The organism is Arthrobacter sp. zg-Y1219 (assembly GCF_030125545.1).
Classification (GTDB): Bacteria; Actinomycetota; Actinomycetes; order Actinomycetales; family Micrococcaceae; genus Arthrobacter_B.
Window position 1 is genome coordinate 343572 of the sequence record NZ_JASKLY010000012.1, and the last position, 57099, is coordinate 400670.

Sequence of the window (57099 nt, forward strand, 5' to 3'; positions counted from 1 at the left end):
CGCTGACCGGGCGCACCTGCGTGGACCTGATCGTGACGGACCTTGCCGTCATCGAGGTGGGGCCGGACGGGCTGATCCTGCGCGAAACCGCGCCCGGCGTCACTGTCGACGAAGTGGTCGCGGCCACCGGCGCACCGCTGGAGGTGGACCTTGACGTATGAGGAGCCCGACGCCGGCACCGAGGAAGTGGCGATGGCACCCCGGGTGATTGAACAGCGCGGTCTCTGGTTTGAGGAGTTCCAGCCCGGGGTGGTGTACCGGCACCGGCCCGGCCGCACCCTCACCGAGGCGGACAACGTCCTGTTCACCACGCTGACCATGAACACCCAGGGGCTGCACCTGGACGCCGCTTACAGCGAGGGGCAGCCGTTCGGGCAGCGGCTGGTGAATTCCATGCTGACCCTGGCCACCATGGTGGGCCAGTCGGTGGCGCAGCTGACCCAGGGCACCCTGGTGGCGCAGCTGGGTCTGGGGGAGATCAGCTTTCCGCATCCGCTCTTCCACGGAGACACCCTCTACACCGAGACCGAGGTGGTGGAAAAGCGGCTGTCCTCCTCCCGGCCCGGCCAGGGCATCGTCACGCTGGCCCACACCGGGCGGAACCAGTCCGGCGAGGTCGTGGCGCGGTGCACCCGCAGCGCCCTGATGTGGACGCAGGCAGGCGGCGGGGAGGGATAGGTTAGGACAAAGACCGGAACCCGAAGGAGACCCCCACAGTGACGACATTCCCCATGGGCCCCGCCCTGCTTTTCTGCCCGGCGGACCGCCCCGAGCGGTTCGCGAAGGCGGCCGACCGGGCCGACGCGGTCATCCTGGACCTGGAGGACGCCGTCGCCCCGGCCGACAAGGACGCCGCCCGCCGGAACCTGGTGGCCTCGGATCTGGATCCGGCAACCACCATCGTGCGGGTGAACCCGGTGGGAACCGCCGATTTTGAGCAGGACCTGGCCGCCATCCGGCAGACCCCGTACCGGACGCTGATGGTCGCCAAGGCCGAAGACCCCTCAGCCATCGGTGCAGCGCTCGCGGACTTCGCCGTCGTCGCCCTCCTGGAAACCGCCCTGGGCGTGGTCCGCGCGCCGGAGATAGCCCAGGTGCCCTGCGTAACCGCCCTGATGTGGGGTGCTGAGGACCTGATGGCTTCCCTCGGCGGGGAATCCAGCCGTTTTGCCGACGGCAGCTACCGCGGCGTGGCACAGCATGCCCGGGCCGCCGTGCTGCTCGCCGCCGGCGCCTTCGGCAAGGGGGCTATTGACTCGATTTACGGGAACATCCCGGACACCCGGGGGCTTGAGGATGAGGCGCGCGACGGCGCAGCCTCCGGTTTCGCGGCCAAGGCCTGCATTCACCCCGGACAGGTGGCGGCGGTCCGCGCGGCCTATGCGCCCTCCGCCGACGAGGTAGCCTACGCAACGGACGTCATCGCCGAGGCCGCCAACCACGGCGGGGTGTTCAGCTTCCGCGGCGAGATGATCGACGGCCCGCTGCTGAAGCAGGCACGCCAGACGCTGAGCCGCGCCGGTCGCTGAGGCTGAGCCGCGCGGGTCGCTGAGGCTGCGGGCGGGACAAGCGGGGAAAGGCCCCAATCCGGGAACTTCCCGGGCATCTGCGCGCGGGCTGCGCTACCTTCATAAGATGCGCATAGTCATAGCAGGAGCCCATGGACAGATTGCCCGCGAACTGGGCCGGCTGCTGGCCGCCCACGGTCACGATGTCGCCGGCCTGATCCGGAACCCGGACCAGATCTCCGATCTGGAGGCCGACGGTGTCGCCCCGGTTGTCATCGACCTGGAAAACAGCATTAGCGACGACGTCATTCAGGTCCTCACCGGTGCGGACGTGGCCATTTTTGCTGCTGGTTCCGGACCGGGCAGCGGCGCGGCCCGCAAGGACAGTGTCGACCGCGGCGCTGCCGTGCTGCTGGCCGAGGGCGCCGAGCAGGCCGGCGTGACCCGGTTTGTGCAGATCTCCTCCGCCGGGCTGGATGCCGTCCGAGGGGGCAGCCGGCCGGACGGCCTCGACGACGTCATGTACGCCTATCTCACGGCCAAGCTCGCTGCCGAGGAGGACCTCATGACGCGCGACCTGGACTGGACCATTCTCCGGCCGGGCCGGCTCACCGATGACCAAGCCGTGGGGCTGGTGAACCTTGGCCCGTCGGAGGTGCCGGGCAGCATTCCCCGGCACGACGTCGCCGCCGTGCTCGCGGAGCTGGTCAACACCGGCCGCGGCAGCCGGCAGGCCCTGTCCGTGGTCTCGGGCGACGACAGCATCCCGGACGCCGTGTCGGCGCTGCCCATCACGCTCTAACTCCGGCCCGGGCCTTTCTCTGGCTTCCCAAATACCGGTCGAACCAGTGCTCGGCCGGCGTGCTTCCGCCTTCCCGCCAGCACAGGATCCCACCGTGTGTTCACTTCCGGGGCTGGTGGGATCTCACGGGCCACACCTGCCCCAAAGGATGGGAACCAGTGCTCGGCCGGCGTGCCGCGTCTGGCCGTAAGCGACCAGATCTGCACACTCGCCGCGACCGGGGCGCCGAGTGTGCAGCTATGGCGGGTTTGAGCGCTGCCGGGGCGCCGAATGTACAGCTATGGCGGGTTTGCTCGGGGCCAAGTCACCAGACGTGCACTCTCGACGGCCGGCTTCGCCCGTAAAACGACCAGACCTGCACTCTCGCCGCGACCGGGGCGCCGAGTGTGCAGCTATGGCGGGTGCGAGTGCTGCCGGGGCGCCGAGTGTGCAGCTATGGCGGGTGCGAGTGCGGCCAGGACGCCGAGAGTGCAGCGACGGCGCCCGCCACTCCATTCACCCCCGCGATGCGCCATACGTGCGCGATACTGGAAGCATGCAGCTTCCAGGTTCTTCCGGCATCCCATCCGCAGCAGCAACCGACCGGCCCTTTGGCAGCACCGAGGGCGTTCCGCGCCGGGTGGTGCTCCTGGGTTCCACCGGGTCAATCGGCACGCAGGCCATAGACGTGGCCGACGCCGCCCCGGACCGCTTCACGATCGTCGCGCTGGCCGCGGGCGGATCCAACCTGGAACTGCTCGCCCGGCAGGCCGTCCACACCCGGGCCAACGCCGTCGGCTGCGCCTCGGTGGATACCGCCACCCTGCACGCCGCCGTGCAGGACGCCGCCCGCGAGGCCGGCGTCACCGATTATGATCCGGAACTCTTCACCGGTCCGTCCGCCGCCACCGCCGTCGCCGCCTGGCCCGAAGCCGAAGTGGTCCTCAACGGCATCACCGGCTCCATCGGCCTCGAACCCACGCTCGCCGCACTGGCCGCCGGCCACCTGCTGGCCCTGGCCAACAAGGAATCCCTGATCGTCGGCGGCGAGCTGGTCAAGCGTGCCGCGGCCCCCGGGCAGCTGGTTCCGGTGGACTCCGAACACTCCGCCCTGGCCCAGGCCCTGCGCTCCGGAACGCAGCAGGAAGTGGACCGGCTGATCGTCACGGCCTCCGGCGGCCCGTTCCGCGGCATGAAACGCAGCGAACTGGAGAACGTCACGCCCGACCAGGCGCTGGCGCATCCCACCTGGAAGATGGGCCGGATGGTCACCACCAACTCCGCCTCCATGGTCAACAAGGCACTGGAAGTGATCGAGGCCCACCTGCTCTTCGACGTGCCGCTGGATCGGATCGACGTCGTCGTGCATCCGCAGTCCATGGTGCATTCCATGGTCCAGTTCGTGGACGGCTCCACCATCGCCCAGGCCTCACCGCCGGACATGCGCCTGCCGATTGCCCTGGGCATGGGCTGGCCGCACCGCGTTCCCGGAGCCTCGAAGCCCTTCGACTGGACCACCGCCTCCGAGTGGACCTTCGAACCGCTGGACGAGGAAGCGTTCCCCGCCGTCGCGCTGGCCAAGCGCACCGCCGCGGCCGGCGGCACGGGCATGGCCGTGTACAACGCAGCCAATGAAGAAGCCGTTGACGCGTTCCACGACGGTCTCATCGGATTCACAGACATCGTTGATACGATCGCCGCCGTACTGGCTGAGCACACCGACACCGCGCCGCTGACGCTGGAGTCGGTGCTGGCCGCGGAAGACTGGGCCCGCGCCGCCGCCCGGAAACGCTGCGGACGCTGACCATGCAACCGCGCAGCCCTCTTGACCCGAAGGAAATCCGTTGACCGTTCTCCTCTTCATCCTGGGCGTCCTGTTCGTGGCGGTGGGAATCGCCGCGTCCATCGCCCTGCACGAGGTGGGCCACCTGGTGCCGGCCAAGGCCTTCAAGGTGCGGGTGACGCAGTACATGATCGGGTTCGGCCCGACAGTGTTCTCGCGCCGCCGCGGGGAGACCGAATACGGTGTCAAGGCCCTGCCGCTGGGCGGTTACGTGTCCATGGTCGGGATGTACCCGCCGAACAAGGCCGACGACGCCGAGGGCACCGTCCGCAGCTCCAGCACCGGCATGTTCTCGCAGCTGGCCACGGATGCCCGCGCCGCCGCTGCCGAACAGCTGCAGCCCGGCGACGAAAAGCGGGTGTTCTACAACCTGCCGATCTGGAAGCGCATCATCATCATGCTCGGCGGCCCGTTCATGAACCTGCTGATCGGCGTGGTGCTGTTCGCCGTCCTGCTCATGGGCTTCGGCACCGCGCAGAGCACCACCACGCTGGCCGAAGTCAACCAGTGCGTCATCACCTCCGATCAGGCCTCCGAGGGACAGACGGAATGCGCCGCGGACGATCCGGCCGCCCCCGCCTACGAAGCGGGGCTGCTGCCCGGTGACACCATCACCGCGTTCAACGGCAGCCCGGTCGACTCCTGGGAGGATCTGTCCTCCCGGATCCGGGACGCGGCCGGCCAGTCGGTGCCCATCACCTACGTGCGCGACGGCGTCGAGCAGGACACCGTCATCACCCCGCTGCTGACCGAACGTCCCGTGGCCGACGACGACGGCGCCCCCGCCGTGGACGACGCCGGCAACGCCGTGACCCGGGAAGTCGGCTTCATCGGCGTCGCCGCCTCCACCGAGCTGGTCCGCCAGCCCGGCTCCGAGGTGCTGCCAACGGTCGGGGAGAACCTGCAGAGCATCGCCGGCGTGGTGATCAATCTGCCGCAGCGCGTGGTCGACGTCGCCCAGGCGGCGTTCTCCTCCGAAGAGCGGGATCCCAACGGTCCGATCAGCGTGGTTGGTGTGGGCCGCATCGCCGGGGAGATCTCCTCGATGGAAGAGGTGCCGATGGAAAGCCGGGTCGCCACGCTGCTGGGCCTGGTGGCCAGCGTCAACCTGGCACTCTTCGTCTTCAACCTCATTCCGCTGCTCCCGCTCGACGGCGGCCATGTGGCCGGGGCCCTCTGGGAGGGGCTGCGCCGGCGCGTTGCGAAGCTCTTCAAGCGCCCGGACCCCGGGCACTTCGACCTGGCCAAAATGCTGCCGGTGACCTACGTCGTGGCGATCCTGCTCATGGGCATGAGTGCCCTGCTCATCTATGCGGACATTGTGAAACCGGTGAGCCTCTTCAACTAGTGCACGCCGCGGTGCCGGGGAACTGCTCCATTTGAAGCCGAATCTGGTTGTGATTCCAATTACAACCGGATACGGTTTCAACATGAAGAAGCTCTGCTGCCGATCCGGCGTGAAATGTTCGTCCTGACCATCGACCAAAAGGGGAGCCGCAGCAGCCGGGACCGGGTCCCGGACCTGCTGGCGCTCCTCGGTGACCTGCGCATGGAGCTGCCCTTCGAACGCTCGGTGGGCGACGAAGTCCAGGGCGTCACCGCGCAGGCGGACGTGGCGGTGGAAGCCGCGCTGCGCGCCCTGCGGGACGGGCACTGGTCGGTGGGCATCGGCGTCGGCCCGGTGGACACGCCGCTGCCCGCCGGCACCCGCGAGGCTTCCGGCCCCGCCTTCTTCGCGGCCCGGGACGCCGTGGACCGCGCCAAAAAAACCGGTGACCGCCCGCCCGTCGCCGTGACCGGGCCTGCCGGGGCCGCGGAGGCGGAAGCCGTGCTCGTGCTGATTGGGCGGCTGATCCGCGACCGGACCGCCGAGCAGTGGCGGATACTGGAGCAGGTTGAGCCAGGCATCTGGGGGGCCCAGAGCGCTGCCGCCCGTAAGCTCGGGATCAGCCCGCAATCCGTGGGCAAGACCATAGCCCGCGCCGGCTGGCAGGAGGAGTGGGCGGCCCGTCCCGCCGCATCCGTCCTGCTCGCCCGCGCCGATGAAACATCCGCCGCCGGGGAAACGGAGCACCTCTGATGGAGTTCGTCTGGATTGTCCTGACGCTGCTGGTGGCCGCCGTCCTCGGCTGGCCGGTCACGGCCGGGGTGCTGCGGCTGGCGCGCGCCGTGGAAGACTCCGGTCCGCCCTTTGCCGACGCCGATCCCGCGGCTGATCAGGACCTGGACGCCGAATTCGGCCGCGGTGCGCGGATCCCCGCGGGCCGGGCCCTGCCGGCCCTGCCCGACCCGCCTGCCCGCCCGCCGGCAGCCGCGGGTTCGCGGCCGGGCAGCAGTCCGGCCCCGGGATCGGTGCTCCGCGGCGGGCTGGTGATCGGCGTCCTCGAGCGGCTGGCCGTGGCGGCTTCAGTGCTGGCCTCCGAACCCGTGGCCATTGCGTACGTCGTGGCCATCAAGGGCCTGGGCCGCTATGCCGAGCTTAAAGACACACCGGCGGCTGCTGAGCGCTTCATTATCGGGACCCTGGCCTCCATGCTGTGGGCGGCGGGCGTGGCTGCCGCGGCACGGGCCTTCCTGCTCTGAGTCGGCGATCCCGTACGCTGGAGCCATGAGTATTTTTGCAGTTGAGTACGTGTACGACGCCGATTCCGCCTCCATCCGTGATGAGCACCGCCCCACCCACCGCCAGTGGCTGTCCGGCCTGGTGGACCAGGGACGCCTGCTGGCCTCGGGTCCGTTTACTGACGGCGCCGGCGCGCTGCTGATTTTCACTGCCGAGGACGAAGTTGATCTTTCCAACCTCCTCATGCAGGATCCCTTCGCCGCCGTGGGCGCCATTTCGGGCATGAAGACCACCGAATGGGAGCCGGCCGTGGGCGCCTTCGCCCATCTCGTCTAAGCCCTGAACGATATCCGTACACCCCGCACCGGTGCGGGGTGGATAATGGATTAGCGCATCCGCAGTGCGCTTTAGCCGAATAACTGCCGATAAGGCACATGGAGGACGTTTTGACCTCGGTCAACCTTGGAATGCCAGCAGCACCGCCGCCCACCCTTGCACCGCGGCGCAAAACCCGCCAGATCAAAGTGGGGTCAGTGGGGGTTGGATCCGATTTCCCCATCAGCGTCCAGTCCATGACGACCACGCCCACCACGGACATCAACGCCACCCTGCAGCAGATTGCCGAGCTGACGGCCTCCGGCTGCGACATTGTCCGGGTGGCCTGCCCCAGCGCCGACGACGCAGCAGCGCTGCCGATCATCGCCAAGAAGTCGCAGATCCCCGTGATCGCTGACATCCACTTCCAGCCAAAGTACGTCTTCGCCGCTATTGAGGCCGGCTGCGCCGCGGTCCGGGTGAACCCGGGCAACATCCGGAAGTTCGACGACCAGATCAAGGAAATCGCGCAGGCCGCCAAGGACCACGGCACCTCCATCCGGATCGGCGTCAACGCCGGGTCGCTGGATCCGCGCCTGCTCGCCAAATACGGCAAGGCCACCCCCGAGGCCCTGGTGGAATCCGCTGTCTGGGAAGCGTCCCTGTTCGAGGAACACGACTTCCATGACTTCAAGATCTCCGTGAAGCACAACGACCCCGTGGTCATGGTCCGCGCCTACGAGCTCCTCGCCGAACGCGGGGACTGGCCGCTGCACCTGGGCGTCACCGAAGCCGGTCCGGCGTTCCAGGGGACCATCAAGTCCGCCACCGCCTTCGGCGCGCTGCTGGCGAAGGGCATCGGCGATACCATCCGCGTCTCGCTGTCCGCTCCTCCCGTGGAGGAAATCAAGGTGGGCAACCAGATCCTGCAGTCGCTGAACCTGCGGCCGCGCAAGCTGGAAATTGTGTCCTGCCCCTCCTGCGGCCGCGCCCAGGTTGACGTGTACACTCTCGCAGAGCAGGTAACCGCCGGGCTCGAAGGCATGGACGTTCCGCTTCGCGTCGCCGTCATGGGCTGCGTCGTCAATGGACCCGGTGAAGCCCGTGAAGCTGACCTCGGCGTGGCCTCCGGCAACGGCAAAGGCCAGATTTTTGTGAAGGGAGAGGTCATTAAGACTGTTCCCGAAGACCAGATCGTTGAGACCCTCATTGAAGAGGCTATGAAGATCGCAGAAAGTATGGGGGAGTCCGATGGCGAAAATGCTGGCACGGGTGGCCCCATGGTTACTGTCGGCTAGGACCGGCGCCACTTCACGCAGCGGGCAGGATGTCCGCGGCGGCCATTCCGGGACGCTCCGCGTCCTGGACGCGGAAGACACGGCTGCCCTCTGGGCCCTGGCCGAGGCTGACCCGGTTGCCAATATCTTCCTGCTCTCCCAGCTCGAGACGACCCGCAGCGCTGCGCCCACGCCGGCCGGCGGGCGGGTCGTCGGCGTTTTCGACGGCGGGGAACTCACCGCCGCCTGCTGGGCCGGGGTCAATGTGGTGCCCGTGGGCGTCACCGCGGACACCGGCCCGGAAATCGGCGCTTACCTGGCACGGTCCGGACGCCGCTACTCGTCCATTTTCGGACCCGCCGAGGCAGTGCTGGCCATCTGGTCCCAGCTGCAGTACTCCAGCCCCCAGCCCTTTGACGTGCGCAGCGACCAGCCGCTGCTGCAGATGACCGGGGTTTCTCAGGTGCAGCCGGCTCCCGGACTGCGTTACGCCCAGCCCTCGGAACTCGACGTCCTGCTGCCCGCCTGCGCCGCCATGTTCGAGGAGGAGGTGGGGTACTCGCCCGTCTCGGGCGGCAGCCACCACTACCGGCAGCGGGTCAAATCCCTGATCGCCCGGCAGCAGTCCCTGGTGGACTTCGACGCCTCCGGCCAGGTGGTGTTCAAGGCCGAGCTCGGCACCGTTTCCAGCAGTGCCGTCCAGATCCAGGGCGTCTGGATGAACCCGGCGTACCGCGGCCGCGGCCTCAGCGCCCCGTACATGTCAGCCGTAGTGGAGGCTGCCCGGCAGGTTGCCCCGGTGGTCAGCCTGTACGTCAATTCCTACAACGCCCCGGCGCGGGCCACCTACGAAACCGTGGGCTTCGAGCAGGTGGGCACCTTCGCCACCATCCTGTTCTGACTTCCTGTGAAGGCAACCGCCTCAGCAGCAGGCACCCTCAACCTGTCCGGCGGCAGCGGCAGCACGCGCTAGATTAGAGGGGAGCGTTATTTCCCTTTTGTCCCAGCTTGAATGCAGCCCCGGCTGCAGAAACGGATACCCAGCGTGGTCCTTCGACTCTCCACTCTTTTCCTGCGCACTTTGCGCGAAGACCCCTCCGACGCCGACGTCGCCAGCCACCGCCTGCTGGTGCGTGCCGGGTACATCCGCCGTGCCGCCCCCGGGATCTATTCCTGGCTGCCCCTGGGGCTGCGCGTCCTGGGCAAGGTCGAGACCATTATCCGCGAGGAAATGGCAGCCATCGGCGCCCAGGAAGTGCACTTCCCGGCCCTGCTGCCGCGCGAACCCTACGAGGCCACCAACCGCTGGACCGAGTACGGCGACAACCTGTTCCGCCTGCAGGACCGCAAGGGCAACGACTACCTGCTGGCCCCCACGCACGAGGAAATGTTCGCGCTGCTGGTCAAGGACCTGTACAACTCGTACAAGGACCTGCCGGTCTCGCTGTTCCAGATCCAGAACAAGTACCGCGACGAGGCCCGGCCGCGCGCCGGCCTGCTGCGCGGCCGCGAATTCATCATGAAGGACTCGTACTCCTTCGACATCGACGACGACGGCCTGGAGGCCAGCTACCAGGCGCACCGCGGCGCCTACCTGCGCATCTTCGAGCGCCTCGGCCTGGAGATCGTTGTGGTATCGGCAGTCTCCGGCGCCATGGGCGGCTCCAAGAGCGAAGAGTTCCTGCATCCGACGCCGGTCGGCGAGGACACCTACGTGCGTTCCGCCGGCGGTTATGCGGCCAATGTGGAAGCCGTCAGCACCGTTCCGCCCGCCGAGATCGACTTCGCCGGCGCTCCCGAAGCGAAGGTCGTGGACACCCCGGACACCCCGACGATCGACACCCTGGTCGCCGACGTTAATGCCCGCTTCGCCCGCGAATCCGGGGAATGGACCGCCGCTGACACGCTGAAGAACGTCGTCCTGGCCGTCACGCTGCCCACCGGCGAACGCCGGATCGTCGTCGTCGGCGTTCCCGGCGACCGCGCCGTGGACCTCAAGCGCATCGAAGCGAACATCGCCGCTCACGTGGAGATCGGCGGCGAACTGGAAGTCGACGCCGCCACCGACGAAGACATCAAGAAGCACCCCGGCCTGGTCAAGGGCTACATCGGCCCGGGCCTGTCCGTCGACGAGCCGGTGCTGGGCACCGAATCCGCCACCGGCCTGCTGTACCTGGTAGATCCCCGCGTGGTCTCCGGCACCAGCTGGATCACCGGCGCGAACGTCCCGGGCAAACACGTGATCGGCCTCGTTGCCGGCCGCGACTTCACCTGGGACGGCGTCATTGAAGCCGTCGAGGTGCGCGAGGGCGACGAAGCTCCGGACGGATCCGGTCCGCTCGAAGCCGCCCGTGGCATCGAAATGGGCCACATCTTCCAGCTTGGCCGCAAGTACGCCGAGGCCCTGGGCGTGAAGGTCCTGGACAAGAACGGCAAGCTCGTCACGGTGACCATGGGCTCCTACGGCGTGGGCGTCACCCGCGCGGTCGCGGCGCTGGCCGAGTCCAACCACGACGAGAAGGGCATTGTCTGGCCGCGCGCCGTCGCCCCGGCCGATGTCCACGTCGTGGCCACCGGCCGCGGCGAGGAGATCTTCGCAGCGGCAGCCAAGCTGTCCGAGGACCTCGAAGCCGCCGGACTGGAAGTCATCTATGACGACCGTCCCAAGGTCTCACCCGGCGTGAAGTTCGGCGACGCCGAGCTCATCGGCGTGCCGACGATCCTCGTGGTGGGCCGCGGCCTGGCCGACGGCGTCGTCGAGGTCAAGGACCGCGCCACCGGCGTTGCCGAAAACGTGCCGGTGGCGGAAGCGGTGGAGTACGTGCGCCGCGCAGCAGCGCTGTAGCACCCAGTGATCTCCGGTCTCGAGGAGATTCAGCTCGCCACCATCCTCCTTGTGGTGGTGGCGGGCCTGGCCGCCGGCTGGGTGGACGCGGTGGTGGGCGGCGGCGGACTGCTGCAGCTGCCGGCCCTGCTGCTGATTCCGGGGATCACGCCGGTGCAGGCGCTGGCGACGAACAAGATGGGTTCCATCTTCGGCACCACCACCAGCGCCATCACCTACTACCGCCGCGCCCATCCTGACCTGCGCACCGCCCTGCCCATGGCCGGCGTCGCACTGGCGGGCAGCTTCGGGGGAGCGGTGCTCGCGACGTCGCTGCCGTCCTCGGTGTTCAAACCGATCATCGTGGTGGCGCTGATTGTCGTGGCGGTGTTCACCGCGACCCAGCCGACGGTCGGTGAGCTGACCAAGCTGCGCCATCAGGGCCGCCGGCACTACGGGACGGCTGCGGGCATCGGCCTGGTGATCGGGTTCTATGACGGGCTGATCGGTCCGGGAACCGGATCCTTCCTGATTATTTCCATGGTCACCTTCCTCGGCTACAACTTCCTCGCGGCCAGCGCCAAGGCCAAGATCGTGAACATGGCCACCAACCTCGGCGCGCTGGCGTTCTTCCTGCCGAACGGCGCGCTGCTGTGGGGGATCGGGCTGATCCTGGGTTTTGCCAACATGATCGGCGGCTACATCGGCGCGCGGATGGCCGTGAAGCAGGGCAGCAAGTTCATCCGCGTGGTGTTCCTGGTGGTGGTAGGAGCCCTGATCTGCAAGCTTGGCTACGACGTGTGGGTGGAGAACATCCGGGGCTGAGCCTGTCTCTTTCTCCCGCAATGGCAGGGGAACCGGTCAGCCCGCGATCGCTGTCGCCACCCAGACCGAGCGTGCCGCGTTCTTCCGCTGTCCCGCCCGGGTGTACTCCAGGGCATTGGCGACTTCCCGCAGCACGCTCCACTGACGGGCGGCCTCGGGGTTCAGGCCGCCCGCGGCGCAGAGCCGGGCCAGCCGCCCGCGCAGCGCCGCCTCCGGCCGGACGCTGCCCAGCTCCTCGGTCCGGTTCCAGAGCATCGGGGCTGCGGCGAACTCGGCTTCCCCAACCATCGCCTGCGGGTCGATGGCCACAAACCCGCAGGCCTCGGAAGAACCGCTGTCGCCGTCCCTGCCGCGGTAGAGAATGTTGCCGAAGTGCAGGTCGGTATGGACCAGGACGTCGTTGTTGCTGCGCCGACCCACCGCTCCGCGCGTCTGGCAGACCTCCAGGGCCGCCTCGAGCAGACGCCGTTCGCAGGGCCTCCCCAGCTCTTCCCAGTCGGCCGGCAGCTCGTCGGACAGCTGCTCCGTCCGTTCGGCGAGCGAGGGGACACCGGCCCAGGCGGGGGAGTCGGCGGCCGGCAGCGAGAGCCTGCGCACCAGCCCGCCCCACACCTCGACGGCGGTGTCCATCGGGACGTCACAGAGGCTCCGGTCGGCGTTCAGCCGTTCCAGCAGCAGGGTTCCGCTGTCGGTATGGCTGGCGTACAGCTGCACGGCGCCGTGCCCGGCCCACAGGCCCAGGGCGGCAGGTTCGGTCAGGGCTTCGTCGTGCGGATAGGCGACCTTCAGCACAGCCGCACCCGAGGCGGACATGACGGGCAGGACCAGTGCACCGTGTCCGGACCAGAGGCCGGTGTCCGCGGGCAGATCAAGGGCCAGGTCCCAGCGCTCCATGGCCTCTGCCACGAGCAGCGGCAGGGCGGCCAGCCAGGTCCGGCCGGAACGGTCGCGGCTGTACCGCTGGTGGAGTGCCTCGGGAATGGTCAGGGGGAGTTGGGGCATGAGTACAGGCTAAGCGGTGCCGGGGGACCGCGGCAGCCCCTCGGTCTCCTGCCCGAGTCCGGGTGCTGTCGGAACAGCGCGCTGGCCGGAGTACAGCTCGGTGCTCAGCTGAGCCAGCCGCTCCACCGCCCAGGCGCGGACAGCTCCGCTTCCCAGCGCCGCGAGGTCCGCATAAACGGCGGGCAGGGACGCCTCAAGGTCTTCAAGGGCACCGGAGGGATCCTGCTGGAACGACGGCGGCAGGGAGTACGCCGGGGCACGGGTCAGTGCCGGGAGGCAGACCTCGGGCAGCAGCAGCACCCCCTGGGCGCCGGCGGCCAGATGACTGTCCCGGGCTTCGTCCAGTTCAGTGCGGGCGGAAACGCCGGAGGCGCGGGCCATGGCGACCTCGTAGGCGTACGCCGCACCGTATTCCGCGTCGATCGCGCCCTTCAGCGCCGCCGCGGCATCCGGGGCGGATCCGCCGGTGCCGGAGGCCGCACCCGACGGGACGGAGGAGGCCGCACCCGAAGGGACGGAGGAGGCCGCGCCCGACGGGGCGGAAGACGGCGCACCCGTCAGTCCGGAGTCGGTGGCCGAGGTCTCCGGCACGCAGCGGGCGTCGGAGCCGGCCGGCGCGACCGGCTCCCAAGCCTGCGGCGGGTTCAGGCCGGCGGCGACGGCGGCGCGGACCGCGAGGACCTGCTGGGCGGCACCGGTGGCCGCCAGCAGCCGCGCCGTTCCGGCATCGGCGCGCATGGCGGCGTCCAGACTGGCGTGGGCAGCTGCAGCCATCGACTGGACATACCGGGCGGCATACCCAGCGTCGGTGGGGGAAGTGCCGGAAGTGCCGTCAGCGCCGGAGGCGCCCGAGGCGGGACCGGCGTCGGCGGTGGGGACCTCAAACGGCGGGACGCCGCGGCGGAGGCTGCCGGGGCGGATCAGGAGCGCTGACTGTTCAGCCAGGACATCGGCCTGCCGGGTGAGTTCGGCAGCCAGCCTGCCGGTGCCTTCGGCATCAGCCAGCTCGCCGGCCTGCCGGGCAAGTTCAAGGGACGCTGCCCGCGCGTCGGTCTGGGCGATTTCCGAGTAACTGGCCGGCCGGTCCTCGCCGGCACCGTTTCCGGCGACCAGCCCCAGGCTCAATACCACTGCGGCCAGGACCAGCAACAGAGTGGTACGCCTCACGCCGCCCAGGACCGCCATCGCCCGTCCGGCGCGGCCGGCCGCGGGCGTTCTGCGGGACGGGGGCTTTTTCACTACATCCGATGATGCCATGAACGGGCCCTCGTCTGCTGCGATGCCGATGGGACTCAGGAAAGTCGGTACGCTAGTAGGTACAACATCATCTAGTGGGAGGCACCTATGGCGGTTCGGCCCAGCCCCAAAAAAGACACGTCATCGGATTACCGCAAGAAGGCCATGCACGCAGAGATTGCCGCTGAAACCCAGCGGCTCAAAAACTTCCTTGCTCCCACGGTTGAACAGCAGCAGCTTTTCCTCGAGGACATCGAGATCAAAATGGCCGGTGCCAACCGCACCGTACACGTCATCGTGGACCTTCCCGAAGGAGAAGCGGGCGGCGTCAGCCTCGACCGCATCTCCGACGTCGCGCATGCGCTTTCCGAGGCGATGGATTCAGACCCGCACGACGACGGCCGTCCGTACAGCCTGGAGGTTTCCTCTCCGGGTGTGTCGCGCCCGCTGACGGAGCCGCGCCACTGGCGCCGCAACGTCGGCCGCATGGTCAGCGTCAACGTCCTGGCCGGCGACGACGTCAAAGGCCGCCTGGTCTCCGTTGAGGACGACGGCATCACGTTCATCCCGGAACTGCCGGTCAAAAAAGGCATGAAGGCGAAGCAGGGCGAGCAGACCACGCTGCCCTTTAGCAACATCCGCAAGGGGCGCGTCGAAGTCGAATTCGCGCACCTTGACGACGAACCACTGGACGGCGTCGCCGACAGTGATGAAAAAACCACAGCTGAGGAGGCCTAGATGGAAATAGATATGAGTGCGCTGAGGCTGCTGGAACGCGAACGGGAGATCCCCCTGGATCTGCTGATTCCGACCATTGAGCAGGCGCTTCTGGTGGCTTATCACAAGACCGCCGGTGCACAGGACAAGGCCCGCGCAGAGCTGGACCGCAAGAATGGGCACGTCACCATTTGGGCCACTGAACTGGACGACGACGGCGAGGCCGTGGGCGAGTTTGACGACACCCCCACCGGTTTCGGCCGCATTGCCGCGAGCACGGCCCGCCAGATCATCCTGCAGCGGCTGCGCGACGTCGAAGATGACGCCATCGTTGGCGAGTTCAAGGGCCGCGAGGGAGAAATCGTCTCCGGCCAGATCCAGCAGGGCAACAACCCGCACATGATCCAGGTCAACCTCGGCGCCGTGGAGGCATTGCTGCCTCCCACGGAGCAGGTCCCGGGCGAGAAGTACACCCACGGTTCCCGGCTGCGCGCCTTCGTCGTTGACGTGCGCCGCGGCTTCAAGGGCCCGTCCATCACGCTGTCCCGGTCCCACCCGGGCCTGGTCCGGAAGCTCTTCGAACTGGAAGTTCCCGAGATTGCCGACGGCAGTGTCGAGATTGTGGCGCTGGCCCGTGAAGCCGGCCACCGGACCAAGATCGCCGTCAAGGGCAACATCTCCGGCATCAACGCCAAGGGTGCCTGCATCGGCGAGATGGGCTCGCGTGTCCGCGCGGTCATGACCGAGCTGCACGATGAGAAGATTGACATCGTGGACTTCAGCGAGGATCCGGCCACCTTCATCGCCAACGCCCTGTCGCCGTCGCGCGTGAATTCCGTTACCATCACCGACGAAGACACCCGGTCGGCCCAGGTTGTCGTTCCCGATTACCAGCTGTCGCTGGCAATCGGCAAGGAGGGGCAGAATGCCCGTCTGGCAGCCAAGCTGACAGGGTGGCGGATCGATATCGTTTCCGACGCCAAGACTGCCTAAGCAGCCGGGTCTTTGGGTGGATGCGGCACAGGGAGAGAAACGCGTTAGAATGAATGAGGCCGGGTCGCCGTCCGCTTTCCTTTCGTCCCCTGCAGCCTCAGGCGCTGCAGCGCATGTCCCGCTGAGGACATGCATTGGGTGCAGGAAAACGGATGACCAGGCTGTTCTGATGCGGCTGGTAGCTGTGGTCACTGAAGGCAGTATTGCCGTTCAGGTCGACGAACACCGCCGTATGTCTGGCCGCGGTGCCTGGGTGCACCGCGGGACAGCATGCTTTGCAGCAGCGCTTCGGCGACGTGCGTTTCACCGGGCCTTTCGGGGCCAAGTGGACACCACAGACGCGGAGGCTTGGTTCAAGGCTCTTGAGGATGCTCCGACCGGGAGCAGACTCGAAACCGTCCAACCTGGAAGCGGGTCAGAAATCTGATGGAAACCCGATGAGTACCCAGCGATGAGTACTTTGTGCTCTGTGAAGGGCTCTGCTGTGACTGCAGTGGAAGCCCGCAGGAAATAGACGGTTCGTACCTGGCTCGGTGCGGACCGAGACAGGAGAAATGTGGCCAAGGTCCGCGTACACGAGCTCGCCAAAGAGCTCGGCATCACCTCGAAGGATGCAGTTGCAAAACTGCAGGAACTGGGCGAATTCGTCCGTTCCGCCTCATCAACGATTGAGGCACCCGTAGTCAAGAAACTTCGCGGCGCCTTCCCGGCGTCCGAATCCAAGCCCGAATCCACGACGGATTCCAAGCCGGCGTCCAAGCCGGCCGGAACCCCCGGACCGCGCCCGTCCGCTGCCCCCGCAGCACCGACGGCGCCGGCACCGACCCCGACCCCGGCAGCACCCGCCGCAGCAGCTCCGGCCGCTCCGGCGCCCGCTGCAGAGAAGCCGGCTGCTCCGGCTGCTCCGGCACCCGCCGCAGAAACGTCTCCGGCCCCGGCCGCTGACAAGCCGGCTGCACCGTCGGGCGCCAAGCCCGGCGCGCGTCCGGCACCCAAGGCTGCCGAAGCCGAAAAGCCCGCTGCTTCCGCCGAAAGCGGCAGCCGCGGCAACGCGCCCCGTCCGGGCGCTCCGCGTCCCGGCGCCGGAAGCCCCCGTCCGGGCAACAACCCCTTCGCGCCTTCCCAGGGCATGCCGCGCCCCCGTGGCCGCGGCGAAGGCGAGCGGGGCCAGGGCGCACCGCGTCCCGGCAACAACCCGTTTGCACCGTCCCAGGGCATGCCCCGCCCGGGACGCCGTGACGAGAACACCGAACGTCCCGCAGCAGCAGGCGCCGGCGGTCCCCGTCCGGCAGCCGGCTCCGGCGGTCCGCGTCCGGGCGCCCCGCGCCCCGGTGCACCCCGTCCGGGCGCCCCGCGTCCGGCATCGGCACGACCCGCCGGTCCCGGCGGTCCCCGTCCCACACCGGGCATGATGCCCAACCGCACCGAGCGGCCGGCAGCCCCGGCCCGCGGCGGTGCCGGCGGCGGACCCCGCAGGGGCCCCGGCGGCGCACCCGGTGGAGCACCCGGTGCAGGCGGCGGCGCACCCGTTGGCGGCGGCTTCGGCAAGGGCGGCCGCGGACGCGGCGGCACTGCCGGTGCTTTCGGCAAGGGCGGCGCAGGACGCGGCAAGCAGCGCAAGTCGAAGCGTGCAAAGCGTCAGGAACTGGAGCAGATGTCAGCTCCGTCGCTGGGTGGCGTTTCGGTACCCCGCGGCGACGGCAACACTGTTGTCCGTCTGCGCCGCGGCGCGTCCATCACGGACTTCGCCGACAAGATTGAGGCCAACCCGGCAGCACTGGTGACCGTTCTGTTCCACCTCGGTGAAATGGCAACGGCCACGCAGTCCCTGGATGAAGGCACGTTCGACATCCTGGGCGCCGAACTGGGTTACAAGATCCAGGTTGTCTCGCCGGAAGACGAAGAGCGCGAACTGCTGAGCACGTTCGACATCGACTTCGATGCCGAGCTGGAAGCCGAAGGCGACGACGACCTCGAGGCACGTCCTCCGGTAGTCACCATCATGGGTCACGTTGACCACGGTAAGACGCGCCTGCTGGATGCCATCCGCAACACCAAGGTGGTTGAAGGTGAAGCCGGCGGCATCACCCAGCACATCGGTGCCTACCAGATCCAGTTCGACCACGAGGGCACCACGCGTCCGATCACCTTCATTGACACCCCGGGCCACGAGGCGTTCACCGCCATGCGTGCACGTGGTGCCAAGGTGACCGACATCGCGGTCCTGGTTGTCGCAGCCGACGACGGCGTCATGCCGCAGACGATTGAAGCGCTGAACCACGCCCAGGCAGCCAATGTGCCGATCGTGGTCGCAGTGAACAAGATCGACAAGGAAGGCGCCAACCCGGAGAAGGTCCGCGGCCAGCTGACCGAATACGGTCTGGTTCCCGAGGAATACGGTGGCGACACCATGTTCGTGGAGGTCTCTGCCCGTCAGAACCTCAACATTGACGCCCTGCTCGAGGCCGTGCTGCTTACCGCAGACGCAGCCCTGGACATGCGCGCCAACCCGAACAAGGACGCCCGCGGTATCGCGATCGAAGCCAACCTGGACAAGGGCCGCGGTGCAGTTGCCACCGTCCTGGTCCAGTCCGGAACGCTGAAGGTCGGCGACACGATCGTTGCCGGTACGGCCCACGGCCGCGTCCGCGCAATGTTCAACGAGAACGGCGAAACCGTCTCCGAGGCCGGACCTTCCCGTCCGGTCCAGGTGCTGGGTCTGTCCAACGTTCCCCGCGCCGGTGACACGTTCTTCGTGACCGACGACGAGCGCACCGCCCGCCAGATCGCTGAGAAGCGTGAAGCTGCGGACCGCAACGCCGCCCTGGCGAAGCGCCGCAAGCGCATCAGCCTCGAGGACTTCGACCAGGCCGTTGCTGACGGCAAGGTTGACACCCTTAACCTCATCCTCAAGGGTGACGTTTCCGGTGCCGTTGAAGCCCTGGAAGACTCGCTGCTCAAGATCGACGTTGGCGAAGGCGTGCAGCTGCGCGTCATCCACCGCGGCGTCGGTGCCATCACGCAGAACGACGTCAACCTGGCGACGGTGGACAACGCCGTCATCATCGGCTTCAACGTCAAGCCGGCCGAGCGCGTTGCCGACCTGGCAGAGCGCGAAGGCGTGGACATGCGCTTCTACTCGGTCATCTACGCAGCAATTGATGACATTGAGCTCGCCCTCAAGGGCATGCTCAAGCCCGAGTACGAAGAAGTCCAGCTCGGCACCGCCGAGGTCCGCGAAGTCTTCCGTTCCTCCAAGTTCGGAAACATCGCCGGCTCGATCGTTCGCTCCGGTGTCATCCGACGCAACGCCAAGGCACGGGTCACCCGTGACGGCAAGGTCATCGGTGACAACCTCACCGTTGAGTCGCTCAAGCGGTTCAAGGACGACGCCACCGAGGTCCGCACGGACTTCGAGTGCGGTATCGGCCTGGGCTCGTTCAACGACGTCAACACGGGCGACATCATCGAGACGTTCGAAATGCGCGAGAAGCCGCGCGTCTAGCAGTACCGGTGGGGCCGTCGGTTTCCGGCGGCCCCACTCCAAGCGGGAGGGCCGGCACCTGCATGTTGCCGGCCCCTTCGCTTCGGCCCCTCCGGCGGCCGGTCCTGCAGTGCAGGCTCCGGCCCCGGACCCTGACGTAACACGATGTGCCGGCCTGCGCCGCCGTCGTTGTACGATCCCAAAAATTTAGTTAAGGAGAGGTAATGGCAGATCCAGCACGCGCTGCGAAGCTCGCTGACCGAATCAAGGTTGTAGTTGCCCAGGCGCTGGAACGGCGGATCAAGGATCCCCGGCTGGGGTTTGTGACCCTCACCGACGCACGCGTCACCAACGACCTGCAGCACGCCACGGTTTACTACACGGTCTTCGGCGACGAAGCCCAGCAGGCCGACACCAAGGCCGCCCTGGAGTCCGCACGCGGGGTCCTGCGCGCCGAGGTCGGCAAGAACATCACCGTGCGCCTGACGCCCACGCTGGAATTCGTTCCCGACGAAATTCCCGTGAACGCCAGCCACCTCGAGGAACTCATCCGCGCCGCCAAGAAGCGCGACGCTGAACTTGAAGCCCTCAAGGAAGGCGCCACCTACGCCGGCGACGCCGACCCGTACCGCAAGGACGAGGACTTCGACGACGAGGACGACGACGAAGCCGCTTCCGGCTCCGACGCCAAGTAGTTCTCAGCCCGCAGTCCAACCAGCAGTTGCCAAGAGGGACGGTTCCGAAAAGGAGCCGTCCCTCTTGGCTGTTAATTCCGGGTTAGTCCCGGGAGCCGTTGTCGAACGTTCCGCCGTGGTGATGGCCGCGGCCCTTGTGGCCGCCGTGGCCGCCGTGGCCGTCGCGGCAGCTGTCGTTGAGTCCGATCCGGACAACGCTGCCTGAGGTGGGCGCCGGCTCAGCCGGCGGAGCGGCAGCCGGGGGCTCTGCCCCTTCCTCCGCAGGTGCCCCGGCCAGAACGTCCACAGTCGCGTAGAGGGCGGATCCCCGCAGCGCCAGATCGCCGGGCTGGTTAACTTCGAGGAACAGCTCGGGTGTGTTGGTTCCGGCCGGAATCACGGAGATCCGGTTGCCGAACAGCTCGGCCACGAAAATGTCTCCGTTGTCATTCACCGCCATCCCGGTGGTGCCGCTGAAACCGGTGGCCACCAGTTCCGAGCTGCCGTCGTCGGGATCCACCCTGAACACCGAGCCCTGGGCCAGCCCCGCTCCCGGCACGCCGCCCGGCAGCGACGCGACCAGCAGATCCCCGCCGGGTCCGGCTTCGAGGCCCGTCGGAACCGGTTCCACGTTGTACGTGTTGCCCACGGTGCAGGCCGGAAGACCTACCCGGAGGGCCTCCTCGGCTGTCACCGTCACCGGGATGGGCGGCAGGACCGCCAGCGTGGAAATGCTCCCGTCCGCCAGATCCACTTCAATAACGGCGTTCATCCCGGCATCGGAGACCAGGACGCTTCCGCGCCCGGAGGGGAGGGTCGCGTAGGGGTTTGAGTCCTGCAAACCGGTGTAGCTGTTGGAGAAGAGGCCGGTGGGCGGCAGCTGTGCCGCGCAGGCAGGATCGAGGCCCTGGAACCCATAGGTGTTGATGCCGTCCGGGTTTTCCGTGTACTCGTAGGTGGCGATGTCGGCCACGGTTTCCACGGTTCCGTTCCGGTCGACGGACTTCAGCTGGGTGAAATTCTGCGTCGGGTCATGGGTCATAGCTCCGATGCTGGCGGTGTAGTACGTGGTGCCGCGGGAGCGTGACACACCGCCGTAGCCGTATCCCAGCGGCCCGGCGTCAAGCGTTTCGGTGCTGCCGTCCCGCCCGATCCGGGTAAGCACTCCGGCGAAGGACTGCGCCACGTCGATCGTTGGTCCGCGGCCCACAGCCAGACTCAGGGGTCCGACCAGTCCTTCGGCGACGGTGGTGACCTTTCCTGCGGTCGGGGGTGCGTCGGGCGGGGAGGGGTGCCGGCCGCCGGCGGAAGCAGGCGAGGCGGCCAGGCCCAGGGCCGCGACAGCGGCCAGGGCGGCGAGGGCGGGGGATGTTCTTTTCACGGTGACTCCTCAGCATTGATGGGGTGCAATGCGAGACTTGCCTCCACGCCTCCGCGGTTCCCAGCCACGCCCCCGAGGGAAGCCCTCACAGCCTACGACCGGGGTTTCCACGGGTAAACGTCAGGACGAGGCGCCGCTGGGCGGTCCGAGCGGGGTGCATCCGAGTACTGAGTATCCCGCCCAAACGGGGGCGTGGTGGCCGAGGCCGGCCGCGGGTAGGTCACCGGCAGGCTGCTGCACCGGACGCGCGCTCCGGAAAACGTTCCAGCCCCGTGACCAGGTCTGCGGTGTCCCCGCACAGGGCGATCCGAACCCAGCCTTCGCCGATGGAACCGAACGCGGTGCCCGGCGCCACGGCGACACCCTGCTCCGCGAGGAACTTCTGCGTCCACGCCCTGACGTGGCCCTCTGTGGCGTGGGACAGGTCAGCCCAGAGGTAGAACGCCCCCTGCGCCTTCAGATACGGAATGTTCTTTTGATCCAGCACGGCCGCGGCCGCATCCCGGTTGACCCGATAGTGGGCGGCTGCAGCGCTGACGTAGTCCTGAGGTCCGGTCAGGGCGGCCAGGGCGGCATACTGCGACGGTGACGCCACACAGGAGACGATCGATTCCATCACCGTGCTCATCTGGGTTTCCAGGCCGGCGGGGGTGATCAGGGCGCCGATCCGCAGTCCGGTCAGGCCGTACGTCTTCGACAGGGTGACCGAAACGATCACCCGGTCCCCGCCGTCGGCGCCGTCGTGGGCCAGTGGGCTCACATGGGGGACATCGTAGGTGAAGGCCTCATAGCATTCGTCCGAAACGATCCACAGGTCCCGGCGGCGGGCCAGCTCCACCAGGTCGCGGACCAGGTCCGGGCCAAACACGGCGCCCAGGGGATTGGAAGGCGAGTTCAGGAGCAGGACCCGGGTCCGGTCGGTGATCAGGGCCTCGATGTCCGCGATGCGCGGCTGGAAGTCGTGTTCGGGATAGAGCGGATACTCCACCGGCTCGGCGTGAAGCAGCCGGGCAGTCATCGCAAACGTGGGGTAGCCGGGATTCGGAATCAGGATTTCGTCGCCGGCATCCAGGAGCATGCTCATGGCCAGGTGCAGGCCCTGCTGCGCGCCGGCGGTGACAAACGCCCGGCCCGGAGCCACCTCGACGCCGGTCTGCCGGCTGATGCGGTCGGCAAACGCGGCACGCAGCGGGGCGATGCCGGCATTGGGCGTGTAACCGGTCTCATCCCGGCCCAGCGTGGCCTGCGCTGCCTCGAGGATGTGGGGCGGGGTGGGGAATCCCGGCTCGCCGATGCTGAGCACGATCGAGCCGGGCTGGGCCCACGCTGCCTGGGTGATTTCGCGGATCTGGTTGGCAGCGGCATTCCGGACGTGGGGCGAGAGCTCAGGCATACCCCGCATGCTATCGCCGCCGCGGCACCCGGGGCGACCCGCTGCGACCCGCGATGACCGGCGCGACCCGGGGAGAACCCGACGGCAGGTCCGCCGGCCAACCCGCCGGCAGGTCCGCAGACAAGCCCGCCGGCAGGCCGGGTGTCAGGAACCGCAGGCCAGGGCCGCATATACTGAAAGGCGTGAATTCCGGGCAGGTCCGTTCAGGGCTGATTATTGTGGACAAGCCGCAGGGATGGACCAGCCACGATGTGGTTGGCCGCCTGCGGAAACTAGCGGGAACCCGAAAAGTGGGGCATGCGGGAACACTGGACCCGATGGCCACCGGAGTGCTGGTGGTCGGCATCAACAAGGCCACCCGGCTCCTGACCTACATTGTGGGTACTTCCAAGACGTACGAGGCCACCATCAGGCTGGGCCAGTCCACCGTCACTGACGACGCCGAAGGCGAAATCACCGCCGAGACCATCGCCGCCGCGGTAACCGACGAAGAGATCATGGCCGCCGTCGCGGACCTGACCGGGGACATCCAGCAGGTGCCCAGCAGCGTCAGTGCCATCAAGGTCAACGGCGAGCGCTCCTACGCCCGCGTGCGTGCCGGGGGAGAGGTCAACCTTCCGTCCCGCCCCGTGACGGTCTCCCGCTTTGAGGTTCACGGCATCCGCCGGGAGAGCGGCGGCAAGCTGCGCGACATCGATGTGACCGTTGAGTGTTCCTCGGGCACCTACATCCGCGCCCTGGCCCGGGACCTCGGTGCCGCCCTCGGTGTGGGCGGGCACCTGACGGCGCTCCGGCGCACCTGCGTGGGCCCGTACAGCGTGCAGCAGGCAGCGACCCTGGAACAGTTGGCTGCGGACCTGCGGGTCTTGGACCTCGACGACGCCGCCCGGGCCCTGTTCCCGGTCCGTGAGCTCAGTGCTGCGGAAGCGACGGATCTTTCGCACGGCCGCCGGGTGCCGCCGTCGGACATCGGGGAAGCAGCCGCCGGTGCGCCCGTGGCTGCCTTTGCCCCCGGCGGAACGCTGGTCGCGCTGCTGGAAAACCGCGGCCCGGCCGGGGCGGAGTTCCCGGCCGCCTACGCCAAGGCCCTGCTGGTCTTCGCGCCGGGGAACGAGGCCGCCTAAGTGGTTGTCGATCCGCTGTTCATCGTTGGCACCCTGGTCTGCGCCGTCTCCGTGGTGCTGTGCTTCGGGGCGGCCATCCTGAAGCACGGCCCCAACGACCTCACCATCCTGTCCGTTGCCGCCGTGGAGCTGTTCCTGCTGGTCTACGGCGTGGCAGGTGTCATCCGCCAGGTGGGCGGGGAAGGCGTGGCGGGTGAACTCTGGGAGTTCTGGGGCTACCTCTTCACGGCCCTGATCATTCCCGTCGGTGCCATCTGGTGGTCGCTGATGGACCGCAGCCGCTGGAGCAACCTGGTTCTTGGTGCCGTGGGCATCACTGTATTTGTCATGCTGTTCCGAATGGAACAGATCTGGGACGGAGTAACCCCCGCGTGAACATGAACACCCCCGAGCACGGCAATCCCGCCGGATCAGCGGCCGCCCAGCCGGCGGCCCGCAACGCCGGACCCGGCCGGCTGCTGGTGGCCGTGTATGCTGTTTTCGCCCTGGCCGCCACCGCACGCGCGGGCTTCCAGATTGCCACCAAGTTCGACCACGCGCCGGTGGCCTATCTGCTGTCCGCTTTTGCGGCAGTGGTCTACATTGTCGCCACGGTCGGGCTGGCAAGGTCCGGGCCGAGGGCCTATCTGGTGTCGGTCGCTGCAGTGAGCATCGAGATGCTGGGCGTGCTGGCCGTGGGCATCCTCGGCCTGGTCAACCCCGGCCTCCTGCCCGATGACACGGTCTGGTCCGGCTTCGGGTCCGGCTACGGCTATGTTCCGCTGCTCCTGCCGGCGCTGGGACTGTGGTGGCTCTACCGCCACCGTGGGGATGCCGCACGCTCCTAGGCTTCCACTCCGGGGGAGCCCCGCGGCGGGCGCCAAACCCGCCGGCGGCAGCGTGCGCTCCGACGCTGCGCTGCGTGAGACGATGGCAGGAGAATGCATCACACCAGACAGGTTTTCCATTCCTTCAGGGGGAACAATGAGCAACCCGGCTTCAACACCCAGCGAGCACCAGGGCGGGAATGGCCCGGCGCAGCCCGCCCAGCCGCCCACGCAGTCCTCCTTGGCGCCCGGGGCGCAGCCTGCCGCGGCGAGGAAACCGAACGTCCCCGCCGCCGGACAGACCGTCCGGCCGACGGAGAAGCTGAATATTCCGCCCGCAGCCAAGCAGGCGGGCGCCACGGGCCGAAGCGGCAAGCAGTCCAAGCCCAAGGCCAAGCCCTACAAGAGCAGCGATGACTGGGGCGTCTTCCGCGCCGTCGTCATTGGCGTGGGCATCCTGGTGGCCGGCGTGGGTGTTTACTACCTCGCCACCGGCACGGCCGGTGTGGCGGACACCGGCGGAGGCGAAATCAACGCGTCGCTGGAATCCCAGTTCCGGTTCTTCTCGGCCATGATGGTCGGCGTGGGGGCGGCGTTCATCGCCATCGCGGTGAAGTTCCAGTGGGCCAACATGCTGTGGCTGGTCTGCCTGATGGTCTTCCTCGGCGGCATCGGACGCGTGCTGTCCTGGGCCTTCAGCGGAACGCCCCACTACACCATGATCATCCTGATGATCCTGGAGCTGGCCTTCCCGCCGGCCCTGCTGGTCTGGCACCGGTTCATTGCCAAGACCAGCGAGCTGAAGCGTGAATACAGTGAGGGCACCGCCGGCCGCGCTGACGGTGCCGCTGCAGGCGGCACGCAGGGCTGAGTCTTTCCCGGCGGCATTTTCGGCCATAATAGTTAGGTCCGGTAGCAGCCATGCGCTGTTCCGGCCCACCAGCGGCACCGCCGCGACCCGAACCACCTGTTATAAGGAGCCTGTGTGTACTACTGGAATGGCCTGGCGGAGGTTCCTGCCGGCATCGGTCCGACAGTAGTCACGATCGGCAACTTCGACGGCGTCCACCTGGGGCACCAGCATGTGCTGGACCGCCTCGTGAAGGTGGCACGCGAGAAGGATGCGGCAGCGGTGGCCATTTCCTTCGATCCGCATCCGGCCCAAGTGCACCGCCCCGAGGCGGCTCCCGAGCTCATCATGGGACAGCTGGACCGCCGCGAAGCTCTGGCGGCCACCGGCTTGGACGGGCTGCTCATGATGCACTACGACCTGCAGCTCGCCGCGCTGACCCCCGAGGAATTCGTGCGCCGGGTCTTCGTGGAGGGACTGCGGGTCTGCGCCGTCGTCATCGGCCACGATGTGCGCTTCGGCCGCGGCAACGCCGGGGATCTCCAGACCATGCGGGAACTGGGCCGGCAGCTGGGCTTTGAGGTGCAGGCCGTCGAGGACTTCGGCGCCCTGCCCGACGGCCCCGCCGCTCCCGAGGGGCGCCGCTGCTCCTCGACCTGGATCCGGGAGGCCCTGCGCAGCGGAGACGTGCGCACCGCGGCGCGCCTGCTCGGGCGCACCCACCGCATGCGCGGCGAGGTTGTCCACGGCGCCGCCCGCGGCCGCGAGCTGGGCTTTCCCACCGCCAACCTGGCCCCCGACGCCAGCGGCCTGGTCCCCGCTGACGGAATCTATGCCGGCTGGCTGGTCGATGAAGCCGGCACCCGCTGGCCGGCAGCCATCTCCGTGGGGTCCAATCCCACGTTCGACGGCGTCAGCCGGCAGGTGGAGGCCCACGTGATTGACCGCCCGAACGAGAAGATCACCGACTTCGACCTCTACGGCCAGCAGGTGGTGGTGGAGTTCGTGGAACGGCTCCGCGGCATGGTGGCCTATACCGGGCCCGAAGCCCTGATTACGCAGATGGGCCTTGACGTGGCGCGCACCCGCGACGTCCTTTCGACAGATAGCGGCGCGGACAGGTAAACTGAATTCAAATTCGGCTGCGGTCCGTGGCGGCTGAATTTCTTTGTGCCGGTTCGGATTCGTCCCGCCGGCGCCAAGATTCCCGGCAGCGAACTGCTGACTCGGGCCTCACGGCACAACTGTAGGAGAGTTACATTGGCACTTGACCCCGTAGTCAAGCAGGAAATCATCACGGCGTTCGCTCGGGCCGAAGGCGACACCGGTTCGCCCGAGGTTCAGGTTGCTGTGCTGTCACGCCGCATCCTCGACCTGACCGAACACCTGAAGACGCACAAGCATGACCACCACACCCGCCGCGGCCTGATGGCCCTGGTTGGTCGCCGTCGTCGTATGCTTTCGTACCTCAAAGAGACTGACATCACCCGCTACCGCGAGCTCATCGAGCGCCTCGGCCTGCGCAAGTAGTCTTTGAAGAGGGTGGCCCCTGCGTTCTCGCGGGGAGCCGCCCTTTTTCAGGCGGGCATGGACACCGGCTTGGACCGGAAGCGCACCCGCCTTTGCGGTACATCCGCGGCACAGCAGTAAACAGCAGCACCGCAGCACCGAAGAAACATCAACAGGAGTCAGCCAGCATCGCAGCATTCGCGGTCCTCGGTAGTGGTCTCCGGGAGTTTGTGCCCGTGGACCTCGATCGAAGACCGGGTGTTGAACCGAACCGCTTCACAGCGGTGCTCGCGTTTATTGGAACGATGCTGGATGCCTCCGCCAACGAAGAAACGGAGGTGACTCTCTATGGAGGGTCCCGAAATTCAGTTCGCAGAAGCCGTCATTGACAACGGCAAGTACGGCCAGCGCGTCATCCGCTTCGAAACCGGCCGCTTGGCCCAGCAGGCTGCAGGCGCAGCCACTGTCTACATCGACGATGACACCGTCCTGCTGTCGGCAACGTCCGCCGGCAAGTCCCCGCGCGAAGGCTTTGACTTCTTCCCGCTGACCGTCGACGTCGAAGAGCGCATGTACGCCGCCGGCCGCATCCCGGGCTCGTTCTTCCGCCGCGAAGGCCGCCCGTCCACCGAAGCCATCCTGGCCTGCCGCCTGATGGACCGCCCGCTGCGCCCCGCCTTCGTCAAGGGCCTGCGCAACGAGGTCCAGATCGTGGTCACCGTCCTGGCGATCAACCCCGACGTGCTGTACGACGTCGTCGCGATCAACGCTTCCTCCATGTCCACCCAGCTGAGCGGCCTGCCGTTCTCCGGTCCGATCGGCGGCGTCCGCGTTGCCCTGATCGACGACCAGTGGGTTGCCTTCCCGAAGCACTCCGAGCTGGAGCGCGCAGTCTTCTCCATGGTGGTTGCCGGCCGCATTGCCGGTGACGACGTCGCCATCATGATGGTGGAAGCAGAAGCCACCGACGCCGCCTGGAACCTCATCAAGGACGAGGGCGCCACCGCCCCGACCGAAGAGGTTGTTGCTGAAGGCCTCGAAGCCTCGAAGCCGTTCATCAAGGCCCTGTGCGAGGCACAGGCCGACCTGGCAGCCCGCGCCGCCAAGCCGACCGTCGAGTTCCCGATCTTCCTGGACTACCAGGACGACGTCTACGAAGCCGTGGAAGCCGCAGCCGCTGACAAGCTGGCCAAGGTCTTCTCGATCGCTGACAAGCAGGAGCGCGACATTGCCGCCGACGAACTCAAGGACGAAGTCACCGCTTCGCTCGCCGAGAAGTTCGAAGGCCGCGAGAAGGAACTCTCCGCAGCCTTCCGCTCCGTCACCAAGCAGGTTGTGCGCCAGCGCATCCTGAAGGACCAGGTCCGCATCGACGGCCGCGGCCTGACGGACATCCGCCAGCTGACCGCCGAGGTGGAGGTTCTGCCCCGCGTGCACGGTTCGGCCATCTTCGAGCGCGGCGAAACCCAGATCCTGGGCGTCACCACGCTGAACATGCTGAAGATGGAACAGCAGATTGACTCGCTGTCGCCGGTAACGCGCAAGCGCTACATGCACAACTACAACTTCCCGCCGTACTCCACCGGTGAAACCGGCCGCGTGGGTTCGCCCAAGCGCCGCGAAATCGGCCACGGCGCCCTGGCCGAGCGTGCGCTCATGCCGGTGCTGCCGACGCGCGAAGAATTCCCGTACGCCATCCGCCAGGTCTCCGAAGCCCTGAGCTCCAACGGCTCCACCTCGATGGGTTCGGTCTGCGCCTCGACGCTGTCCATGCTCAACGCCGGTGTTCCGCTGCGCGCTCCGGTTGCCGGCATCGCCATGGGCCTGGTCTCCGACCAGGTTGACGGCGAAACCCGCTACGCCGCCCTGACCGACATCCTCGGCGCCGAAGATGCCTTCGGCGACATGGACTTCAAGGTTGCCGGTACCTCCGAGTTCGTCACGGCCATCCAGCTGGACACGAAGCTCGACGGCATCCCCGCTTCGGTGCTGGCAGCAGCCCTGAAGCAGGCCCGCGAAGCCCGCCTGCACATCCTCGGTGTCATGGACGCTGCGATTGATACCCCGGACGAGCTCTCCGAGTTCGCGCCGCGCATCATCTCGGTGAAGATCCCCGTGGATAAGATCGGCGAGGTCATTGGCCCGAAGGGCAAGATGATCAACCAGATTCAGGAAGACACCGGCGCTGACATCTCCATTGAAGATGACGGCACGGTCCTGATCGGTGCAACCGACGGCGGATCCGCCGAGGCTGCCCGCGCGGCGATCAACGCGATCGCCAACCCGCAGATCCCCGAGATCGGCGAGCGTTACCTCGGTACGGTAGTGAAGACCACCACGTTCGGTGCCTTCGTCTCCCTGACCCCGGGCAAGGACGGCCTGCTGCACATCTCCGAGCTGCGCAAGCTCGCCGGTGGCAAGCGCGTCGACAACGTTGACGAGGTAGTCTCCGTCGGCCAGAAGATCCAGGTGGAAATCACCAAGATCGACGACCGCGGCAAGCTGTCCCTGTCACCGGTTGTTGCTGAAGGCGCCGAAGGCGAAGAAGCAGCAGAAACCGAGTCCGCAGAATAAATGTCACACATTGCTGATGGAACCCGTCCCGATGCCGGCCACGCGCCGGCATCCGGGACGGTTGTCCGCCTTCCGCTGACCACTCTTCCCGGTGACCCTTCACTTGTGATGGGAACTCCGGGAGGCGCCGTCGTGCGCCGTTCCGTCCTTCCGGGCGGAGTCCGCGTGCTGACCGAAGCCATGCCCGGCCAGCGGAGCGCTACCATCGGCTTCTGGGTTGGTGTCGGCTCGCGGGATGAAGCCGCGGGCCGGCACGGCTCCACCCACTTCCTTGAGCACCTGCTGTTCAAGGGCACCACGCGCCGCTCCGCGCTGGACATTGCGCTGGCCTTTGACGAGGTCGGCGGCGAGTCCAACGCGGCCACGGCCAAGGAAAGCACCTGCTACTACGCACGGGTGCTGGACACCGATCTGCCGATGGCCATCGACGTCATCACCGACATGATCACCTCCGCGGTCCTGGACCCGGAGGAACTGGAGCAGGAACGCGACGTCATCCTGGAAGAAATCGCCATGGATGCCGATGATCCCGCTGACCTGTGCCACGAGAAGTTCGCCGAAGCCGTCCTGGGCGACCACGCCCTGGGACGTCCGATCGGCGGCACTCCCGAAGCCATCATGAGCGTTCCCCGCGAAGCCGTGCTGGAACACTACCGGCGCTACTACCGCCCCACCGAGCTGGTGGTCACCGCTGCCGGCGGCCTGGAGCACGACGACGTCTGCGCCCTGGTGCTCGACGCCCTGAAGAAGGCCGGCTGGGACCTTTCCGACGACGCCACTCCGGCGCCCCGCCGGAACACCGAGCCCGCAGTCATCACCGGCACCGCCGGAGTCCAGGTCATCAACCGCCCGGTGGAGCAGGCAAACGTGGTCATGGGCTGCCCGTCACTGACGGCCACCGACGATCGCCGGTTCGCCATGAGCGTGCTGAACACCATCCTGGGCGGCGGCATGTCCTCGCGCCTGTTCCAGGAGATCCGCGAAAAGCGCGGCCTGGTCTACTCCACGTACTCCTTCTCGGCGTCCTACGCCGACGCCGGATACTTCGGCATGTATGCCGGCTGCTCTCCGGCCAAAACCCGCCAGGTCATCGACCTGATGGGTTCCGAGCTGGAGCGCCTGGCAACTGACGGCGTCGACGAAGCCGAGCTGAAGAAGGCCCGCGGCCAGATTGCCGGCGGCATGGTCATGGCGCTGGAGGATTCCAGCTCCCGCATGTCCCGCCTGGGCCGGGCCGAACTGGTCAGCGGCGAATTCATCGACATCGATGAGTCGCTGGCCCGCATCGGTGCGGTGACTGCGCAGGAAGTGCAGGCGCTGGCCGCCGAGCTGGCCGCGGCTCCGCGGACCATCACGATTGTCGGACCGTTCACCTCCAAGGAGGAGCTGGGCTTCTAGCCCTCTTTTCCTCCGGGGGTTAACCGCCGGCAAAGGGCGGCAGGATGTCCACGGTGTCGCCGGGGGCCAGGACCATCGACCGGTCCCGGGCAGCGAAACCGTTGACCAGGAAGGTGCTGCGCGAGATCACGCTCTTCAGCGGGGGAGTGCCGGCCGGTGCCGTGGAGGGACGGGAACCCAGGAACTCCAGCAGGTCGTGCAGGGATTCGCCGCCGTACGCACTTTCGGAAGCGCCGTCGGGACCGGGGCCTGCGGACAGGATCTCTTCCTCCCGGCCGGAGGCCGCCTTCGCGGCACCAAAATATCGGATCAGCACTTAGCCGCCTATCGCGCTCATGGTCCGGTCCGGCTGCACATAGTCAGCGTCGCCCAGACCGGTATGGTCCATTCCGTGCGCCTTGGGTTTGCCCCACATCGCATCCTGCCAGCGGGCCGCCACCTCGGCGTCGCCCAGCTCCGGTGTGCGGAGCAGGCCCAGCAGGTCGGTTTCCTCGTGGGAGAACAGGCAGCTGCGGACCTTGCCCTCCGCCGTAATCCGGGTGCGCCGGCAGTCGGCGCAGAACGGTTCGGTGACGGATGCGATGATGCCCACGGTTCCGGCCACGATCTCCGGAGCGGCGCGGCGCCGAACCTCCCAGCGCTCGGCCGGGGCGCCGTCGCGCCGGCGCGGATCGGGGGTGAGGACAAAGTCGCGCTCGAGCCGGGAGCGGATTTCGGCCGCCGTGATCATGCCGTCCCGGGTCCAGCCGTGGTCGGCATCCAGCGGCATCTGTTCGATGAAGCGCAGCTCGAAACCGTGGCTGACGGCCCACTCGAGCAGGTCGGGGGATTCGACGTCGTTGATCCCGCGCATCAGGACGGCGTTGATCTTGATCAGGCCCAGGCCCACGCGCGCCGCCTCTTCGACCCCGGCCAGCACGCGGGACAGGAACGGACGCCGGGTCAGCTGCGCGAACGTGTCGGGATGCAGGGTGTCCAGGGAAACGTTGATCCGGGTCAGCCCGGCGTCCTTAAGGGCCTGTGCCTTCTTGTCCAGGCCCAGCCCGTTGGTGGTCAGCGAAATCGGCAGCTCCGGATGGTTGGCCCGGATTCCCGCCACGATGTCCACCAGGTCAGCCCGCACCAGCGGCTCACCGCCGGTCAGCCGCAGCTCGCGGACCCCCAACACGCTGACGCCGATGCCCACCAGCCGGATGATTTCAGCACCGGTCAGCACCTTGTCCTTCGCCAGCCAGTCCAGCCCCTCGGCGGGCATGCAGTAGGTGCAGCGCAGGTTGCACTTGTCCGTCAGCGACAGCCGCATGTCGCTGGCGCGCCGGCCGTACCTGTCCAGCAGGCCGTCGGAGGCCTGGACACCGGCAGCTGCGGCGGACCCGGGAACTGCCGAACCCTCGTCCGCGGGTCCCTCGACGGCGGGAGCATTTACTCCGGGCGCATTTACTCCGGGCGCGGCTGGTGGCCTGCCGGCAGACGGCGCAACGGCGGCAGTCCCGGTCAGCGGCGAGCCGATGGACGGCATTCCCAGCTGGATTCCCATGGGTCGAGGTTACGCCCTTTCGCGGTTAGGCTCTATCAATGCGTTTTATCAGTCGGTGCCGGCAAATCCTGGCTCCATCCGTTGTCCTGCTTGCCGTGGCGGCCGGATGCTCGGCGCCGGTGCCCGGGGATGCGTCAGCAACTCCGGAAGCACCCTCCATCACGGTATTCGCAGCTGCGTCGCTGACGGATGTGATCGCGGCCATGAATGAAGCCTACGACGGCGGCGGCCGACTGCGCACCAACCTCGGCTCCAGCGCCCAGCTGTCCAGCCAGCTGCTTTCCGGTGCCCCGGCCGACGTCGTGATCGCCGCCGACCTGGAAGCGCTGGACGCGGTCCGGGACGAAGGCCTGATAGCGCGGGAGCGGGTGGTGGCCGGCAATACGACGGTGCTGGCGCTGGCGCCGGGCAATCCCGGCCAGGTGGCGGCGCTGGCTGATCTCTCCGAGAACCGGGTGCAGACAGCCGTGTGTGCGCCCTCGGTGCCCTGCGGCCGGGCAGCGGGGCGTGTCCTCGACGCCGCCGGGGTGGCTCTGTCCGGGGAAAGCCGCGAGGACAGCGCGCGGTCGGTCCTGACCAAAGTGGTTACCGGTCAGGCGGATGCCGGGCTGGTGTACCAAACCGATGCGCTCTCGGCTGCGAAGCAAGGGGTGACGTATCTTGAAGTGAGAGATCCAGAACCCAACCAGTACCCCGCGGCGCTGACCGCGGAGGGAGCAGAGCATGAGGCAGCTGTCCGATTCTACGAGTGGCTTGCAGGCGAGGAAGCCGCCGGAATCCTCCGCGACGCAGGGTTCCGGACTCCCGGAAGCTGAGCCGGCGCGGAAGGGCCGGCGGGGCTCCGGGCACGCCCGTCCATCGGTGGCCGGAAGGGCCGTCGGCATGACCCGCGGCGCCCGGGCCACCACCCCGGCCTGGCTGTGGGTTCCCGCGTCGTTGGCGCTGCTGTTGTGCGCCGGCCCGGTGGCGGCCCTGCTGCTGAATGTGCCCTGGACTTCGCTCGGATCCCTGCTCTCGGCCTCCGAAGCCCGCACCGCCCTGGGTCTCTCGGTGGCGACCTCCGTGGGGTCCACACTGATCTGCGTCGTGCTGGGACTGCCCCTGGCCGTGCTGTTCAGCAAGCTTGCCGGCCCGTGGATGCAGGTGCTGCGAGGCATCCTGCTGATTCCGCTGGTGCTGTCGCCGGTGGTTTCCGGCATCGCCCTGCTGTACTTCTGGGGCCGTCAGGGTCTGGCCGGACGGGTGCTGGAATCCGCGGGACTGGGGGTGGGCTATTCGCCGGCGGCAGTGCTCATCGTCCAGGTGTTCGTTTCACTGCCGTTCTTCGTCGTGGCCTCCCTGAGCAGCCTGCGGGCTGTGGACCATGACCTGGAAATGGCCGCCGCCACCTCCGGCGCCGGGCCGACGGCCATCCTGCGCTACATCACCGTGCCGCTGGCCCTGCCGGGAATCGTGGTGGGAGCGCTGCTGGCCTTCGCGCGGTCCCTCGGAGAGTACGGCGCCACCATCACCTTCGCGGGGAGCATTGAGGGACGCACCCGCACCCTTCCGCTGCAGATTGAGCTGAGCCTGAATTCCAACCAGCCCGAAATTGCGCTGGGAATCTGCCTGATCCTGATCTCGTTGTACCTCGTGCTGCTGGCAATCGCCCGGTTTGGCATGGGGCTCCTGTTGCCGCGCTGAGCTGCGGCACCACCCGGTTCCTCCCACCCGACCACCCAGTTCTTCCCCCACCCGCACCAACAGAAACGAGCGGCATGAACGGCACAGCCCGGAACGTTACCCTCTGGGCGGCTGCGGCGGGAGTCGTTGCGATCGGCCTGGCCGTGGCCGCCGGAGAGCTTTCCGCCGCCTTGCTGAGCCCGTCGCTGTCGCCGGTCAGCGCGGTGGGGTCGGTGGTCATCGACGCCATGCCCGCACCGGTCAAGGACTGGGCGATCGGGCTGTTCGGCACCGCTGACAAGGCTGCGTTCCTGGTCAGCATGGCAGCGGTGATCGCGGTCATCGCCGCGGCCGCCGGAATCCTGGAGCTGCGCCGCCCGCCCGCCGGCGTCGTCATTGTCTCCCTGTTCGGGGCCGCCGGGCTGGCAGCCGTGCTGACCCGGGCGCAGATGAGCGTGCTGTCGCTGGTGCCGCCGCTGCTGGCCGCCGGAGTGGGCATCCTGGTGCTGCGGGCCTTCCGCGCCCGCATTCTCAGCTGGCGGGACGCATCGCCGGGCGAGGCGGGTGCCCGGCGGCGCGACGTCCTGTTGACGGTCGGCGGCGGTGCCGCCGTCGGCGTGGCGGCGGGAGCACTGGCCGGCGCGTCACGAGCGGGCCAGATCAATACCGTGGCCAGCCGGGCCGGCGTTGTCCTGCCGGCTGCGGCCCTGCCGGCGACACCGATCCCGGCAGGCGCGGAACTCGGCATCAGCGGGCTGGACCCGGTGCTGACTCCCGCGGCCGATTTCTACCGGATTGACACGGCGCTGAGCGTGCCGCTGGTCGACCCGCAGCAGTGGAGCCTGAAAGTCACCGGACTGGTGGACCGCGAAGTTGAGATCACCTTCGCCGAGCTGCTGGCCAAGCCCCTGCAGGAAAGCCATGTCACCCTGGCGTGCGTTTCCAACGAGGTGGGCGGCAGCCTGATCGGCAACGCCAAGTGGCTGGGATGGCCGGTGCGGAATCTGCTGGCCGCGGCCGGTGTCCGGGACGCCGCGGACATGGTGCTCTCCACCAGCCGCGACGGCTGGACGGCCTCCACCCCGCTGGAGGCCCTGACCGACTCCCGCGACGCCCTGCTGGCCGTGGGCATGAACGGGGAACCGCTGCCCCTGGAACACGGCTTTCCGGTGCGGCTGGTGGTGCCGGGCCTGTACGGCTATGTTTCGGCAACCAAATGGGTCACCGAGCTGAAGGTGACCCGGTTCAGCGACGACGCGGCCTACTGGACCGATCGGGGCTGGACCGAGCGCGGTCCCATCAAACTGTCCTCCCGGATCGATACCCCCGCCAACGGCGCGTCGCCGGACGCCGGAGCCGTGACCGTCGCCGGCATGGCCTGGGCGCAGCACACCGGGATCCGCGGGGTGCAGGTAAGGGTCGACGACGGCGGCTGGTCGGACGTACGCCTGGCCAGCGGCATTTCGGCGGACACCTGGCTGCAGTGGTCGGCGGTCCTGGACCTGGCGAAGGGGGACCACACGGTCACCGTCCGGGCCATCGACGCCAACGGGCGGGAACAGGACGAAATCGTCCGTCCGGTGGTTCCCGACGGCGCCACCGGGCTGCACACGATCCGCCTCGCCGTCCGCTGAGTTCCGCTCCGGAGCGCAACCCGTGCCGGCCTGAAACCCCATGCGCTAAGGTCGGTCTGTGACGATCTCCACTCTGGAAGGCACCGTAAACTTCCGCGACGTCGGCGGCCTGCCGCTGACCGGTGGCGGCACAACCGCCCCGGGCGTTCTCTACCGTTCCGACGCGCTAAGCGCCCTCACCACGCGCGGGCTGGAGTCCCTGGCCCGTTCGGGCATCGAGGTGATCGCTGATTACCGCACCCCGGCGGAACAACAGATGGCACCGGACCGGCTGCCGCCGGCACGGGCCTTCACCACTGTTGGTTTGCCCCTGTTCGAGGGAGCCTTCAGCGGGTTTGCCCAGGAGGAATTGCAGCGCGCCAACCTCGCGGGCGATTCCGCCGCGGCAGCGCGGGCCGTCAAGGCCGCAGTGGCCAAGCTGCCCACCCTGGCCGGGATCTACACCGGGATGCTGCGGGACGGGGGCGCTGTGTTCGCCGAGACCGCCCGCCGGGTGGCAGCGTCTCCGAACGGCTCGGGCACGCTGGTGCACTGCACCGCGGGCAAGGACCGCACCGGGGTGGCCGTTGCATTGATCCTCAGCGCCGTCGGCGTGGAGCCGGAGGCCGTGGCAGCGGACTATGAGCGCAGTGAAGCAAACCTCGCAGGGGAGTGGACGGACCGGATGCTCGGCATGATTGCCGGCATGGGCGTGCCGATGACTGACGACGTCGTCACCCTGGTCACCCGTGCTCCCCGGGAGGCCATTACCGCCGCGCTGGAGTGGGTCTCCGCACAACACGGCGGCGCCGCGGAATATCTGCTGGCCGGCGGACTGTCGACTGCTGAACTGGAACTGCTGGGCCGGCGGCTGCGGGCACGGCCGTGACCCGAACGGTTGAGGAACACCAACAAGCCGTCCTTCGGCTGCTGGAACGCCCGCAAGCACCCGTGCGCACCGAAATCCGGGAGCTGGTGCGTGCCGCAGGGCGGGTCCTGGCAGCGGATGTTCGTGCGCCGCGGAGCCTTCCGCCCTTCGACAACTCGCAGATGGACGGTTATGCGGTCCGCGCCGCGGATCTGGCCGCCTCCGGCGCCGCGGCTCCGGCCTCCTCCGGCGGCGCAACAACCGCGCTGCCGGTCACGACGCCGATTCCCGCGGGGATAGCGGCCCCGGCGCTGCCGCCGCGCGCCGCCGCCCCGATCATGACCGGGGCCATGCTGCCCGCCGGTGCGGACGCCGTCGTGCCCATCGAACGTGCCGTGCCCGCGGCCTTCTTTTCCGAACAGGAACTGCCCGGAGCCACCGTTCGCCTTCCCGCGGAAGTGGCCGCCGGTGAATACGTCAGGGCAGCGGGCAGCGACATCCGTGCCGGTGCGGTGGCGCTGACGGCGGGAACGCGGCTGGGCGCAGCCCAGCTGGGCCTGCTGGCGGCACTGGGCATTCCGGCTGTTGAGGTTCGTGCACCGTTCCGCGTACTGCTCCTCAGCACCGGGGACGAAGTGGTGGAACCCGGCCGGCCGCTGGCGCCGGGGCAGATCCACGACGCCAACACCACGCTGCTGGCCGTGAGCCTGCAGGAAGCGGGCGCCGAGGTGGTCCGTTCCCGGATCGTTGCCGACTCGCCGGAGGTGTTCCTGTCCCGGCTTCGCGACGATCTGGCCCGGCACGCCGTGGACCTGGTCCTGACGTCCGGAGGAATCAGCAAGGGCGCCTACGAGGTGGTGCGGCTCGCCCTGGACACCGACGGCGTGCAGTTCCTGTCCGTGGCCATGCAGCCCGGCGGACCCCAGGGGATCGGGACCGTGGACGGAGTGCCGTTCCTCGGATTCCCCGGCAACCCGGTGAGCTCGCTGGTGTCGTTCGAGATGTTCCTGCGGCCGGCGCTCGGGACGCTGACCGGCCGGCCCGCGCCCCGCCCGCAGGTCCCTGCCCTGCTGGCGGAGGACGCCGTCAGCCCGCCCGCCAAGCACCAGGTGCGGCGCGGCCGCTACTTCCCGCCCGCCGAACCCGGTGCCCGTGGCCGGGTGGAGCTGATCGGCGGGGCCGGCTCGCACCTGGTCCATGCCCTGGCCTCCTCGAATGCCCTGGTGCACCTTCCGGCCGGGGTGGAAACGGTTCCGGCCGGCGCGGAAGTGGCAGTATGGCTGTTGGACTAACCGCATCCGCAACAAGGAGTATTTTCATGACCGGCACCGACGGGCAGCAGCCCGGGCTTACCCACGTCCGTGAGGACGGCTCCGCCCACATGGTGGATGTCTCCGCCAAGACCGAGACCACCCGGGTCGCCACGGCCTCCGCGCGGCTGCGGACCACCGCCGAGGTCGTGAAGCTGGTGTCCGACGGCGGCCTGCCCAAGGGCGACGCGCTGGCCGTGTCCCGGATCGCCGGGATCATGGGTGCCAAGCAGACCTCCACGCTGATACCGCTGTGCCATCCGCTGCCGCTGACCAAGGTGACCGTGGACTTTGAGCCCGGGGACACCGACGTCGTCATTGTTGCCACGGTCAAAACCAAGGCGCTGACCGGTGTGGAGATGGAAGCCCTGACCGCCGTTTCGGTGGCGGCGCTGACCCTGTACGACATGATCAAGGCAGTGGACAAGCACGCCTCCATCACCGACATCCAGGTGCTCGCCAAATCCGGCGGCAAGAGCGGAGACTGGGCGCTATGAGCCCCCGGCCCGCAGCGCCGCAGCAGCCGCCCCGCCGCACGGCCGGCGTCCTGATCGCCTCCACGCGCGCAGCCCGCGGCGTCTATGAAGACGAGTGCGGGCCGCTGGCCGCCGACTGGCTCTACGCCCTGGGCTTCGACGTCGTGCTGGCCGAGGTGGTGCCCGACGGCCCCGCCGTGGGGGAGTCGCTGCGGAAAATGCTCGCCCTCGGACCGGCGGTGATCCTGACCAGCGGCGGAACCGGGCTGTCGCCCACTGACTCCACCCCGGAGCAGACGCTGCCGCTGCTGGACCGGCAAGTTCCGGGCATTATGGAGGCGCTGCGCGCCGACGGCCGCACCAAGACCCCCATGGCCGCCATCAGCCGCGGCTACGCCGGCACGGCCGGCTCCACGTTCATCGTGAACCTCCCCGGTTCACCGGGAGCCGTGGCGGACGGGCTTGCGGTGCTGGAACCGATCATCGGGCACATCTGCGGGCAGATGGAGGGACGCAATGAGCACTGACCGCAGCGCACGCGGGGGCGCCGCGGCCGGCGCCTCGGAAGTGGTCAACGCGACCGTCTCGGACCTGCCGCTGAACGCGGACCACGCCTCCGGTGCCGCCTGGTCGCCCGAGTGCGGTGCCGTGGTGGGCTTCAGCGGCATTGTCCGCAACCACGACGGCGGACGCGGCGTCGCGAGCCTGGCCTACAGCGCGCATCCCTCGGCGGAGCAGGTCATCGCCGACGTTGCGGCGGACATTGCCGGCAGGTACGACGGTGTGCGGATCTGGGTCGGGCACCGCACCGGTCCGCTGCAGATCGGCGAGGCAGCGCTGGTGGCTGCCGTGGCCGCAGCACACCGCGGGGTTGCCTTCGCCGCCTGCTCGGAGCTGGTGGACACGGTCAAGGAACGCGTTCCGATCTGGAAGGAACAGGGCTTCAGCGACGGGACCTCCGAGTGGGTGGGTGTCAGCGACGCTCCGCAGTGACCGGTAATCTGGGGATATGACTGAGCAACTCGCCGTAGCGGTCCTCGGGGCCGGCGGCCGCATGGGATCCGAAGCCGTCCGAGCCGTCGAAGCGGCGCCCGACCTGAAACTGGTGGCCGCCCTGGGCCGCGGGGATTCCCTCGAGACGCTCGTCTCCGCCGGCGCGCAGTACATCGTGGACCTCACGGTTCCGGACAGCACCGAAGCCAACGTCCGCTTCGCTGTCGAGCACGGGATGCACGCCGTCGTCGGCACCACCGGCTGGGACGCGGCACGACTGGACCGGCTCTCCGCGCTGCTGGAGGCCCATCCCGGCACCGCAGTGCTGATTGCCCCGAACTTCGCGCTCGGCTCGGTGCTCGCCACTGCGTTTGCCGCCAAGGCCGCCCGCTACTTCGAGTCGGTGGAAGTCATTGAACTGCACCACCCGGACAAGATCGACGCCCCCTCCGGCACCGCGGTGCGCACCGCGCAGCTGATTGCCGAGGCCCGCGCCGACGCCGGAGTGGAACCGTCACCGGATGCCACCACCAAGGAAGTTCCCGGTGCCCGCGGCGCCGACATCGACGGCGTGCGCGTCCACGCCGTCCGGCTGCGCGGTCTGGTGGCGCACCAGGAGGTGCTGCTCGGCGGTGCGGGGGAGCAGCTGACCATCCGCCACGATTCGTTTGACCGGGCATCCTTCATGCCCGGCGTCCTGCTGGGACTGCGGAAAGCCGCAGCCCATCCTGGCCTGACCGTCGGTCTTGACGGCTACCTCAACCTGAACGACTAAGGAACACGTTGTCTTTTTTTACCGGGCTTTTCCGTAACAAAGCCAAGATCGGCGTCCTGCTGATCACCGTCCTGCTGGCTTTCTACCTGGCGATTGTCTTCCAGCGCGGCTGGACCCTGCTGAACGCCGATGAACTCAGCGCGAAGGCACTCGGCGTGGCGTACCTGGTGCTGCCGATCGTGGGCGCGTGGGCACTGATCCGCGAGCTGCAGTTCGGCGGGCGCACCGAGAAGATGGCGCACATCCTCGCCGACGAGGGCGGACTGCCGGTGGACAACCTGCCGCGCACCCCCGCCGGCCGGATCATCCGGGAAGCAGCCGACGCCGAGTTCCCCAAGTACCAGGCCGAGGTTGAGGCCGAGCCGGAGTCCTGGCGCGCCTGGTTCCGGCTTTCCTGCGCATACGACGCCGCGGGGGACCGCAAGCGCGCCCGCAACGCCATGCGCCAGGCCGGCAAGCTCTACACGCCGTAGCTTCACGGCGGCTCCGGGCCGGTTTCCCGCCCCTCGCCGCCCCGACCCTCACCGCCCGCCCCTCACAGCCCCGCGAGATGGCAGAAAATGCTCTTCCCAGCGCTGAGAAGAGCACTTACTGCCATCTCGCGAGCAGAGCCGGGGCGGGGCGGCCGGGGCGTGGCGAGGGACCCGGCGGGCTACTTGCCGGTCCGCGACCCGTGCCGCGCCAGCTGCGAGGCTCCGTGCGTCACCATCTCCAGCGGACCCCGCGACCCGAGCCGGACGAAGGCGATGCCGATGCCCGCCGCCAGGACGGCCGAAATCCAGAACAGCCACACCGGCTCCGGCGGTTCCGGCAGCGCATCGGTAACGGACATGACCCAGACGTGCAGGCTGTACAGGGTCAGCGTCATGGCGCCGGCGGCCGAGAGCGGCAGCAGCAGGTTCGGCCGCGCGCGGGTCAGGAGCAGGCACACGCCGACGACGGCGGCCGCGATGCCTGCGCTGTGCAGCAGGTCCAGCGGGCCGCCCGAGTGCGGCCCGCTCACGGCCAGCCACCACCAGGAACCGGTCTGCTCCACACCGGCCAGGTTCACGTCCATCATCCTGGCCAGCGGCCAGAGGCGGCCGGATGCGGTCTCCTCCAGGGCGGCCAATCCGCCCCGGTCGAACAGCAGGTAATAGCTGAGGAACTTTGCTCCGGCGGCGGCAACAATTCCGGCGGCAACCAGCCCAACCTGGGCCGTGATCTCGCCGAGCCGGAGCCGTCCGATCACCATCCCGATCAGCAGGTAGCTCAGCCACTGCAGCGCCGGATAAAAGCCGGTAAAGAGCACGTCAACCAGCAGGGTCGCCGGCTGCAGGAAGGACTCCCACGTGATGTTCGTGTCCAGGGTCGACGGATCGATGGCGGCGTAGATCCACGGCCGGACCAGATAGGCCAGCACGGGGGAGAGCAGCAGCCAGACGACGGCCCAGAGCGCGAGCTTGGGCAGGCGCATACCCACGAACGGCAGTGCCAGCAGGAACAGGATGCCGTAGTGGAAGAGGATGACGGCGATGGAGGTCTCCAGACCGCCGAGCGCCAGGCCCACGAGCGCGATGATCAGCGCCCGCATCGCGATGCCCCGCCGATCCGCTGACAGCGCCCGTCCGGACCGCGGCTGGCTGCCGCCGGTGAGCAGCGCGAGGCCTATGCCGGCCACCACCGCGAACAGTGCTGAGGAGCGTCCGGAGAACACCAGGCCCACCCAGGACGGCTCACCGGTCTGCTCGTCGTAGAGGGGAAAGATGTGGGTCGCCATCATGCCCAGAAGCGCCACGCCCCGGGCCGCATCGATGCCCGTAAGCCGCCGTCCGATCATGATCTGATCGTCTCACAGCGGAGGCGGGCGGCGTGCAGCGCACTTCAGGCCCCGATCGGGCTCCGGCGTTGTTCCAACGGCGCAGGGACCGGGTAACGTTTTACCCATGGTTGACTCTGATACTCGTGTACTCCCGTTTGGAACCCTCGTCACGGCAATGGTGACACCGTTCACCGAGGACGGAGCCGTGGACTTTGACGCCACGGCGAAACTCGCCAACAAGCTGGTCGAAGACGGGTGTGACGGCCTTGTGGTTTCCGGAACCACGGGTGAAACCTCCACTCTGGAGGACAGCGAAAAGGAAGACCTGTTCCGCGTCGTCGCCGAAACCGTGGGAGGCCGCGCCAAGGTCATCGCCGGCACCGGCACCAACCACACGTCCCACTCGGTGGAGATGGCCCGCCGCGCGCTGCGGGCCGGCGCCGACGCCCAGCTGGTCGTGACGCCGTATTACAACAAGCCCACGCAGGCCGGCGTCGTCGGGCACTTTGAAGCCGTGGCCGCTGCCACAGACCTGCCGATCATGGTTTACGACATCCCCGGCCGCGCCGGCATCGCGATCTCCACCGACACCATGATCCGGCTCGCCAACATTCCCGCCGTCATGGCCCTGAAAGACGCGAAGGCGGATTTCGCCGCCATCACGCAGGTGCTCGCCAACACCAACCTTGACGTCTACGCCGGCGACGACGGCCTGACCCTGCCGTGGATGGCCGCCGGAGCCGTGGGCGTCGTCAGCGTCACCGCCCACGTGGCCACCGCGCAGTTCCGTGCGCTGGTCGACGCCGCCGCCGCCGGAGACTTCGCCACCGCCCGGCGGATCCACTTCGAACTGGACCCCCTGGTGCGCGCCGTCATGACCCACATTCCCGGAGCCGTCTCCGCCAAGCAGATCCTGGCCATGCAGGGAGTCATTCCCAGCGCGGCGGTCCGGCTGCCGCTGGTCGCACCGGACGCCATCGAAATGGAAACCGTCCTGACGGATCTGGCCGAGGCCGGCTGGGACTTCTCCTCGACCAGCTCCTACGACAAGGCATAAGCACCATGACTGAAACCGCAGTCTCCGCGCTGAGCACCCCGCCCGCCCTGGAAGAGGGCACCCTGAGGATCGTTCCCCTCGGCGGCCTCGGCGAGATCGGCCGCAACATGGCCGTCTTCGAAATCAACGGCAAGCTGCTGATCGTGGACTGCGGCGTCCTCTTTCCGGAGGAAACCCAGCCCGGTGTTGACCTGATCCTGCCGGACTTCTCCTACATCGAAGACCGGCTCGACGACGTCGTCGGCCTGGTCCTCACCCACGGCCACGAAGACCACATCGGCGCGGTGCCGTACCTGCTGCGCCTGAAGCAGGACATTCCGCTCATCGGTTCCCAGCTGACGCTGGCGCTGATCGAAGCCAAGCTGCAGGAACACCGGATCAAGCCCTTCACCCTCACCGTCACCGAGGGCCAGGTGGAGCAGTTCGGTCCGTTCGAATGCGAATTCGTGGCCGTGAACCACTCCATTCCGGACGCCCTTGCCGTGTTCATCCGCACCGAGGGCGGCACCGTCCTGCACACCGGCGACTTCAAGATGGACCAGCTGCCGCTGGACGGACGGATCACTGACCTGCGCGCCTTCGCCCGGCTGGGCCAGGAGGGCGTGGACCTGTACATGGCCGATTCCACGAACGCCGACGTGCCCGGCTTCACCACCGCGGAGCGGGAGATCGGTCCGGTGCTGGAGGCGCTGTTCGGCAAGGTGAAGAAGCGCATCATCGTGGCGTCCTTCTCCTCCCACATCCACCGAGTGCAGCAGGTGTTGGACGCCGCGGCCGTGCATGGCCGCAAGGTCTGCTTCGTCGGCCGGTCCATGGTCCGCAACATGGCCATCGCCGAAAAGCTGGGCTACCTCAACGTGCCCGCCGGCATCCTGGTGGACCTGAAAAACGTTGACGACATGCCCGATGACCAGCTGGTGCTGATGTCCACCGGATCACAGGGCGAGCCGATGGCCGCCCTGTCCCGCATGGCCAACGGCGACCACCGGATCCGGGTCGGCCGGGGCGACACCGTCATCCTGGCCTCTTCCCTGATCCCGGGCAACGAAAACGCCGTCTTCCGGGTCATCAACGGCCTGATGAAGCTGGGCGCCGACGTGGTGCACAAGGGCAACGCCAAGATCCACGTCTCCGGCCACGCCTCGGCCGGCGAGCTGCTGTACACCTACAACATCCTGCAGCCCAAGAACGCGATGCCGGTGCACGGCGAAACCCGGCACCTGATCGCCAACGGCAAGCTGGCCGAAGCCACCGGGGTGCCCGCGCAGAACGTCATCCTGGCCGACGACGGCACAGTGGTGGACCTGCGCGACGGCAAGGCCCGGGTGGTCGGCGCGGTGGAGTGCGGCTTCGTCTACGTGGACGGCTCCAGCGTCGGCGAGATCACCGACACCGACCTCAAGGACCGCGTCATCCTCGGCGAGGAAGGCTTCATCTCGGTCATCACCGTGGTCAACCGCAGTACCGGCACCATCGTCTCGGGCCCGGAAATCCATGCCCGCGGCTTCGCCGAAGACGACGCCGTGTTCGACGAAATCAAGCCCAAGATCAGCGCCGCGCTGCAGGAGGCCGTCACCTCCAACAAGGACCACACCACTCACCAGCTGCAGCAGGTGGTCCGCCGGGTGGTGGGCACCTGGGTCAACCGCCGGCTGCGCCGCCGGCCCATGATCGTCCCGGTGGTCCTGGAGGCCTAAGCCGTCCAACTCCCGGGCACCCCGCCGGGACCGGGTGCCCCGGGGGCCGGACAGACGCGTAAATCCGCGGTTTGTCCGGCCCCATCGGGTACCGTGGAGCGTATGGCCACTCGTACTTCCCCTGCCGCACGCGGCGGTGCTTCCGGCCGGACCACCAGCCGGAACACCGGGGGCACCTCAGCAAAAACCTCCGGTAAAGCCCAGCCGCGGGGCAAGGCGACCAGCCGTTCGGGGGCCGCCGCCAAGGCGCAGGCCGACGCCGAACAGGTGCCGCTGCCGCTGCGCGCCATTCAGGGTGCATGGATGGGCATGGCCCGGCTGGCCGGTGCGGGCATCCGCAAACTCGGTGCCGACGTCGTTCCCGACCGGGACGTCCGCCGCGACGGAACCGGCTTCTTCCTGATCCTCACGGCGCTGGCCGTGGCCACCGTTGAGTGGTGGGCCCTGCGCGGTCCGGTGGCCGACGTCATCCATGCCGGTGCCGCCGGCACCTTCGGCTGGATGGCCGTCGTCTTGCCGTTCCTGCTCCTGACCGGGGCCGTGCGGCTGTTCCGCTACCCTGAACGGCACCACGCCAACAGCCGGATCAGCATCGGCCTGGTCCTGGTTCTTTTTGCCGGCTCCGGCATCACTCACATCGTGGGCGGCTCGCCCGCGCTCTCTGACGGCTTCGACCGGCTGTGGGCCTCCGGCGGCATTGTCGGGTTCCTGGTGGCCGGCCCGCTGTCCGCGGCGCTGACCGAGTGGCCGGTGGCCATCCTGCTGGGGTTCCTGATTTTTGTGGGCCTGCTGATCATCACCGCCACCCCCTTCCGGCACATTCCGCTGCGCCTGCGCGGCCTGTACGAGCACCTCATGGGCCAGGACCTTGCCCCGGACGATCCCGAGGCCCATGACCAGAGCTACCTGTATGAACGCGATCAGCGTCCGGCCAAGGCTCCGAAGCCTCCGAAAAAGAAGTCCCGGATGTTCAACCGCAGCTCCGATGAGGAGGCTGAATCCTCAGCCGAGGGCTTCGCCGGAGACGAGGCCTTTGAACGCGCCGTGCTTGCCGACGAAGACGAAGAGGCGCTAACCGCCGCGGCGGCCGAACCAGCCGTGCCGCCGGGCGTGCGCCGCCCCACCCGGTCCGAACTGGCCACCCAGAAGATCCGCCGCGCCCAGGGCCTGCCGGCCGGCGGTTTCGACGGCGCCGAGCCGCCCACCGAAGCCATCAGCATGGTTCCGGAGGCCGCCTCGGCCTTCCCCGTGACCGACGGCCTGCCGGCCGTCGCAGCCCTGCCGCCGGTCCCCGCCCGGACGGTCCGGAACCTCACCCCGGCCACCCCCATCCCGCAGCGCACCGAACAGCTGCAGCTCTCCGGCGACGTGACCTACACGCTGCCGCCGTCCGAGTTCCTGCCCGCCGGGCCGCCGGCGAAGGAGCGCTCGGAAGCCAATGACGCCGTCGTCGACGCCCTGACCAACACCCTGGACCAGTTCAAGGTCGAAGCCCACGTCACCGGCTTCAGCCGCGGCCCCACGGTCACCCGCTACGAGATCGAGCTGTCCCCGGGCACCAAGGTGGAGCGCGTCACCGCCCTGTCGAAGAACATTTCCTACGCGGTGGCGTCCTCCGACGTGCGCATTCTGTCGCCGATTCCGGGCAAGAGCGCCATCGGCATCGAAATCCCGAACGCCGACAAGGAAGTCGTGGCGCTGGGGGACGTGCTGCGTTCCAACGCCGCCCGCAAGACCGAACATCCCATGGTCATGGGCGTGGGCAAGGACGTGGAGGGCGGCTTCGTGGTGGCCAACCTGGCCAAGATGCCGCACCTGCTGGTGGCCGGAGCCACCGGCGCCGGCAAATCCTCCTTCGTGAACTCCATGATCACGTCCATCCTGATGCGTTCGACGCCGGATGAGGTGCGCATGGTGATGGTGGACCCAAAGCGCGTGGAGCTGACCGCCTATGAGGGCGTTCCGCACCTGATCACTCCGATCATTACCAATCCCAAGAAGGCCGCCGAGGCACTGCAGTGGGTGGTCCGCGAGATGGACACCCGCTACGACGACCTCGCGAACTTCGGCTTCAAGCACATCGACGACTTCAACAAGGCAGTGAAGCTGGGCAAGGTCATCCCGCCGGCCGGCTCCAAGCGCGTGGTCCGGGCCTATCCGTACCTGCTGGTCATCGTTGACGAGCTCGCCGACCTGATGATGGTCGCCCCGCGCGACGTCGAAGACTCGATCGTCCGCATCACCCAGCTCGCGCGTGCCGCCGGCATCCACCTGGTGCTGGCCACCCAGCGACCCTCGGTGGACGTCGTCACCGGCCTGATCAAGGCCAACGTGCCCTCGCGCATGGCGTTCGCGACGTCGTCGGTCACCGACTCCCGCGTGGTCCTGGACCAGCCGGGTGCCGAAAAGCTGCTGGGCCAGGGTGACGCCCTGTTCCTGCCGATGGGTGCCAACAAGCCGATCCGCGTCCAGGGCGCCTGGGTCACCGAATCGGAAATCCACCGCGTCGTTGAGCATGTCAAGGGCCAGCTGGGAGCCGTCTACCGCGAGGACGTCACGGTCACCGCGCCCAAGAAGCAGATCGAAGACGACATCGGCGACGACATGGACCTGCTGCTGCAGGCCACCGAACTGGTGGTCACCACGCAGTTCGGCTCCACCTCGATGCTCCAGCGCAAGCTGCGCGTCGGCTTCGCCAAGGCCGGGCGCCTGATGGACCTGCTGGAGTCGCGCGGCGTCGTCGGGCCCTCCGAAGGCTCCAAGGCACGCGACGTCATGGTCAAGCCCGACGATCTCGCTGCCACGCTGGCGGCGATCAGCGGCGGCGACGGCGCCAACGGCGCCAACGGTCCCGGCGCGGCCGAAACTGCGGCGCTGGCAGCGAATGCCAACGCCAACCACGGCTTCGAACCCGAGGGCCCGGTGGACCTGGTCGCCCAGGACCTGGAGAGCCGGAAGCAGTCCGCCGAGTATTACGACGGCGGTGAGGACGACGACGGGGACGGATCCGAGGACGCCTGGAAACTTACCGGCCACTGATTCCCGCTAGGCTGGAACAGTGAGCAACTCTACTTCCGGGAACGTCCCCGTCCTGAACATCGCCAACGTGCTGACGGTCATCCGCATCCTGATGGTTCCGCTGTTCATCTGGCTGCTGCTGGCCGATGAGGGCCGCGGCGAACTGTACCGCTGGCTGGCGGTGGCAACATTCGCCGTCGCCATCTACACCGACAAGCTCGACGGCGACCTCGCCCGCAGCCGCGGGCTGATCACCGACTTCGGCAAGATCGCTGATCCGATCGCCGACAAGCTCCTGATCGGCTCGGCCCTGGTCATGCTGTCAGCGCTGGGCGAGCTGTGGTGGTGGGTGACCATCGTGATCCTGGTCCGGGAAATCGGCATCACGCTGCTCCGGTTCGTCGTGATTCGATACGGCGTCATGGCCGCGTCCCGCGGCGGCAAGCTCAAGACGGTCATCCAGACCTTGGCGATCTTCCTGCTGCTGCTGCCGCTGACTACCTGGCTGGGCGCATGGGCATGGTGGATCGGCGCGGTCGTCATGGCCGCCGCCCTCGTTGTCACTGTCGTCACCGGCGTGGACTACGTCATCCAGGCCGTGAAGCTTCGCCGCGGGGCACTGCAGAATCCGGGCAGCCGGTGAGCGCAGCCGCTCCCGACGCTGCCGCAGCAGTCTCCGCCGCCTCCGCGGCGGGCCTGACCCTGGCCACGGCGGAGTCACTGACCGCCGGCATGGTCGCCGCCGAGCTCGGCTCAGTTCCCGGTGCCTCCGCGGTGCTGCTGGGCGGAGTGGTGGCCTACGCCAACTCTGTGAAGAAAGAAGTCCTCGGTGTCGACGGCGGCCTGCTGGCCGCCGCGGGATCCGTCGATGCCGAGGTAGCCCGGCAGATGGCGGCCGGCGCCCGTCGGGTCCTGGCGGCGGACATCGGTATTTCCACCACCGGCGTCGCCGGACCGGAACCGCATGACGGCAAGCCCGTGGGCTGCGTGTTTATCGCCGTGGCCGGTCCGGAACAGACTCTGGTCCGGGAATTTTCCTTTTCGGGGGACCGGGCGGCCATCCGCCGGCAGGCCTGCAACGAAGCACTTATACTGCTCGCCCGGGTCCTTGCGGCCCGTCCGTAACCGGGCGTCAGGAACGTGCCGGCGGGGCCGGGAACAAAACCCGGTGACGCTCAGTTGTTAGTATCAGGAACCGCCAAGGTTTCCGGACTAAGATCTTTAGATATCTGCGGTGCAGCCGCAGTCGGACCACATAGGGAGCAGGACGATACAGATGGTTAAGCAACCCGTATCCGTGAACGGCGTTATTCGCTGGCGGGATGTAGGGTTGGCGGAAGATGCACACCGGGAACCTAAGGAGCGCAAAATGGTTGTTCTTCGTCATGAAATTGGCGACGTACTGCGCGATGTCCGTCAGCGTCAGGGTCGCACCCTGCGCGAGGTATCGCACAGCGCACGCGTTTCACTTGGTTACCTCAGCGAGGTGGAACGGGGCCAGAAAGAAGCCTCGTCGGAACTTCTCTCCTCGATCTGCACCGCGCTGGACGTGCCCCTGTCTCTGATGCTTCGTGAGGTCAGCGACCGTGTGGCGAGTGCAGAGGGCATCGCCATACCCGACACCGTCCCATCCGAGTTCTCGCGCGAGTTTGCCCGCGAATTTCCGGATGACATGGCCCGGGATTTGGCCCGCACACCGTAGACCTACATCGGCAATGCTGTGGCTCCAAGGACAGCTTGCCTCCCGCACGATAAAAGACCCCGCCGGGAACGGCGGGGTCTTTTCTTGTCTGGAATCGGGGTGTCTGAGGGTTCGGATTCCGAAGGCCTGAGTACCCGGGCGTCAGCGTTCCCGTGCGTACGAGTCGTTGAGTTTGGTCAGCAGCGATCCGAGCTGCACCAGGTCCCCTTCATCCCAATCTTCCAGCAGGGTGCGGAACAGGTCCTTGCGGGCCGCCTGGGTTCTGGCCAACGCCCGGGAGCCTTCCCGGGTCAGGGATATCGTCTGCGCCCGGCCGTCCTCGGGGTCGGCGTGCTTCTGCACGAGGCCGAGGCTTTCGAGCATGACGATCTGCCGGCTGACTGAGGGCTTGCCGATGCCGATGCTGGCGGCAATGTCGGTCAGGCGCATGGCCTTCTGCCGCTGCAGCAGCACCAGCAGCCCGTACGCCGCCGGCTCCATGTCGGGGTGCACCTCGCGGGCCACCTTGTGCGAATTGGACCGGGCGCGGCGCCACAGCACCGACAGGGCATGTTCCAAGGTTTCGATGGCCGCTTCGTGCTGCCGGGGGTCTGGGGAGGATGCCTGCTCGGTCATGGACTCCATTCTAGGTCTCCGGGACGGAAGGAAACGGGGACGCGGCGGGAACACGGGCAGCAGAACAGCAGGTGTGGTCGAACTCCTCCGGCCGGCAACTGCGGCTGCCGTTGGAGAGGGCAGCGGGCGTGAGAAGATTAAGCGATGCGACTCAGTGATTTTTGGCGGCTTATGGACGACGAATTCGGTCCGGCCTACTCCCGGGTGCTGGCTTCGGACTTGGTGCTGGGATCCCTGGGCGGCAGGACAGCGACTGAAGCACTTAGCGGTGGAATCGAGCCCAAGGCCGTCTGGCTGGCGGTCTGTGACGTTCAGGACGTTCCGCCCGAACGCCGTCTGGGCCGGGACATCGCACCCAAGAAATAGCGGAACGAAGCATTTGGGCAGGGACACGCCGCAGCTGCTATTCGAATATCTGTTCGGACGCGGATATGCTCCTACACAAGGGTGAAACGACCGCAAAACCGGCCCTGGTATCCCCACGGCAGCCTGCTCCGCTGTTTTGTCAGTGCCGCCGCATATGGTCGTAGTTGAGCAGGACACCCGGCCTTCGGGCCACGTAAAACTCTAACAACCGAGGTGAAGAATGGCAGCAGCAGTCGACCGCGCAAAGGCTCTTGAAGCAGCGCTGGCCCAGATCGATAAGCAGTACGGCAAGGGCTCGATCATGCGGCTCGGAGACGAGGTCCGCGCTCCGGCAGAGACCATCTCCACCAGCTCAATCGCCCTGGACCTCGCGCTCGGCATCGGCGGACTTCCCCGCGGCCGCGTCGTCGAGATCTACGGTCCGGAATCCTCGGGTAAGACCACCCTGGCGCTGCACGTCGTCGCCAATGCGCAGAAGAACGGCGGCATCGCCGCGTTCATTGACGCCGAGCACGCCCTGGATCCCATCTACGCCGCCCGTCTGGGCGTTGACACCGATTCCCTCCTCGTTTCGCAGCCGGACACCGGCGAGCAGGCGCTGGAGATCATGGACATGCTGATCGGCTCCGGCTCCGTTGACGTGGTGGTCATTGACTCCGTGGCCGCGCTGGTTCCCCGTGCCGAAATTGAAGGCGACATGGGCGACAGCCACGTGGGTCTGCAGGCCCGTCTCATGAGCCAGGCGCTCCGAAAGATTGCCGGACGCCTGAGCCACACGAACACCACCGCCATCTTCATCAACCAGCTTCGCGAGAAGATCGGCGTCATGTTCGGAAGTCCGGAGACCACCACGGGCGGCAAGGCCCTGAAGTTCTACGCCTCCGTCCGCATCGACGTCCGCCGCATTGAAACGCTCAAGGAAGGCACGGTCCCGGTGGGTAACCGGACCCGCGCCAAGATCGTCAAGAACAAGATGGCCCCGCCCTTCAAGCAGGCCGAGTTCGACATCATCTACGGCACCGGCATTTCCCGCGAAGGCGGACTGATTGACATGGGCGTGGAGCACGGCTTCGTCAAGAAGTCCGGCGCCTGGTTCACCTACGACGGAGACCAGCTGGGCCAGGGCAAGGAAAACGCCCGCAAGTTCCTGCGGGACAACCCCGGCCTGACGGATGAGCTCGAACGCCGGCTGCGTGAAAAGCTCGGCATTGACGGCCCCGCCGAAGAAAAGCCGGCTGAGCCGAAGCTCAAGGCCGTTCCGAAGGACGCCTAGCCGCCATGCAGCAGGAGAACGGCGGGTTTCCCGAACCGGACGACTCATTCGGGGAACCCGCTGCCGCGCCGTCAGGGGAGCGGGAACGCGACCCTTACGGCGCGGCGCGAACCATCGTCCTGAGGCAGCTGACCAGTGCGCCGAAAAGCCGCCGCCAGTTGGCGGTGAAGCTGGCCGAGAAGGAAATCCCGGACGAGGTCGCGGCGGCGGTGCTGGACCGCTTTGAGGAAGTCCAGCTTGTGGACGATGCTGAGTTTGCCCGGATGTGGGTGGCCAGCCGCTCCCGGTCCAAGTCCCTCGCGCGGGGTGCGCTGAAGCGTGAACTTGCCGAGAAGGGCATCACCGGGGACCTGGCCGAGGACGCACTCGAGCAGGTCAGCGATGAGGACGAGCTGGAGTCGGCCCGCGCGCTTGCCCGGCGCCGGCTCCAGGCCTCTGCGGATCTTACCGATCGGGCGGCGCGGGACAAGCAGGCCCGGCGGCTGGTCTCCATGCTGGCCCGCAAGGGTTACTCCCCGTCGGTCGGTTACCGGGTGGCCAACGAAATCATCGGGGATGTGCTGGACCAGCAGCCGGAAGACGCCTGGTAAGAAACTGCCCTGGGAATCACGGGCCAATACGGCACCGGTGCCGTATGCTGAGCCTCGATGTTGACTATGTTGCTGCCGGGGAAGAAGTTCACTCTCGTTTCCTTCGGTTCCGTGTTGCTGACCGGCGTGCTTGCTGCCACGGTCCTCACTGCTGTGCCCGCCGCCGCGGCGGATTTCCCCTCGTGGGAAGAGGTGGAGCAGGCGAAGCACAGCCTCCAGGCGACAGAGGGGCAGGCCGCCGAAATTGAAGCGCTGCTCGGGGAGCTGTCCGCCGATGCCGGCAGTCTGGGGAACGCCGCGGTGCAGGCTTCAGCGGATCACCAGCGGGCCGCCGAGGAAGCGGAAACCAACAAACGAGCCCTCGATGTTCTTGCCGCGCAGCGGATTGAAGCCGCCGGATCGGCCCGGGAGCTCTCTGAACAGATGGGCGCCCTGGCGGCACAGACCTACAAGACCGGCGGAATGGATTCCAGTCTGCTGATGCTCCTGGACGGCGATGCCGCCGTCGGCGCCATGGATCGGCTCACCACGCTTCAGGGCATTACTGACCGCACCGGCAGTCTCCACGCCGAGGCTTCCGCGGCCGCCAATGTGCTGCACAGTCTCGAAGAGCGGGAGGCCGCAGCAGTGCAGGCACGGGAGGAATCAGCGGCAAAGTCCCTGCAGCTGCTCGCCGATGCGGAGGCGGCGGCAGCCACGGCCGAGGCGGCCGTGCGCGAGCAGGAGGAACGCAGCGCTGTGCTGCTGGCCCAGCTTGCCGACCTCCGTGACACCAGCGTGCAGCTCGAAGAAGAACGGCTGCGGGGTTTGCAGGCCGAAGAGGCCTTCCGGGAGCAGCAGGAGGCGCGGGAAGCGGAAGCCGCTGCCCGGGAGGCTGATCGGAAGCGGGACCAGGACCAGGACAGCGGCCGCGGCGGCCTGACCCCGCCGCCGGTGGAGGAGAGCCCGGGCCGGGTGATCATTCCCACACCTTCGCCGGAGGTCCCACAACCCAGTCCTGTCGCTCCCGCCCCTCCTGCACTGCCTGTCCCACCGGCCCCGAAGCCGGCGCCGGCGCCTGGTCCTGTTGATGATCCCGTCGGTGCCCAGGCCTACGCCGCCGGCCGGCTGAGTGCATTCGGCTGGGGGCAGGACCAGCAGCGGTGCCTGGTCAACCTGTGGCAGCGGGAATCCGGCTGGCGGACCAGCGCCCACAATCCTTCCAGCGGCGCCTACGGCATCCCGCAGTCCATGCCCGGGAACAAAATGGCTGCGGTCGGAGCCGACTGGCGCACCAACTACCGGACGCAGATCGAGTGGGGACTGGGCTACATCAGCGACCGGTACGGCAGTCCCTGTGCCGCCTGGCAGCATTCCGAGGACAAAAACTGGTATTAAAACCGGTTCCGACTCACCTGTCAATCGGATTGTTACGAAGCCGAAACGGTTCCCAGAATCCGTCTGTACGGTCTCGGTCCTATGACTTCCCCCCACAAGAACACTCCCGGACGCCGTGAAATCACTCAGGAACGCCGGCGTTCCCGCAACCGCAACCTGCGCGTCGGCGCCGTCGCCGTCGCCGGTTCGCTGGCCTTTTTCGGCGTCGCCGGTGCATCCGTCCAGAATGACCAGCTGCGCGCCAGCCTCGTGAGCCTTACATCGCCCACTCACGGCGCCACCTCTGACGAATCCACGGCTGAGACGCCGGCTCCGTCGGAAGCTCCCGAGGCTGCCGACGCTCCCGGAGCTCCCGGAGCTCCCGAAGCTGCCGAAGCTGCCGACGAGGACCGCGAAGCCCGCGAAAAGGCGGACTCGGAAGCTGCCGCCGCTGAGGCCAAGGCGGCTGAAGAGGCTTCAGCTGCCGAAACAAAGGCTGCCGAGGAAGCCGCCGCGGCGGCCGCCCGGGCGGCTGAAGAGGCTTCGGCTGCCGAGACAAGGGCTGCCGAAACAAGGGCTGCCGAAGAGCAGGCCCGTGCGGCCGCTGAACAGGAAGCTGCGGCAAAGGCAGCAGCCGATGCCGCAGCATCACGCGCCGCGGAAGAAACGGCAGCTGCTGAGGCCGCCGCTGCCGCCGTGCCCGTGAATGATCCCGCCGGGGCCAAGGCCTATGCTCAGTCTGCCCTTGCGGGCCACGGATGGGCCGCCTCGGAAATGACCTGCCTGAACACGCTCTGGGAGAAGGAATCCAACTGGGAGACCAGCGCCACCAACGCCAGCAGCGGCGCGTACGGCATCGTCCAGTCGCTTCCGGCCGAGAAGATGGCCTCCTCGGGCGCGGACTACCTCACTAACTACGAGACGCAGATCAACTGGGGCCTGGACTACATCGAGTCCCGTTACGGAAGCCCCTGCTCGGCACTGAATTTCCACTACGCGAACAACTGGTACTAAGCACTCAATCCTGATATTCGCACTGGTTCCCACCCTGCGTGACGGGTGTGGCTCCTGTGACCACCCAGGCCACAGACGGCAACAGACGGTGGGAACCAGTGCGCGGGCTGGTGGCCGGATCCGTGGTTCAGCCGTCGGTGAGCCAGTGCGGGGTTGGCGTCGGGGCGGGGTCTCCTGCTGGTTGATGTGGGGGAGTCCTGGGCGGCCGCGGAGGGGCTCAAGGGCATGAGGTGAAACTCTCTGAGGCTGGCCTATTGCAATAGTGTGCTTCACACACCATAGTGTTTGTCATGGACGAAGAACTGCTGGGCGGACACCTCCAGGAACTGCGCCGCGGAACCGTGGTGCTGGCCTGCCTGTCCATCCTCAAACACCCCGGTTACGGTTACGGACTCCTTGAGGCCCTGAACCGGGCCGGGTTTGCCGTCGAGGCCAATACGCTCTATCCGTTGCTGCGCCGTCTGGAGAAGCAGGGCCTGCTGACCAGTTCCTGGAACACAGAGGAAGCTCGGCCGCGGAAGTTCTACACGACCAGCGCACAGGGCAGGGAAATGCTGGACCTGCTGCTGCAGGACTGGGACGACCTTCATGCCTCCATCCGCCAGCTCAATGAAGGAACACGATGATGAGCACCCTCACTGACCGCTATGTCTTCGCAGCCCTCAAATCCATTCCCGATGAGCAGCGCGGTGATATCGACCGGGAGCTGCGTGCCTCGATCACCGACGCCGTCGACGCCCGGATCGACGCCGGCCAGGCACCCGCTGACGCGGAGAACACCGTATTGTCCGAGTTCGGAGACCCGCGGCGGCTGGCCGCGCGCTACGCCGACCGCCCGCTGTACCTGATCGGCCCGGACCTCTTCCTGGACTGGTGGCGTCTGCTGAAAATGCTGCTCCTCATTGTGGCGCCCCTGGCGTTCGTGGCTACCGTCGTCGTCCGGATGGCCACCGACCCGAGTGATCCGGCGGCAGCCTTCGGTGCCGCACTGAGTGCCTCGCTCAACGCACTGGTGCAACTGGCCTTCTGGGTCACTCTCGTGTTTGCCATCATCGAGCGCACCGGAACCCGGCGCAAGGATCTGGGTCTGCAGCCGTGGACACCGGAAAAGCTGCCGCCGCTGCAGCGGCACAACTGGATTTCACTGGGCGACACGATTGCCGCAGTGGTCCTCTCGGCCTTCTTCATCGGGCTCCTGCTCTGGCAGCGCGTCGGATCGCTGCTGTTCCTGGCGGGCGAGCCCGTACTTGTGCTGCAGCAACACCTCTGGAACTTCTGGCTGCCCTGCGTCATCGCAGTGCTGGTCCTTGAGGCCGTCTTCGCCGTCGTGCTCTACGTGGCCGGACGCTGGACATATGCCTTTGCCGCAGCCAACACCGGGCTGGCGCTGCTGTTCATGGTTCCGGCGCTGTGGCTGCTGGCGACCGGCCAGGTCTTTGACTGGTCATTCCTGTCCGCCGTGGACTGGGGTGCGAATGCGGGCACCTGGATCGCCGGGGTCACTGCGGCCGGGGTGCTGATTATCGGCCTGTGGGACATCGCCGACGGTTTCCGGAAAGCCTGGAAAACCAGCCGCGAGGATGCGGTCACGCCGGCATCCTCCTAGCGGTCGCCGGAAGCGCCGGGAGGAGAATTCCGTCCGGCGCTTTTCGGTACTTTCGTGGATTGGAGCCGCGGCCAGCCGCCCCGCCCCGCGGCAGGTACCCTAGGAATGTGAGCTTGACTGTATCTTCCCCGTCCCCCGCTGAGCATCTGCAGCACCCGCGCACCTACCAGGTCCGGACCTTCGGCTGCCAAATGAACGTCCACGATTCGGAGCGCATTTCCGGCCTGCTGGAAAACGCCGGTTACGTGCCCGCCCCCGGTGACGAGGCCGACGTCGTCGTCTTCAATACCTGCGCGGTGCGCGAGAACGCTGACAACAAGCTCTACGGGAACCTGGGCATGCTCGCCCATGTGAAGGAAACACGCCCCGGCATGCAGATTGCGGTGGGCGGATGCCTGGCGCAGAAGGACCGCGACACCATCCAGCGGAAGGCACCCTGGGTTGACGCCGTCTTCGGCACGCACAACATTGGCTCGCTGCCGGCCCTGCTGGAGCGGGCCCGCCACAACAACGAGGCGCAGCTGGAAATCCTGGAATCCCTCGACGTTTTCCCCTCCACGCTGCCCACCCGGCGCGACTCCGTCTACGCGGGCTGGGTTTCCATCTCCGTGGGCTGCAACAACACCTGCACGTTCTGCATCGTTCCGGCGCTCCGGGGCAAGGAACGCGACCGCCGGCCCGGCGACATCCTCG

Annotated in this window: 58 protein-coding genes (2 of these 58 running past the window's edge); 50 read left to right on the forward strand and 8 right to left on the reverse strand. The window is 67.8% G+C overall.

The window, feature by feature from the left end; all coding sequences use genetic code 11:
* The 13 genes from QNO00_RS08600 to QNO00_RS08660 form a co-directional block, all read left to right on the forward strand.
* Positions 1-161, forward strand: the end of a protein-coding gene (locus QNO00_RS08600) for a CoA transferase subunit B (protein ID WP_229967493.1). It extends 481 nt beyond the left edge of the window; the window shows 161 of its 642 coding nt (coding positions 482-642); its start codon lies off the left edge, out of view; its stop codon occupies positions 159-161.
* A 31-nt stretch (positions 162-192) separates the two neighbouring features.
* Positions 193-678, forward strand: coding sequence for a MaoC family dehydratase (locus tag QNO00_RS08605; protein ID WP_284024334.1), 486 nt, complete (start codon positions 193-195; stop codon positions 676-678).
* A 53-nt stretch (positions 679-731) separates the two neighbouring features.
* Positions 732-1529, forward strand: a complete 798-nt coding sequence (locus QNO00_RS08610; protein ID WP_284024335.1) for an HpcH/HpaI aldolase/citrate lyase family protein — start codon at positions 732-734, stop codon at positions 1527-1529.
* Between the two features lie 106 nt (positions 1530-1635).
* Positions 1636-2310 (forward strand): SDR family oxidoreductase, encoded by a 675-nt coding sequence (locus QNO00_RS08615; protein ID WP_284024262.1) that lies wholly within the window; start codon positions 1636-1638, stop codon positions 2308-2310.
* A 535-nt stretch (positions 2311-2845) separates the two neighbouring features.
* Positions 2846-4093 (forward strand): 1-deoxy-D-xylulose-5-phosphate reductoisomerase, encoded by a 1248-nt coding sequence (gene dxr, locus QNO00_RS08620; protein ID WP_229967497.1) that lies wholly within the window; start codon positions 2846-2848, stop codon positions 4091-4093.
* Between the two features lie 40 nt (positions 4094-4133).
* The gene (locus QNO00_RS08625; RefSeq protein ID WP_284024263.1) at positions 4134-5480 is read left to right on the forward strand and encodes a M50 family metallopeptidase; all 1347 of its coding nucleotides are present in this window, start codon (positions 4134-4136) and stop codon (positions 5478-5480) included.
* Positions 5481-5594: 114 nt separating this feature from the next.
* Positions 5595-6212, forward strand: coding sequence for a MarR family transcriptional regulator (locus tag QNO00_RS08630; RefSeq protein ID WP_284024264.1), 618 nt, complete (start codon positions 5595-5597; stop codon positions 6210-6212).
* Positions 6212-6715: a hypothetical protein gene (locus QNO00_RS08635; protein ID WP_284024265.1), complete on the forward strand. Its 504-nt coding sequence runs from the start codon at positions 6212-6214 to the stop codon at positions 6713-6715. Before QNO00_RS08630 ends, QNO00_RS08635 begins: the two co-directional genes overlap by 1 nt.
* 25 nt (positions 6716-6740) lie before the next feature.
* Positions 6741-7031 carry a YciI family protein gene (locus QNO00_RS08640; protein ID WP_229967510.1) on the forward strand — a complete coding sequence of 97 codons (291 nt, stop codon included), beginning with the start codon at positions 6741-6743 and terminating at the stop codon, positions 7029-7031.
* A 110-nt stretch (positions 7032-7141) separates the two neighbouring features.
* The gene (gene ispG, locus QNO00_RS08645) at positions 7142-8308 is read left to right on the forward strand and encodes a flavodoxin-dependent (E)-4-hydroxy-3-methylbut-2-enyl-diphosphate synthase (RefSeq protein ID WP_229967512.1); all 1167 of its coding nucleotides are present in this window, start codon (positions 7142-7144) and stop codon (positions 8306-8308) included.
* A complete protein-coding gene (locus QNO00_RS08650; RefSeq protein ID WP_349643476.1) occupies positions 8283-9188 on the forward strand; it encodes a GNAT family N-acetyltransferase in 906 nt (301 codons plus the stop codon). Before ispG ends, QNO00_RS08650 begins: the two co-directional genes overlap by 26 nt.
* A gap of 144 nt (positions 9189-9332) precedes the next feature.
* Complete coding sequence (locus tag QNO00_RS08655) at positions 9333-11132, forward strand: proline--tRNA ligase (protein WP_284024266.1); 1800 nt, start codon at positions 9333-9335, stop codon at positions 11130-11132.
* 6 nt (positions 11133-11138) lie between these two features.
* A complete protein-coding gene (locus QNO00_RS08660; RefSeq protein ID WP_229967523.1) occupies positions 11139-11936 on the forward strand; it encodes a sulfite exporter TauE/SafE family protein in 798 nt (265 codons plus the stop codon).
* Between the two features lie 36 nt (positions 11937-11972).
* Here QNO00_RS08660 and QNO00_RS08665 read toward each other — a convergent pair whose 3' ends face one another.
* Positions 11973-12938, reverse strand: a complete 966-nt coding sequence (locus tag QNO00_RS08665) for an aminoglycoside phosphotransferase family protein (protein WP_284024267.1) — start codon at positions 12936-12938, stop codon at positions 11973-11975.
* Positions 12939-12947: 9 nt separating this feature from the next.
* Positions 12948-14105: a DUF4439 domain-containing protein gene (locus QNO00_RS08670; RefSeq protein ID WP_284024269.1), complete on the reverse strand. Its 1158-nt coding sequence runs from the start codon at positions 14103-14105 to the stop codon at positions 12948-12950.
* Between the two features lie 177 nt (positions 14106-14282).
* On the opposite strand from QNO00_RS08670, the gene rimP reads away from it, so the two are divergent.
* From rimP to rbfA, 5 genes are all read left to right on the forward strand, one after another.
* The gene (gene rimP, locus QNO00_RS08675; protein ID WP_349643477.1) at positions 14283-14912 is read left to right on the forward strand and encodes a ribosome maturation factor RimP; all 630 of its coding nucleotides are present in this window, start codon (positions 14283-14285) and stop codon (positions 14910-14912) included.
* Positions 14913-15884 carry a transcription termination factor NusA gene (gene nusA, locus QNO00_RS08680; RefSeq protein WP_229967527.1) on the forward strand — a complete coding sequence of 324 codons (972 nt, stop codon included), beginning with the start codon at positions 14913-14915 and terminating at the stop codon, positions 15882-15884.
* A 49-nt stretch (positions 15885-15933) separates the two neighbouring features.
* On the forward strand, positions 15934-16311 hold the full coding sequence (locus tag QNO00_RS08685; RefSeq protein WP_269439239.1) for a YlxR family protein: 378 nt from the start codon (positions 15934-15936) through the stop codon (positions 16309-16311).
* Between the two features lie 129 nt (positions 16312-16440).
* On the forward strand, positions 16441-19389 hold the full coding sequence (gene infB / locus QNO00_RS08690; RefSeq protein ID WP_284024270.1) for a translation initiation factor IF-2: 2949 nt from the start codon (positions 16441-16443) through the stop codon (positions 19387-19389).
* 203 nt (positions 19390-19592) lie between these two features.
* A complete protein-coding gene (gene rbfA, locus QNO00_RS08695) occupies positions 19593-20063 on the forward strand; it encodes a 30S ribosome-binding factor RbfA (protein WP_229967531.1) in 471 nt (156 codons plus the stop codon).
* 82 nt (positions 20064-20145) lie between these two features.
* Here rbfA and QNO00_RS08700 read toward each other — a convergent pair whose 3' ends face one another.
* Together QNO00_RS08700 and QNO00_RS08705 are read right to left on the reverse strand one after the other, a co-directional pair.
* Entirely contained in the window at positions 20146-21423 is a 1278-nt protein-coding gene (locus QNO00_RS08700) for a ScyD/ScyE family protein (protein ID WP_284024271.1), read from the reverse strand.
* Between the two features lie 220 nt (positions 21424-21643).
* Positions 21644-22816, reverse strand: coding sequence for a pyridoxal phosphate-dependent aminotransferase (locus QNO00_RS08705; protein ID WP_229967535.1), 1173 nt, complete (start codon positions 22814-22816; stop codon positions 21644-21646).
* Between the two features lie 182 nt (positions 22817-22998).
* Between QNO00_RS08705 and truB the strand changes: the two genes are divergently transcribed.
* The 8 genes from truB to QNO00_RS08745 all read left to right on the forward strand — a co-directional run bounded on the left by truB (position 22999) and on the right by QNO00_RS08745 (position 31077).
* Positions 22999-23940, forward strand: coding sequence for a tRNA pseudouridine(55) synthase TruB (gene truB, locus QNO00_RS08710; protein ID WP_284024272.1), 942 nt, complete (start codon positions 22999-23001; stop codon positions 23938-23940).
* Positions 23941-24315, forward strand: a complete 375-nt coding sequence (locus QNO00_RS08715; protein ID WP_229967539.1) for a hypothetical protein — start codon at positions 23941-23943, stop codon at positions 24313-24315.
* A gap of 2 nt (positions 24316-24317) precedes the next feature.
* Complete coding sequence (locus QNO00_RS08720; RefSeq protein WP_229967591.1) at positions 24318-24767, forward strand: hypothetical protein; 450 nt, start codon at positions 24318-24320, stop codon at positions 24765-24767.
* A gap of 136 nt (positions 24768-24903) precedes the next feature.
* Positions 24904-25617, forward strand: coding sequence for a DUF4345 family protein (locus tag QNO00_RS08725; RefSeq protein WP_284024273.1), 714 nt, complete (start codon positions 24904-24906; stop codon positions 25615-25617).
* Positions 25618-25731: 114 nt separating this feature from the next.
* Positions 25732-26721, forward strand: coding sequence for a bifunctional riboflavin kinase/FAD synthetase (locus QNO00_RS08730; RefSeq protein ID WP_284024274.1), 990 nt, complete (start codon positions 25732-25734; stop codon positions 26719-26721).
* 135 nt (positions 26722-26856) lie between these two features.
* The gene (gene rpsO, locus QNO00_RS08735; protein WP_229967546.1) at positions 26857-27126 is read left to right on the forward strand and encodes a 30S ribosomal protein S15; all 270 of its coding nucleotides are present in this window, start codon (positions 26857-26859) and stop codon (positions 27124-27126) included.
* 327 nt (positions 27127-27453) lie between these two features.
* The gene (locus QNO00_RS08740; protein ID WP_284024275.1) at positions 27454-29679 is read left to right on the forward strand and encodes a polyribonucleotide nucleotidyltransferase; all 2226 of its coding nucleotides are present in this window, start codon (positions 27454-27456) and stop codon (positions 29677-29679) included.
* A 108-nt stretch (positions 29680-29787) separates the two neighbouring features.
* Positions 29788-31077, forward strand: coding sequence for a M16 family metallopeptidase (locus tag QNO00_RS08745; RefSeq protein ID WP_229967593.1), 1290 nt, complete (start codon positions 29788-29790; stop codon positions 31075-31077).
* 19 nt (positions 31078-31096) lie between these two features.
* Here QNO00_RS08745 and QNO00_RS08750 read toward each other — a convergent pair whose 3' ends face one another.
* Together QNO00_RS08750 and moaA are read right to left on the reverse strand one after the other, a co-directional pair.
* Entirely contained in the window at positions 31097-31393 is a 297-nt protein-coding gene (locus tag QNO00_RS08750; protein ID WP_284024276.1) for a MoaD/ThiS family protein, read from the reverse strand.
* Positions 31394-32614 (reverse strand): GTP 3',8-cyclase MoaA, encoded by a 1221-nt coding sequence (gene moaA, locus QNO00_RS08755; protein ID WP_284024277.1) that lies wholly within the window; start codon positions 32612-32614, stop codon positions 31394-31396.
* Positions 32615-32652: 38 nt separating this feature from the next.
* Here moaA and modA point away from each other — a divergent pair, with 38 nt between their 5' ends.
* The 10 genes from modA (at position 32653) to QNO00_RS08805 (ending at position 40784) form a co-directional block, all read left to right on the forward strand.
* Positions 32653-33429 (forward strand): molybdate ABC transporter substrate-binding protein, encoded by a 777-nt coding sequence (gene modA / locus QNO00_RS08760; RefSeq protein ID WP_284024278.1) that lies wholly within the window; start codon positions 32653-32655, stop codon positions 33427-33429.
* A gap of 67 nt (positions 33430-33496) precedes the next feature.
* Positions 33497-34297 carry a molybdate ABC transporter permease subunit gene (locus QNO00_RS08765; protein WP_229967603.1) on the forward strand — a complete coding sequence of 267 codons (801 nt, stop codon included), beginning with the start codon at positions 33497-33499 and terminating at the stop codon, positions 34295-34297.
* A gap of 74 nt (positions 34298-34371) precedes the next feature.
* A complete protein-coding gene (locus tag QNO00_RS08770) occupies positions 34372-35910 on the forward strand; it encodes a molybdopterin-dependent oxidoreductase (protein ID WP_284024279.1) in 1539 nt (512 codons plus the stop codon).
* A 58-nt stretch (positions 35911-35968) separates the two neighbouring features.
* The gene (locus QNO00_RS08775; RefSeq protein WP_284024280.1) at positions 35969-36778 is read left to right on the forward strand and encodes a tyrosine-protein phosphatase; all 810 of its coding nucleotides are present in this window, start codon (positions 35969-35971) and stop codon (positions 36776-36778) included.
* Complete coding sequence (locus tag QNO00_RS08780; protein WP_284024281.1) at positions 36775-38049, forward strand: molybdopterin molybdotransferase MoeA; 1275 nt, start codon at positions 36775-36777, stop codon at positions 38047-38049. Before QNO00_RS08775 ends, QNO00_RS08780 begins: the two co-directional genes overlap by 4 nt.
* A 26-nt stretch (positions 38050-38075) precedes the next feature.
* Positions 38076-38564 carry a cyclic pyranopterin monophosphate synthase MoaC gene (gene moaC, locus QNO00_RS08785; RefSeq protein ID WP_229967611.1) on the forward strand — a complete coding sequence of 163 codons (489 nt, stop codon included), beginning with the start codon at positions 38076-38078 and terminating at the stop codon, positions 38562-38564.
* A complete protein-coding gene (locus QNO00_RS08790; RefSeq protein ID WP_229967613.1) occupies positions 38561-39070 on the forward strand; it encodes a MogA/MoaB family molybdenum cofactor biosynthesis protein in 510 nt (169 codons plus the stop codon). The genes moaC and QNO00_RS08790 overlap by 4 nt, the downstream gene beginning before the upstream one ends.
* On the forward strand, positions 39060-39536 hold the full coding sequence (locus QNO00_RS08795; RefSeq protein WP_229967615.1) for a molybdenum cofactor biosynthesis protein MoaE: 477 nt from the start codon (positions 39060-39062) through the stop codon (positions 39534-39536). Before QNO00_RS08790 ends, QNO00_RS08795 begins: the two co-directional genes overlap by 11 nt.
* Positions 39537-39552: 16 nt before the next feature.
* On the forward strand, positions 39553-40311 hold the full coding sequence (dapB, locus tag QNO00_RS08800; protein ID WP_229967617.1) for a 4-hydroxy-tetrahydrodipicolinate reductase: 759 nt from the start codon (positions 39553-39555) through the stop codon (positions 40309-40311).
* A gap of 8 nt (positions 40312-40319) precedes the next feature.
* Positions 40320-40784 (forward strand): hypothetical protein, encoded by a 465-nt coding sequence (locus QNO00_RS08805; protein WP_229967619.1) that lies wholly within the window; start codon positions 40320-40322, stop codon positions 40782-40784.
* A 179-nt stretch (positions 40785-40963) separates the two neighbouring features.
* On the opposite strand, the gene QNO00_RS08810 is transcribed toward QNO00_RS08805, so the two are convergent.
* Positions 40964-42130 carry a heparan-alpha-glucosaminide N-acetyltransferase domain-containing protein gene (locus QNO00_RS08810; protein WP_284024282.1) on the reverse strand — a complete coding sequence of 389 codons (1167 nt, stop codon included), beginning with the start codon at positions 42128-42130 and terminating at the stop codon, positions 40964-40966.
* A 106-nt stretch (positions 42131-42236) separates the two neighbouring features.
* Here QNO00_RS08810 and dapA point away from each other — a divergent pair, with 106 nt between their 5' ends.
* The 6 genes from dapA to QNO00_RS08840 all read left to right on the forward strand — a co-directional run bounded on the left by dapA (position 42237) and on the right by QNO00_RS08840 (position 49586).
* Positions 42237-43169, forward strand: a complete 933-nt coding sequence (dapA, locus tag QNO00_RS08815) for a 4-hydroxy-tetrahydrodipicolinate synthase (protein WP_229967622.1) — start codon at positions 42237-42239, stop codon at positions 43167-43169.
* Between the two features lie 5 nt (positions 43170-43174).
* Positions 43175-44866: a ribonuclease J gene (locus tag QNO00_RS08820; protein WP_229967623.1), complete on the forward strand. Its 1692-nt coding sequence runs from the start codon at positions 43175-43177 to the stop codon at positions 44864-44866.
* 102 nt (positions 44867-44968) lie between these two features.
* Positions 44969-47905: an FtsK/SpoIIIE family DNA translocase gene (locus tag QNO00_RS08825; RefSeq protein WP_284024283.1), complete on the forward strand. Its 2937-nt coding sequence runs from the start codon at positions 44969-44971 to the stop codon at positions 47903-47905.
* Positions 47906-47924: 19 nt separating this feature from the next.
* Positions 47925-48527, forward strand: a complete 603-nt coding sequence (gene pgsA, locus QNO00_RS08830) for a CDP-diacylglycerol--glycerol-3-phosphate 3-phosphatidyltransferase (protein WP_284024284.1) — start codon at positions 47925-47927, stop codon at positions 48525-48527.
* Complete coding sequence (locus QNO00_RS08835; RefSeq protein WP_284024285.1) at positions 48524-49009, forward strand: CinA family protein; 486 nt, start codon at positions 48524-48526, stop codon at positions 49007-49009. Before pgsA ends, QNO00_RS08835 begins: the two co-directional genes overlap by 4 nt.
* Before the next feature lie 151 nt (positions 49010-49160).
* Positions 49161-49586, forward strand: coding sequence for a helix-turn-helix domain-containing protein (locus tag QNO00_RS08840; RefSeq protein WP_269439241.1), 426 nt, complete (start codon positions 49161-49163; stop codon positions 49584-49586).
* Between the two features lie 141 nt (positions 49587-49727).
* On the opposite strand, the gene QNO00_RS08845 is transcribed toward QNO00_RS08840, so the two are convergent.
* Positions 49728-50201: a MarR family winged helix-turn-helix transcriptional regulator gene (locus QNO00_RS08845; protein ID WP_229967634.1), complete on the reverse strand. Its 474-nt coding sequence runs from the start codon at positions 50199-50201 to the stop codon at positions 49728-49730.
* Between the two features lie 144 nt (positions 50202-50345).
* On the opposite strand from QNO00_RS08845, the gene QNO00_RS08850 reads away from it, so the two are divergent.
* From QNO00_RS08850 to miaB, 8 genes are all read left to right on the forward strand, one after another.
* Positions 50346-50567 (forward strand): DUF3046 domain-containing protein, encoded by a 222-nt coding sequence (locus QNO00_RS08850; protein ID WP_229967636.1) that lies wholly within the window; start codon positions 50346-50348, stop codon positions 50565-50567.
* 220 nt (positions 50568-50787) lie between these two features.
* The gene (gene recA / locus QNO00_RS08855) at positions 50788-51840 is read left to right on the forward strand and encodes a recombinase RecA (protein WP_229967638.1); all 1053 of its coding nucleotides are present in this window, start codon (positions 50788-50790) and stop codon (positions 51838-51840) included.
* Between the two features lie 5 nt (positions 51841-51845).
* Positions 51846-52430: a regulatory protein RecX gene (locus QNO00_RS08860; protein WP_229967641.1), complete on the forward strand. Its 585-nt coding sequence runs from the start codon at positions 51846-51848 to the stop codon at positions 52428-52430.
* 57 nt (positions 52431-52487) lie between these two features.
* Positions 52488-53807, forward strand: a complete 1320-nt coding sequence (locus QNO00_RS08865) for a coiled-coil domain-containing protein (protein ID WP_284024286.1) — start codon at positions 52488-52490, stop codon at positions 53805-53807.
* Positions 53808-53888: 81 nt separating this feature from the next.
* Positions 53889-54800, forward strand: coding sequence for an aggregation-promoting factor C-terminal-like domain-containing protein (locus QNO00_RS08870; RefSeq protein WP_284024287.1), 912 nt, complete (start codon positions 53889-53891; stop codon positions 54798-54800).
* A gap of 290 nt (positions 54801-55090) precedes the next feature.
* Positions 55091-55426, forward strand: a complete 336-nt coding sequence (locus tag QNO00_RS08875) for a PadR family transcriptional regulator (protein WP_229967645.1) — start codon at positions 55091-55093, stop codon at positions 55424-55426.
* A complete protein-coding gene (locus QNO00_RS08880) occupies positions 55426-56406 on the forward strand; it encodes a permease prefix domain 1-containing protein (protein WP_284024288.1) in 981 nt (326 codons plus the stop codon). The genes QNO00_RS08875 and QNO00_RS08880 overlap by 1 nt, the downstream gene beginning before the upstream one ends.
* Before the next feature lie 107 nt (positions 56407-56513).
* Positions 56514-57099, forward strand: the 5' end (the start) of a protein-coding gene (miaB, locus tag QNO00_RS08885; protein ID WP_284016071.1) for a tRNA (N6-isopentenyl adenosine(37)-C2)-methylthiotransferase MiaB. The gene runs 938 nt beyond the window's last position; the window shows 586 of its 1524 coding nt (coding positions 1-586); its start codon is at positions 56514-56516; its stop codon lies beyond the right edge, outside the window.

Coding starts and splice junctions, on each gene's coding strand:
- QNO00_RS08765 (WP_229967603.1), top strand. CDS start 33,497: ATGACCCGCGGCGCCCGGGCCACCACCCCGGCCTGGCTGTGGGTTCCC.
- dapB (WP_229967617.1), top strand. CDS start 39,553: ATGACTGAGCAACTCGCCGTAGCGGTCCTCGGGGCCGGCGGCCGCATG.
- QNO00_RS08840 (WP_269439241.1), top strand. CDS start 49,161: ATGGTTAAGCAACCCGTATCCGTGAACGGCGTTATTCGCTGGCGGGAT.
- nusA (WP_229967527.1), top strand. CDS start 14,913: ATGGAAATAGATATGAGTGCGCTGAGGCTGCTGGAACGCGAACGGGAG.
- QNO00_RS08880 (WP_284024288.1), top strand. CDS start 55,426: ATGAGCACCCTCACTGACCGCTATGTCTTCGCAGCCCTCAAATCCATT.
- QNO00_RS08640 (WP_229967510.1), top strand. CDS start 6,741: ATGAGTATTTTTGCAGTTGAGTACGTGTACGACGCCGATTCCGCCTCC.
- moaA (WP_284024277.1), bottom strand. CDS start 32,614: ATGGGAATCCAGCTGGGAATGCCGTCCATCGGCTCGCCGCTGACCGGG.
- QNO00_RS08635 (WP_284024265.1), top strand. CDS start 6,212: ATGGAGTTCGTCTGGATTGTCCTGACGCTGCTGGTGGCCGCCGTCCTC.
- QNO00_RS08865 (WP_284024286.1), top strand. CDS start 52,488: ATGTTGACTATGTTGCTGCCGGGGAAGAAGTTCACTCTCGTTTCCTTC.
- QNO00_RS08610 (WP_284024335.1), top strand. CDS start 732: ATGGGCCCCGCCCTGCTTTTCTGCCCGGCGGACCGCCCCGAGCGGTTC.
- QNO00_RS08795 (WP_229967615.1), top strand. CDS start 39,060: ATGAGCACTGACCGCAGCGCACGCGGGGGCGCCGCGGCCGGCGCCTCG.
- QNO00_RS08720 (WP_229967591.1), top strand. CDS start 24,318: ATGAACACCCCCGAGCACGGCAATCCCGCCGGATCAGCGGCCGCCCAG.
- recA (WP_229967638.1), top strand. CDS start 50,788: ATGGCAGCAGCAGTCGACCGCGCAAAGGCTCTTGAAGCAGCGCTGGCC.
- QNO00_RS08820 (WP_229967623.1), top strand. CDS start 43,175: ATGACTGAAACCGCAGTCTCCGCGCTGAGCACCCCGCCCGCCCTGGAA.
- QNO00_RS08875 (WP_229967645.1), top strand. CDS start 55,091: ATGGACGAAGAACTGCTGGGCGGACACCTCCAGGAACTGCGCCGCGGA.
- QNO00_RS08665 (WP_284024267.1), bottom strand. CDS start 12,938: ATGCCCCAACTCCCCCTGACCATTCCCGAGGCACTCCACCAGCGGTAC.
- QNO00_RS08685 (WP_269439239.1), top strand. CDS start 15,934: ATGAATGAGGCCGGGTCGCCGTCCGCTTTCCTTTCGTCCCCTGCAGCC.
- QNO00_RS08630 (WP_284024264.1), top strand. CDS start 5,595: ATGTTCGTCCTGACCATCGACCAAAAGGGGAGCCGCAGCAGCCGGGAC.
- QNO00_RS08810 (WP_284024282.1), bottom strand. CDS start 42,130: ATGATCGGACGGCGGCTTACGGGCATCGATGCGGCCCGGGGCGTGGCG.
- QNO00_RS08850 (WP_229967636.1), top strand. CDS start 50,346: ATGCGACTCAGTGATTTTTGGCGGCTTATGGACGACGAATTCGGTCCG.
- QNO00_RS08770 (WP_284024279.1), top strand. CDS start 34,372: ATGAACGGCACAGCCCGGAACGTTACCCTCTGGGCGGCTGCGGCGGGA.
- QNO00_RS08615 (WP_284024262.1), top strand. CDS start 1,636: ATGCGCATAGTCATAGCAGGAGCCCATGGACAGATTGCCCGCGAACTG.
- rbfA (WP_229967531.1), top strand. CDS start 19,593: ATGGCAGATCCAGCACGCGCTGCGAAGCTCGCTGACCGAATCAAGGTT.
- QNO00_RS08725 (WP_284024273.1), top strand. CDS start 24,904: ATGAGCAACCCGGCTTCAACACCCAGCGAGCACCAGGGCGGGAATGGC.
- QNO00_RS08790 (WP_229967613.1), top strand. CDS start 38,561: ATGAGCCCCCGGCCCGCAGCGCCGCAGCAGCCGCCCCGCCGCACGGCC.
- QNO00_RS08870 (WP_284024287.1), top strand. CDS start 53,889: ATGACTTCCCCCCACAAGAACACTCCCGGACGCCGTGAAATCACTCAG.
- QNO00_RS08745 (WP_229967593.1), top strand. CDS start 29,788: ATGGGAACTCCGGGAGGCGCCGTCGTGCGCCGTTCCGTCCTTCCGGGC.
- modA (WP_284024278.1), top strand. CDS start 32,653: ATGCGTTTTATCAGTCGGTGCCGGCAAATCCTGGCTCCATCCGTTGTC.
- rimP (WP_349643477.1), top strand. CDS start 14,283: ATGGCGGTTCGGCCCAGCCCCAAAAAAGACACGTCATCGGATTACCGC.
- moaC (WP_229967611.1), top strand. CDS start 38,076: ATGACCGGCACCGACGGGCAGCAGCCCGGGCTTACCCACGTCCGTGAG.
- QNO00_RS08740 (WP_284024275.1), top strand. CDS start 27,454: ATGGAGGGTCCCGAAATTCAGTTCGCAGAAGCCGTCATTGACAACGGC.
- QNO00_RS08825 (WP_284024283.1), top strand. CDS start 44,969: ATGGCCACTCGTACTTCCCCTGCCGCACGCGGCGGTGCTTCCGGCCGG.
- QNO00_RS08605 (WP_284024334.1), top strand. CDS start 193: ATGGCACCCCGGGTGATTGAACAGCGCGGTCTCTGGTTTGAGGAGTTC.
- dapA (WP_229967622.1), top strand. CDS start 42,237: ATGGTTGACTCTGATACTCGTGTACTCCCGTTTGGAACCCTCGTCACG.
- dxr (WP_229967497.1), top strand. CDS start 2,846: ATGCAGCTTCCAGGTTCTTCCGGCATCCCATCCGCAGCAGCAACCGAC.
- QNO00_RS08860 (WP_229967641.1), top strand. CDS start 51,846: ATGCAGCAGGAGAACGGCGGGTTTCCCGAACCGGACGACTCATTCGGG.
- QNO00_RS08705 (WP_229967535.1), bottom strand. CDS start 22,816: ATGCCTGAGCTCTCGCCCCACGTCCGGAATGCCGCTGCCAACCAGATC.
- QNO00_RS08845 (WP_229967634.1), bottom strand. CDS start 50,201: ATGACCGAGCAGGCATCCTCCCCAGACCCCCGGCAGCACGAAGCGGCC.